This window comes from Corynebacterium drakensteinense, assembly GCF_041224285.1.
In the GTDB taxonomy this organism is placed as follows: Bacteria; Actinomycetota; Actinomycetes; order Mycobacteriales; family Mycobacteriaceae; genus Corynebacterium.
Genome location: NZ_JAXOFP010000003.1, coordinates 114,596 through 166,769, shown reverse-complemented (window position 1 = coordinate 166,769; position 52,174 = coordinate 114,596). Strand labels below are relative to the sequence as shown.

The window sequence follows — 52,174 nt, the reverse complement described above, 5'->3', positions numbered from 1 at the left end:
GGGCAAGCAAGGGGTGACAGGGGGCAGGTACGCAGAGACGAATAGAGATGCGTAGGGGAGAACGAAACCAACTTGGGCGCAAAGAAACAAAACGGAGCGTCGCCCGGGGGATTCCCGAGCCACGCTCCGGTAATTTACGCTTTGATATTTGCGACAGCGTCGAGGTGCGGCCTCGGGCTAGCGATCTAGCCTAGCTCTCATCCTCTAGGCGCTTCAGCAGGTCAGCCTGCACCTCGCGGCGGCGGATTTTGCCCAGTTGGTCTTTCGCCAGATCCTCGAAGTGATAGAAGGTGCGCGGTACCTTGTATGGAGTCAGCCGTTCCTTGGCAAAGGCGCGCAGCCCCTCTGGGTTCAGCTCAGCGCCGTCGCGAAGCACCACGCAGGCCACGACATCTTCGGCACCGTCGGAACGCGGACGGCCCACCACGGCACACTCGACGACGTCGGCATGACTCAACATGGTCTCTTCCACCTCGCCCGGATACACGTTGAATCCACCCGTGATGATGATTTCCTTGATGCGCGAAACCAGCCGGATAAAACCATCTTCTTCCATGATTCCGACATCGCCGGTGCGGAACCAGCCATCATGAAACGCTGCCTCGGTGGCTTCCGGGTTGTCATAATAACCGTGGAAAACCTGTGGGCCGCGGGCGAGTAACTCGCCTTCCTGCCCGTCGGGAAGCGTCTCATCCAGGTTGTCCGGGTTGGCGATGCGCACCTGCGTGTCCGGAAACGGCACGCCAATATAACCTGGGCGGCGGTCCTCGCTCATCGGGTTGCCCACCAGGATGGGGGAGCATTCTGTGAGGCCGTAGCCTTCCACCAGCAATCCGGAGGTGGCGCGCTCCCAGTTTTCCACGGTGTGCACCGGCAGGGTTGAGGCCCCGGAGAAAGCATTGCGGATCTTCGACAGGTCGATGCCTTTGTCCTCGGCTGCCTCGATGATTTTCTCGTACAGCGGTGGCACGCCCGGGATCCATGTCGGCGGGTGTTTTTTCATAATGTCCATCAGCAGCGGAATCTGCGGCGACGGCAGCAGCACCATCTCCGCACCCAAAAAAGGCCCCAACGTGCCGAAGAATGTCAGACCATACGCGTGGAACATGGGTAGCGCGCCCAACAGGCGTTCGTGCTGGTCGCCCAGGCCGGGCACCCAGTGCTTGCCCTGCAGGATATTGGCATACAGATTGCCGTGGGTCAGCTGCGCGCCTTTCGGGCTGCCAGTGGTACCGGACGTGTATAGAAGCAGCGCTGGGGTGTTCTTGTCGACGCCGTCGGCAGGGGTGAAATCGTGTGCGGAACCGCCCATGGAGCCGTCGGCAAGCACGGAAAACGGCACGGTATTCGGAGCTGGGGCGGTCAACTGCTTGCGGGTTTCGCGGATTTTCGGCAGCGGAATGCGCAGAGCCAGCTGTTTGAACTTCGGCATAGCTTCGATCATGTTCACCGAAATGATCGTTTCCAGCGCTAAGTTGCGATCCTGGCGTAGCTTCTCCACCGTTTCCGCGGCCTTATCCCAGACAATCGCCACACGGGCGCCATGGTTGACGAACGGATCGTGCAACTCGTGTGCCGTGTAGAGCGGGTTGTGCTCGACGACGATCGCGCCCAGCTTGAGCACAGCATAAAACGCGGCCACGTGCTGCGGGCAGTTCGGCAAAATGAGCGCGACACGATCGCCCGGACCGACGCCAAGGGAGCGTAGGCCAGCGGCAATGCCACGCACCTGCTCATCAAGCTCGCCGTAGGACATGCTGCGGCCGAAAAACCACGTCGCTGGCTTGCTCCGGTTGATTGCCAAGTTGTTGTCATAAACATCCAGCAAGGTCACGTTGCCGTAATCGAGCGTGTGTGGGGTAGATGGCGCGTAATGCTGCAGCCATGCCTGTGATTCAAAAGCCGACATAGAAACTACTGTGCTTCCTTATTGACGTGGTGGGTTTTCGGGTGGCCGTCTTCGGTGACCGAGGGCCCGCGGATGGGCGGGCATCCGAACTGGAATAAGACTGGGTCCAGTGTACTCGGCTCTGCGTGCGCTCTGTGTGTGCTCTGTGTGGAATCTTTGCCTTGCTTTCGTCTCATTATTTAAGATATATTCCCAATCCGTGGGAAAACTAGTGGTGCCACCGGGGCTTCAACTCGGGACCTAGCGCCCACATGACCGGGCACTCAGAAGACCGAACACTCAGAAGACTGAGCAGCCAGAAGACCGGGCACTCAGAAGAGATGGGCAAGACAGAAAGAAAGGTGCAGGGCAAACGATGACCTCACAGACGAACACCAGCGACAGGCCGACGAAGCGGCCGGTGGATAAGACCACCCGCCGGCGCATTATCGTTGCCTCGACGGTTGGCACAACCATCGAGTTCTATGATTTCTATGCTTATGCCACGGCCGCGGTCGCGGTGTTTCCCTACCTGTTTTTCCCGAAAAACGAAGATCCCACGGTCGGCCTGCTGGCGTCGTTCGCGACCTTCGGTTTGGCCTTCGTTGCTCGTCCGCTGGGATCGGTGGTCTTTGGCCACTTCGGTGACCGCGCCGGGCGAAAGGTCACGCTGGTCGCATCCTTGCTCACGATGGGCATTGCGACGTTCATCATCGGCTTATTGCCTACCTATGCCTCCATTGGCATCGCTGCGCCGGCGCTGCTGGCGTTGATGCGTTTTTGCCAGGGACTCGGCCTGGGAGGTGAGTGGTCCGGTGCTGCATTGCTCGCCACCGAGAACGCCGAGCCAGGCGCCCGGGCACGTGCAGCCATGTGGCCACAGTTGGGAGCGCCGTTCGGATTCATCCTGGCGAACGGGCTGTTTTTGGTTCTCGTGATGACCATGGGGCACGAAAACGGCCAGACCGACGGTGCGTTCATGGAATGGGGCTGGCGCATTCCATTTTTGCTTTCGGCGGTGATGGTGATCGTTGGCCTGTACGTGCGCTTCAAGCTGGAAGAAACCCCAGTGTTTAAGGCAGCGGTCGATAGCGGTAAGAAGGCGAATTCGCCGCTGCGCGAAGTATTTAAGACCGCCTGGCGCCCAATGGTTCTGGGCACCGCCGTGATGCTGTCGACTTACACGCTGTTCTACTTGGTGACCACCTGGATCCTTTCCTACGGCATCGCTGATCCCGCGAGATCCGCCGGGTTGGGCATTCCGTACGTGACCTTCTTGAAGATGCAGCTGTTTACCATCTTGTTCTTCGTCGTCGGCGTGCCATTAGCAGGGCGTTGGGCCGATCAGATTGGTCGTCGGCGCTTTTTGGGCATCGTCTCGGTGTGCATGTTGGTCTTTTCGGCAACCTTCGGGATCTTCCTTACTCAAGGCAGCGCGACGATCGCCAGCGTGACCGTGTGGTTGGCCATAGGCATGTTCCTGATGGGGCTGATCTTCGGGCCGATGTCGGCAGTGTTGCCGGAAATGTTCCCGACGAACGTGCGCTACACCGGCTCTGGAATTTCCTACAACGTCAGCTCTATTTTGGGTGCTGCGATCGCGCCGTTTATCGCTACGGCGCTGGTCAACTCGAATGGCGTGGGCAGCGTGGGGGTCTACCTCGCGGTGGTTACCGGGATTACCTTGGTTGCGGTCTTCCTGATGCGCGAAACCAGGGATATCGATATGCGCCAGGTTGGCTCCTAGCGTAGGTCGAGACTCAGCCCAGGGTGAGACTCAGCCCAGGTCGGGTCCCAGCCCAGATCCGGCCCTGCAGGAGGTTGTCACCTTCGCGAGGTCTGGCCTTAGGATGCATGTATGCGCATCGCCATGATTTCTATGCATACCTCGCCCATCGAGCAGCCGGGAATCGGCGATGCCGGGGGCATGAACGTCTACGTCTTAAATATTGCCCGCCAGCTCGCGAAGCAGGGCATTGGCGTCGATATCTTCACCCGCGCCACCCGCTCCTCGCAGCCGGAGGTCATGCAACTTGCCGAAAACCTTCGCGTTATCAACATCATCGCGGGCCCGTATGTCGGGTTAGAGAAAGAGTCGTTGCCAACGCAGCTAGTGGCCTTTACCGGCGGCATCGTGCAGTTCGTCAATAAAGAGGCCCGCCGGCCCGAAACCGCCCACCTCGGCCAATCCGGTAAAACTGGCCATACCGGTCAAACCGGCCAAGCCTCCCACCCCGGAACCGCCTGTCAATCACCCTACGACGTCATCCACTCGCACTATTGGCTTTCCGGCCAGGTCGGCTGGCTGCTGCGCGACCTGTGGGGCATCAGCCTCATCCACACCGCCCACACGCTTGCGGCGGTGAAAAACGCCTACCGTTCGGCGGACGACACCCCCGAATCCGAGGCGCGCCGCATCTGCGAACAACAGCTCGTCGACAACGCCGACACCCTCGTCGTCAACACCGACGAAGAAGCCCGCGACCTCATCGGTCACTATGATGCCGAACCATCCAAGATCGTGGTGGTCCCGCCAGGTGCCGACCTAGAACTGTTTACCCCGGGCACAGACCGCAACACCGAACGTTCCCGACGCGAATTGGGCATCCCATTACACACGAAGGTCGTGGCCTTCGTCGGCAGGCTGCAGAAATTCAAAGGCCCCGAGGTGCTCATCCGCGCCACCGCCGAGCTGTTTCGCCGCGAGCCTGATCGCTGCCTGCGCGTGGTTGTCTGCGGCGGCCCGTCGGGAAGCGCTGCCAGCCCCGATTACTACCACAACCTGGCGCGCGAACTCGGCGTCGCCAAGTGCATCCGCTTCATCGACACCCGCCCGCCGGAAGAGCTGGTCTCGGTCTACCAAGCCGCCGATATCGTGGCGGTGCCGAGTTATAACGAGTCGTTCGGGCTCGTTCCCATGGAGGCGCAGGCTTGTGGCACCCCCGTGGTCGCCGCGCGCGTGGGTGGGCTGCCGATTGCGGTGGCTGACGGCGAAACGGGCACGCTTGTCGACGGCCACGACCCCGCTGACTGGGCCGATGCGCTAGCGGATCTGCTGGACGACGATGACACCCGCATCGCCATGGGGCAAGCCGCGGTGGGTCACGCTGCGCAGTTTTCCTGGGCGGCGGCCGTCGACAAGCTCGTCGACGTATTCCAGCACGCCATCGCTCGCGCCGATAGCGAATCCGGTTTGCGTGACCGGCAAGCCAGCGGCAATTAAGGGCGATCTCGTGGCATGCTAGAAGGCATGACTGGATCTAATTCTGCTCCTAATACTGACCCGAATGTGGCCTCTTCATCTGCGGCCGCTGGCAGCGCCGATGCCAGCAACAACGGCAAGCTCATCTTGCTGCGCCACGGCCAATCCACCTGGAACGAATCCAACCAGTTCACCGGCTGGGTGGATGTGGATCTGACCGCCCGCGGCGAGAGCGAAGCGCGCCGGGCCGGCGAGTTGATTGCTGCTGCCGGGCTGAAACCCGAGGTGGTCTACACCTCGTTGCTGCGTCGTGCGATCCGTTCGGCGAACATCGCGCTGTCGGCGGCTGATCGCCACTGGATCCCCGTTGTCCGCAACTGGCGTATCAACGAGCGCCACTATGGTGCGCTGCAGGGATTGAACAAGGCGGAAACCCGCGACAAGTACGGTGAGGACCAATTCATGTCGTGGCGCCGTTCCTACGACACTCCACCGCCAGAGCTTGCCGACGACTCCCAGTACTCCCAGGCCGGCGATCCGCGCTATGCCGACGTGGAGAACCCGCCGCGCACCGAATGCCTGAAAGACGTCGTCGCCCGTGCGATCCCGTATTTCGAAGCCGAGATTTTGCCACGCCTGCGTGCGGGACAAACCGTCCTGCTGGCCGCACACGGCAACTCGCTGCGCGCGCTGGTCAAACACCTCGACCAGATCTCCGACGAGGACATCGCCGGCCTAAACATTCCGACCGGCATGCCATTGGTTTACGAGTTCGCCGCCGATGGCACCATCGCCAATCCGGGTGGGCGCTACCTTGACCCAGAGGCAGCCGAGGCCGGCGCTGCAGCCGTGGCTAACCAGGGCCAGGCTAGCGGCGAGGTCAAGTAGCACTCGTGACGACGACGCAGATCGTTGCGCTCACCGTCGTGGTGACGCTGCTGGTGGTAGCGGTGCTGCTGGCGGCAGGCGTTGCAGTGGTGCGCAAGCGGCGGCGTCGTTCGGGGCACGGGCCCGAGCGCCACGGTGGGGCACATAGCGGCGGCTACCCCGGAGCTCGTTCTGGTGGCCACGACGGTGGCCAAGGTGCAGCGCACTGTGGATCCCATAAGCGGCAGCAGGGCGCACAGGACCACCACGCCGAGGCGTCCGACGAGGCTGGAGTTGCCGCGCTGATGCAATCCAACCAAGTCGTGACCGTCGGGCAGATGCTGCACCTGGTGATTCAGAGTTCGCCTACGGGCATCGTGGTGCTCGACCGCAATGGTGATGTCATGCTGTCGAATAACCGGGCCCACGAGATGGCGCTGGTGCACGCGCGAACCGTTGACCAGCAGGTGTGGCGGGTGGCCGCGAGCGTGTTCGACGATGAGGAGAAAGAAAACCGCTTTCTGGATTTGGCGATGTCGAAGCGTCGCACCGGTAATCGGATTTCTCATGTGCGAGCACTGGTAAAACCGCTCACGCTTGTCGACGACAGGTTCGTGGTGGTGTACGGCACTGATGAGTCTGAAAACGTGCGCATGGAATCGGCGCGCCGGGACTTCGTCGCCAACGTATCCCACGAACTGAAAACCCCGGTTGGTGGGATGGCGCTGCTGGCCGAGGCATTGCTGGGTTCACCCGATGATCCCGAACACGTCGCGCATTTTGGCAAGCAACTGCAGCGTGAAGCCACGCGCATGGCCGATATGGTCAACGAACTGATTTCTTTGTCGAAGTTGCAGGGCGCTGAGGCTCTGCCAGAAATTGAGCCGGTCTCGGTGAATGACGTCATCCGGGCTGCCGTCGAGCGTAACCAGATGGCAGCGGAGAATCACGATATTGCTTTGCGCACTCCGGCAGCGTGTGGGGTTGGCGACGCTGAAGATAGCACTGGTGCCCGCGACGGCGGTGATGGTATTGGTGCTCGCGACGGTGATAGTGCTGTCGGTCGTGATGGTGGTAGTGCTGGTGGTAGTGATGGCCGGCGTGCTGGCGGGCGTGCTGGCAGTAGTGATGGTGATGCCGGACAGGCCGGCGATGGCACCGAACGCTTGGCGAATGCAGAGCTTGCGCCGTCGACAAGCGCAGACGAGCTTGATTCGGGCATATTCGTGGAAGGCAATAGAAACCTCCTGGTCACGGCTGTGTCGAACTTGATCTCCAACGCCATTAACTATTCGCCCGATGCCACGCCCGTGACGATCAGCTACGAGGCCGTATCCGCGGGGGAAGTTCGCATCCACGTGGCTGACCAGGGAATTGGCATTGCAGCTGACGATCAACAGCGGGTTTTTGAGCGTTTCTACCGGGTGGACAAGGCGCGTTCCCGCCAGACCGGCGGTACTGGCCTGGGCCTGGCTATTGTGAAACATGTCATCGCGAACCATGGCGGCAATATCAGCCTGAGCTCGGAACTGGGCGAGGGCACGACCTTCACCCTGGCTTTGCCGCGGTATCAGGGCGACGGCCGGGACGGCGACGGCGACCAGGAAGACGCGGGCAGCGCTTAATCCGGAGCTGGCGCGTTATTTCTCATTCGTCGGATACGGGGCGCGCCGGACGCCGTGTTATAGAATCACTCGTATGACCAATGAGAAGTGATTCGGAGCACTACGTCGTCAGTGGCCAGCCCGCCAGTCTGCTAGCCCGCTAGATAGCAATTCAGACACAATTAAGTCAGATACACATACTCACCGACACATGAAGGACAAAGCCCCATGGCTACTGTTTTGATCGTTGAAGATGAAGAGTCGTTAGCCGATCCACTGGCGTTTCTTCTTCGCAAAGAAGGATTCGAGACGGTGATTGCAGCCGATGGGCCGAGCGCGTTGTCCAAGTTTCAATCCGAGCGCGTCGACATCGTGTTATTGGATCTGATGCTGCCTGGCATGTCTGGCACCGAGGTATGCAAAAAGATCCGGGCTACCTCGCAGGTGCCGATCATTATGGTGACCGCGCGTGATTCGGAAATCGACAAGGTGCTCGGGCTGGAACTCGGCGCCGACGATTATGTGACCAAGCCATATTCCGCCCGCGAGCTGACCGCACGGATTCGCGCGGTGCTGCGGCGTGGTGCCGATCCGCAGGAGACCGATGCCGAAGGCCCGTCCGACAACGTACTCGAGGGCGGACGCGTGCGCATGGACGTCGATAGGCACATTGTCTACGTCGACGGTGAGGCTGTGCCGATGCCGCTGAAAGAATTCCACCTGCTGGAATACCTGCTAGAAAATGCCGGCCGTGTGCTGACTCGTGGCCAGCTGATCGACCGCATCTGGGGTTCGGATTATATCGGTGATACTAAAACCATCGACGTGCACGTCAAGCGCTTGCGATCCAAGATTGAGCCAGAACCTTCACGGCCGTCCCAACTGGTGACTGTGCGGGGGCTGGGCTACAAGTTCGACGCTTAGAAGTTCGACAAGTTCGCAGCCTATAAGAACGGCCACAGAGAAGTCCTGGCCCAGTTCGCCGCCTAATGGCTGTGTGTTGTTCCGCCTGCGGCCGCCGGGGCCGCCTGGGCTTCCCGCGTTGCCGGATGCAGTGGTAAGTCTACGCCGGCATCGCGGGCGTTTTGGCGTAACTGGCAATGCTCGACCAACACCTCGTAATTGCGCCTTCCCATGACCGCGGTGAGCTCTTCCCGGTGTGTCTTCCATACCGGTTCGCCGGTGGTGTGACACTGCGGCGCTGACGAACACCACCAATCGAAATCTTCGCCACCGTTGCCCCAGGCGCGCCGGTCGTATTCGCTAATCACGGTGCGCAAAATTTCCACCCCGTCGGTGCGTGTCTCGTAATCCTCATGTCGACGAATCGGCACCTGCCAGCACACCTCCGGCTTGACGACGGTTAATTCCTCACCTTCTGCCATCGCCCACTGGTGCAGGGCGCAACCTGCGCCAGTTTCCCACCCATGACGGTTCGCGAAGATACAGCCGCCGTCGACAGTTCGGGTTTTCAATGACGGCTCCATCTCGCCGTCGTCGTTTTCTTCCTCGTCCCAGACCAACCAGGGTTCCAACTCGCCAGCTGGCGCTACACCCGAGATGTGTTCATCGGTAGTGCTAGGGCGTAGTTGCCAATATTTCGCGGGCATTTCGGCGACGGCGTCGAAAAGCTGGTCCTGGTCGGTTTCGTCGGCAAGAAAAGCCCCGTGGGTACAACACGCCACGTCGGTGATGCCTTCCCGAATGCCAAAGCACTCCGGCGTGCCAAAACGGCAGCTGTAGTGGGATTCCACCCAGGTCAGATCGACGGAAAAAATATGCTCCGGATCGTCTGGGTTGGTGAATTCGAACCACTCCCGAGGGAAATCCGGGGCGGTTTCGCGGCCAGCACGAATAGACTTCCCAGCCGGCGACATTGCAGGAAAACCAAGGAAAACAGAAGAAGAGCGTGCGTGATTCACACCTAGACACCGTAGACCGTTTAGGCTAGGAGTGTGCGATTAGGTGTAATTGACGTGGGCAGCAACACTGTCCACCTAGTAGCAGTAGATGTCCGCGACGGTGGTCGACCAACCCCAATGAGCGATTGGAAGACCTCGCTGAAGCTGGTGGAGCAGCTCGATTCCGACGGCAATATCCACGACCGCGGCCTGAAAAAGCTGATTGCCGCGGTTAAGGAAGCCAAAGAGCTGGCGAATAAGCTCGGGTGTGACGAGTTCATGCCCTTTGCGACGTCTGCTATTCGGTCCGCGACCAACTCGGCTTATGTTTTGGACGAAGTAGAAAAGCACACCGGCGTGCGTCTGGAGATCCTGTCGGGTGAGGATGAAGGCCGGCTGACGTTTTTGGCCGTGCGCCGTTGGTATGGCTGGTCAGCGGGGCGGATTACCAATATTGATATCGGTGGTGGCTCGCTGGAGCTGTGTACCGGTACCGATGAGCACCCGGATGTGGCGAGTTCGCTGGATTTGGGCGCTGGACGCTTGACCTACAACTGGTTCGACACTGATCCGCCGGGCAAGAAAAAGATCAATACCCTGCGTGATTACATCGACGCCGAGTTGAAGGACGTTGCTAGCGAGATCCGCGCCTATGGCGACCCCGGAATTGCCGTGGGAACCTCCAAAACGATCCGCTCTCTGGCTCGACTGACCGGTGCGGCGCCGTCGTCGGCAGGCCCCTATGTTCGGCGCACACTGACGGCGCCGGGATTGCGGCAACTCATTGCCTTTATTTCGCGCATGACGGCTGCGGACCGAGCCGAGCTCGAAGGGGTTAGCAACGACCGTTCGCACCAAATTGTTGCCGGTGCTTTGGTTGCAGAGGCTAGTATGCGAGCATTAAGAATCGACGAACTCGAAATCTGCCCATGGGCACTGCGCGAAGGCGTGATTCTGCGTCGCATCGATAAAGGACTGGAGTAGGGAGAAACAGCATGTCTGACGACAAGCAATTAACAGTCGCGGAATTGTTGGCCCGCGCCGGGAAAGAGAAATCCGATGGCGACGGCGCGCCTGGCAGTCGAGGTGCTGGCAAAGATGGTTCTGATAAGCCGCGTCGGCGTCGTCGCCGCAGCATGGAAGACGGTGGCGTTTCTGTCGCGGAGCTGACTGGGTCGTTCCCAAAGGTCAAGGCCAAACCGAAGGAATCCAAGCACGGCTCGCCGATTGATGAAGCCTCTGGCGAGCAGGCTGGGAAAAAACCGGCTCCTGGGGCAGCAACTCCTGCGACTCCAAGCTCCAAGGAGAAAACCTCTCAAGGCACGGATGGCCGATCGCAGTCGAGCCGAACCGGTGCGGGCAGTGGTCGAGCTACGCAGGCAGGTAAGCAGGAGTCGGACAGCGCCGGTGCCCAACCTGCGGATAGTGGCAAGAACGCGGGTAAAAGCGATAGCGCCGGTAGCGGTAAGAATGCGGGCAAAGGCGCGAGCTCGGAAAAGACTAAGCCCGTCGACGGTGCCACTGGTGCTGACAAAACCGTCACCAAGCAGCAGGACTCGCGGACGAAGACCAAATCTTTCACCGTGAACCGGAAACCAGCTGAGCAGACCCCAACCAAGGGTTCAGCTGAGCAGACCCCAACCAAGGGTTCTGAAAAAGCTTCCAGCACCTCTAACAAGGCCACCGGTGCCTCTGGTGCGGCCGCGGGCTCCTCGGGCTCCACCCTGAAATCTGGTGCAGCCGCAAAGCCCGGTTCTGCGGATGCCGTACAGTCCGCCAAGAGTGGTCAGCAGGACAAACCTGGAAGCCAGGGGTTGGCTACGAAACCGGCAGATGCTGCTAAATCTGTCCCTGAAAAGCCGAGTCCTGCTTCCGATGAGACCGCAGAAATCTCGCGAGTTACCGATGCCCACGCAGAACAAGAGCACTCCAGCAAAGACCGCGGTGATACCGTCACCACAGGCGAGATCCCCAAGGTAGATTCTGCGGGACGGGCCACCTCTACGGCCAAACAGCAAGCCGGGCAGCGAGCTAGCGACGATACCTCCGAATTCCAGAGCGTGGACGATGCTGCCACGCAGAGCGCACCGGGTGCATCAAGCGCACAGAAGAGCAAGAACAAGCAGAAATCTGGCGGTTTCGGTAGCCCGATACCTTCTGCGGCGGAGCAGCGCGAACAAGAAGCCCCGGTTCACGCCGGTCCCGACGTCGATGCCGGTACTGATGCCGAAAACGACGAATCCATTGCCGAGGGCGAAGGCATGAACCCGTTGGCTGTCGTTTTGCTGGCCTTGACCGGAATCATTCTTGGCGTGGTCGTTTTCAAGGGCTTCGAAATGCTCTGGGGCTCGCTGAATAATTTCTTGGTTGCAGCACTCGCGGTCGGTGTAACTGGAGTTATGGCGGGAATTGTTCACGCTTTGCGTACGGAACGCGATGGCTTGTCGATGACCCTGGCTGTGATCGTCGGGCTGTTGCTGACCTTTGGCCCAGCCGTCCTCGTGGTTCTATAGCTCCTATATCCGGAGCCGCGGTCAACGATCCCGTGCTCTCTTGCCCACGAGCAAAATTCTTGACGACGATCCCAACGACTCAATGCACGTGGCCCAGGCGGTGCGCCACCAGTGAGAAGTGATGCACTGCTTTAGTGACGTGCCGGCCGGCGGCCGTCGCAGGGAGATGTCATGAAACCCCTAGTCCAACCCAACGCGGTGGCTAGGGGTTTTGCTTTCTGGCATCGTAGAACCTATGACTAACATTGCTGTTTTAGGTGGAGGACAGATCGGCGAAGCACTCGTTTCCGGTCTTGTAGCCTCCGATTACGATCCCAAGTCCATCACGGTTACGAACCGTAGCGCCGATAAGTCCAAATACTTCGAGGACAACTACGGCGTGAATACCACTTCGGATAACGCGGCTGCGATCGAAGATGCAGATTACGCGTTCCTTTGTGTGAAGCCCTACCACATCATCGACCTTTTGGAAGATGTGTCCGGTACGCTGCAGTCCCGTTCAGGTAAGACCGTGGCCGTGTCGATGGCGGCGGGCCTGACTATCGACGCCATGGAAAAGGCAGCGGGCGATGGCGTCCCCGTGGTTCGTGTGATGCCGAATACCCCAATGCTGGTTGGCAAAGGTGTCAACGCTGTAGCACCGGGAACGAACGTGTCGGATGAGCAAATGACGAGCGTTTCTGAGCTCCTCGAAGCAGTTGGCGAAGTGGTCATCGTCGAAGAAGACAACATGGATGCCGTTACTGCGATGTCGGGGTCGTCGCCAGCGTATTACTTCCTGGTCACAGAAGCGCTTATCGACGCCGGTGTGCAGCTCGGTCTCAAGCGCGATGTGGCTGAAAAACTCGCGACCAACGCTGCTCATGGTGCAGGCAAAATGCTGACGGATTCGGGTCGTGACCCAGCAACCCTGCGTCAGAACGTCTCTTCGCCGGGCGGCACGACGGTCCACGCCCTGCGTGAATTGGAAGAGTCCGGGATTCGCGGAATGTTCTTCCGTGCCGCTGAAGCGTGTGCCAACCGTTCGAAAGAACTGGGTTAACGTTCGAAGTAGACGTTTTTAGTGAGAGTCCACTAGAGCGGAGAATTCTGTCCCCCTGCGCTGGGTGATTGTCATTGTGACACGAATGGCAACACCATGCACAGGGGGCTTTTTATACCGGTTGACAGATTCGGTGGAAAATCGGGTGAAAACCTGTCCCAGACGCAATAACAAGAGTTTTGTGCTGTTCCGGACCTATGCTTGTTTGGCTGCGCGTTCTTTTCCGGGGGTTGGTCTCAACGTTGGTGTCGGCGTCGGTGGGGGTATCGGTTTCGGCGGCGGTGTGTGTGTGGAGCCGCCAGGTTTCAAAATGGATCCAGCCGAAATTACGTGCAGCTACCTGCAATCGTCCTTGAGTAGTGGGGCTACGGGAATCGTCCTTGAACACGTGCAGCGACAGGAATCCGATTAAACACGTGGAGAGCAAGAAATCGTCGTCAAGCAACGACTGGGCGATCGTGGCGCAGATTACTTACAATGCTGTGATCTTTGGCCAATTTTGTGCCCCCGGAAATGCGGAAAATCCGTTAAAAAGTCAACGTCTGAACAGTTGCGTTTCAGGTGGTATTGCGGATGTTTGCAGCGAAATTTGGGATTAATGTGCAGGGGTGGGTCGCAATAGCCACAAGTGACACGCTAGACTAGTTTGAGCACGTGCGTGTGAAGTCCTGCGGGAGGGGAAGCCTGCAGCGCACTACGAGCTGAAGGGTGAGATATATATGGCACATGAAGACAAAGGAACGTTTCTGACCATCGCCGAGGTTGCTGAAATGATGCGGGTCTCGAAGATGACGGTCTACCGCCTCGTGCATGCTGGTGATCTGCCAGCTGTGCGCGTAGGGCGTTCCTTCCGCGTTCACGAAGAAGCCGTGAGTGAATACCTGAACTCGTCGATCTACGAAGTCGGGTAGCCCACGGACTCACTATGTTGGCGAACACGCTGGGGTCGGTGTTTGTAGGCTTGTCAGCCTTCAGGGAACCGACTTGCCGGTAGACTTGTCTCCCGACGGCGGCCCTAATTTGGGTAAGCTCTTTGGGAATCGCTAAGGTATTGAGCATTAGTGTCGGTAGTTTTGTACAGATATCAACAAAGAATTGAGGGTACTGACCATGGGTTCAGTGATTAAGAAGCGCCGTAAGCGCATGTCCAAGAAGAAGCACCGCAAGATGCTGCGTCGCACCCGCGTCCAGCGTCGTAAATTGGGTAAGTAAACGGCCTGATTTTATTCAGCGGCTGCCATTTCGGTAAAGAATTGGCTGCCAGCACGCACCCTGTGGAACCAGTCATGCTGCCATGAACTGCCGCTCGGCAGTTTACGGCTAAAAATGATTGGGGAGCACAGGGTTTTGGTGTATCTGGATGAGTGGGTACATGAGTGGGCACGAAAATTGGTGGTCGTGCAAACACCTAGACTCTTGAATTAATTAGACGAGCTCGCGCCACCACAATTGCGTGGACACGATCCCGGGCTGAGTTTAGCGAACCTGAATGCATCAAATATTCCTGAGCAACCCTCTGTGTGAAACCTAGTAATATATTGGGCTCAGCAGGCTTGAGAAGGCTTAAAAGCCCCAGAAAGCTTCGATGATCCGCATGTGGTTATGCGGTTGGTTCGCTCTGCCCCATCGAGAGGGAACCTTTTTCAGTTTTCTGCTTAGGCCGCTTGTGCCGAACCCCGATGAGATGCCGGCTTCGCAGTCGCTGTCTGTGCCGTTGCCGGTTTCGCTGCTTGCGAATGTTGCATGAGAAGACGTCGTCCTGGAGCCTTGCGCGCTGTTACTGATTCGTTGATCTCCGTGCGGCCAGTCTCGGGGTCATACCGGCCAACCAAATAGGTCTTGGAATCTCGGGTCATGTGTCCCTTATTGTTTTTGCCGTCCTGCTGGTCATTGTTTGCACGGTGATGATAAGGACACAGCAGCGTGAGATTGTCCAGGTCAGTCTTGCCGCCGTGCGAATAGGCAGCGATATGATGCCCTTCGCAGTTCGCCGCCGGCTCACTACAACCCGGGTGGCTACATACCAACTCCAAGGCGGTAAGGAAGGCGCGTTGGACCTGCGACATATTTCGCACCCTTCCGGCATCGAGAAGCTCAGCGCGGCTATTGTCCGTGATCCCCAGATGACATTCTGAGATCCCGATTTGCATAATTTCTGCTGGGGTCAGTGCGTCGCCGGTATCTGTTTGGAAGCGAGTGGATGGCCCCATATTCAGGTAATCATCAATCGTGCCGACAATGACCAGTTGCGCTGCGACTCGGCCTGCGTGATCTCGTCTAGGTGGGGTCGGCGAGTTGTCGAGTGTGAGAGCGGATGGTGCCGATGCCACCGTTTCCTTCGCCATCGGCTTTCTGGTCGCCGGCACCGAACTCTCCACGGAGGACGGGACAGGCCCCAGGATCGTATCCATGAAATAGTCGTGCACGAACTGGGGCAGTGTACGAGATTCAGTGATCGTGGCGTCGGCTTGGCGAGCTTTCCAAACCCGCATTGCCTTGGCCCGAATAGCTTCGACGCGAGAGGCAAACGCGGAATCCGTCGTGATCCCGAAATTCATCATCCCATTGGGAAGCTCACGCGGCTGCGTAACTGTACGCTTCGCACGTGCTGATTGCTGTGATGCTCGGGATTTTTCCGGCGTGGAATGCGCATCAGGGTGGGTATTGGCCTCGCGGATCCGCTCCCGACACCAGTGAGACAGATCCGCGCAGTCCCGACCCTGCGCAGCCTGCTGCAGGGATTCCATACGAACCCGATGCTTTCCCGGCACAGAGGTATCGTTGAGATGCCGAAGTTGGTGGTCAATCGCGGCGAGCTGGTCCGGAGAGATGCTGCGCGCTAGGCGACGGTTTTTCGTCTGTGCATATTTTTCTTGGTTGAGCTTGTTTTTCGCTGACCGGAGGCGTCGGGATCGTTGGTTGCTGGATTCGTCGGCAAGCTCGTCATCATCCGGATGGTATTCGGGGATGTAGATCGAGCCATAGGTAGTTTTCGCGAGCGCACGAACAGAATTGGCATGGGACGTGGAATAGCCCAAGCGCTTGGTATAAAAACCCCGGGCTGTAGTGGTTCCAACCAGGCGGCCGATTTTACTGCGGTCAGCGCACCATGCAAGTGCGATTTCACTGGAACGGCGGCATGACGACGCTTTTGCGAGATGTTCCAAGGCTCGTGCAATCGTGGCGTAATGGTCGAGATGTCGACTTTTGGATTCTGCCAGATCGTCGGCTAGGTCCGCTAGCTCGGCTTCTAATTTTGCCAGTATTGAGGTGATGTCGGCGATGCGGTTCCAGGCATCGGCACGCTTTTGATTATGCAGGTGAGGCGGGCGGTCGGCTGGAGGATTCGATGTTGGTCCGCTCGTGGACTGCTGTTCGTGAGCAGTTTTCGCTGCGGCATGATCTGCAATCTGCCTGGCAATTGATGTTGTAGCGGATTCTTGCGAGGTGTTGGTGTGAGTCATGATCATCACGCTAAAACCAACTGTGTGGGTGTGCACTGGCGGAGGGAGCGTGGGCAGGCAAATCTGTGGATAACTCAAGTTATCCACAGCCTGACGACGGGTGGGTTGCGGCTTGGCGACGAGCGCGCCTCACTGGCCTGTCTTATAGGTACGAGCTGGGGCGTGCGCTGACGACGGGCGTCGTCAATCGCGTCGTTAGTCACATCGTCAATCACGTCGTGAATTGCGTCGTCAAGAAAGTTCTGGAGAATATCCAGACTTGGGCCGGCAGGCTAGTTTTTTGTGGAACCCCAAATCTTCCAGCCACCGTAGGCGCCGTAAGAGAATAGTGCTGTGACCAGAGCAGGAATACCGAACGAATGAACTGCCTTGCGCAGAGAGCGGTAGTCGTTTACCTTCCAACCCCGTGCCTCGGCTTCTTTGCGCAGCGGGCGATCTGGGTTGATGGCAACCGCGTTGCCGACCATGGTGAGCATGGGGATGTCGTTGATGGAATCCGAGTAGGCTGTGCAACGCTCTAAATCGAGCTTTTCCATCGCCGCTAGGGCAGCAACTGCATGCTTTTTACCTGGCCCATGCAAAATATCGCCGACCAAACGCCCGGTGAATTTGCCATCTTTAACTTCCGGAACTGTGCCCAGTGCACCTGTAAAACCGAATCGTTGAGCCAAAATCTGCGCCAACTGCACCGGTGTGGCCGTCACCAACCACACCTGTTGACCAGCAGCCAGATGCTTGTTGGCTAGCTCGCGAGTAGCCGGGTATGCCTTATCCGCGACACGGGAATCCACAATTTCTTGGCAAATATCGTTGAGCTCTTGGACCGTGCGGCCCTTAATGAATTCCAGGGCCAGCTCGCGGCCTTCGGCTACGTCGGAAATGTTTTCTGAACCGGTCACTCGGTATTTAATTTGTTTCCATGCGATCGGCAGGATATCGCGGACGCGGAAAAACCGTTTACGCGCGAGGCCCATGGCCAAAACCACTAACGATGAGCCCTGGATGAGCGTGTTATCGACGTCGAAGAATGCAGCTGCGCCGTAATCTTGGGGAATTTCCGGGTCCGGTTGGGTGAGTTTGAAACTGCCTGCGGCTTCCACAGACCCCGACACCGATGCCACACCGGAATCGAATGAGGGAAGATCTATGCCAAAGTTTTCGCTAATTGCGGTGGCTGCGGCAGCCTCACCGGCTTCTTGTTGGTGTGCGTCATCTAAAGGTGGCATCACCTTGTTTTCGAGGAAACGTCGTAAATTACCGCGACTCGCGGACCATTCAGCCAAAAAATCTTCGGCCGAATTTAGCCCGCCACCATCAGAATCAGACAAGAAACTCACGCACTAAACTCTACCTGCTTATAGCAAACGTGCCGTTTACCGAGGTTCGGCATAATGGTGAAATGCTGAGCGAAACTGCATGCGTGGGCATAGTGGAGTTTGCGCGTGTTTGAATCGGCGTCCTAGCGCAATTGCGGTCTTGTGTCAGGTCGCAACCTGGCAGCGCGTGACGATGGCATGAGGCAACTGCTGGGGCGTGGTGAGCTAAAAGCTGGCCGCAATGAGGCAGAAGCTGGCCGCAATGAGGCAACAGCTGCATTGCGATGGGGCAGATGCTGGGCCAAGATAAGGCAAACGCTGCGTCGAGACGGGAACAGGCCGCGTCGAGATGGGAAAAGCCAGGTCGAGAATGGTACGAGAAAGGGAATTGCAAAATATGGATGATGCCTCACGACGGATTCGCCCGAATGGACTTGGTGACGGGGCCGATCTAGCTTCTGGAAAATCCCGCGTCGATGCGATGGGGGCTGAGAGCGCGACGAGAACACCCAGCCACATCGTTGAACTCATGGTGCGCACTGACTGTGGTTCCTGCGTACGGGTGCGCGAACAGATCACGCCGATAATCGAGAGATCCAACGCGCAGCTGCTCGTGCGCAATGTTGATGAAGATCCAGAGTTAGCGATGGAATTTGGTGATCGAGTGCCCGTCGTTGTCCTTGATGACGAGGAATTTGCGTGCTGGGAAGTCGACAACGATGAGTTGGAAAAGGCTTTGACTCAATAAGCGGTCAATATTCGGCAGGATTCTGTTAACGAGCCCCGTTGGGGCTATCCTTTTGGTTGATACCGTTACTGGATCAGAAGGCTTGGGACACCAAGACCGGCGGGATATGCTCGCGGCCATGGCGTCGCAAGGCCAGAGTTGCAACGTCGGGGCTGGTGTAACGTCGGAGCTGGCGCAATGCCCGGCTTGTGCCTGGGCCCGCCTGGGTGGCCAGCCGGAAGATTCAGCCGGAGCTAGATCGAAGCGAATCGTTATATCTGAGATAGCGGAGGAAAATGTGAGCGTGCTCGTCGTGGGAATGTCCCATCGTTCGGCTCCAGTCGCCTTGTTAGAGCGGCTGAGCGTGGATGGCATGCAACGCGAGGAGACTGCTGCCGCGCTTGTCGCGACCTCGTCGTTGTCCGAAGCCATGATCATTTCGACGTGCAACCGCCTCGAAGTGTACTGTGTGACCAATTCTTTCCACTCGGGTGTGCAGGACGTGGTGAACGTGCTACACGAGGTTTCGGAAATCGATATCGACGAACTTCGTAGCTACCTTTATGTTCGCTATGCCGATGCAGCTGCCGAGCACATGATGGTTGTCGCCTCAGGCCTGGATTCGATGGTGGTAGGCGAGCAACAGATCATCGGCCAGGTCCGGCAGGGTTACCAACGGGCAGTCGCTGCGAATACGGCGGGCAAAACTTTACATGCCTTGGCGCAGTCAGCGTTGCGTGCGGGCAAACGTGTTCACACCGAGACCGATATTGACGAAGCCGGCGCTTCGATGGTGACCGTTGCGCTCAATGAGGCGCTGCAGTACATGGATTTGTCGATGTCCGAGAGCCTGCGCGGTGCCCAGAGTGGGCAGACCGAACGGGCACAGCTTGACGACGAACCCCTACTGATCGGCCGTACCGCGCTCGTCTTGGGAGCAGGTGCGATGGCGTCGCTGGCTGCTACTCACCTGGGGCGGCTCGGCGTCGACAAGCTCATCGTCGCCAACCGCACCCGCGAACGTGCGGATAACCTCGTCGATCATGCCCACCAGGCTGGGGTGCAGGCAGAAGCGGTAAATTTCGAAGACCGTTTCCAGGCATTTGGTGAGGTAGACATCGTTGTTTCTGCCACCGGTGCGGATAATTACACCGTGGACCGCGCCTCGATACCTGGGCAACGTCGTGAACACGTGGTGCTGATCGACCTGTCATTGCCGAGGGATATTGCTGACGATACCGCTGAACTGTCCGGCGTTGATCTGGTGAATATTGAGCGCCTGCACCAGTCGTTGTCGGCGCAAAGCGAAGACGAAGACACCACCATTGGCTACCAAGACGCCAAGCGTATTGTGCGGGAAGAACTACAGGCTTTCGCCTCTGAACAACGTGTGCGAGAAGTGGTTCCGGCGGTATCGGCGCTGCGCAAACATGCCTCTGGGGTTATCGAGTGCGAGATGGCTCGCCTGCGGCAACGCAGGCCGCACATGCCGGAAGATGATTTCGCCCAAGTGCAGGTTGCGATCCGGCGTGCCGTCGACAAGCTCCTGCACGAACCTACGGTGCGGGCGAAAAAGCTCGCGGCGGAATCGGGGGCAGTGAGTCACGAAACGGCGTTGCAGGAATTATTCGGACTGGAAATCGACGGCAGTTCGGTGGCTGTGGATGCCAAGGAGCTTCCGCTGCCGCAGGAGGTCATCGCGTTAGGAAATAATCGGCCCGGTGCCGATGAGCACGCCGGTATCGGTGACCGCGCCGAGGGCCATGCTGGGGCAAGCGGTGCCGACGGGGCTACCGGGAAGACCGTGGAAGAGACCTTGGGAGAGATCTTGGGGTCGAATTCATCGCCGAAGCAGAACTAAGGAGTAAAAACATGTTGCAAATTGGTACCCGAGGTTCAAAGCTTGCCACCACCCAAGCCGGCCACGTGCGGGACTGGATCATCGCAGAAGGCACTGCGGCCGAGCTGAAGATCGTCAAGACTGAAGGCGACGTCAATATGGCACCCGTTGAGCGCATCGGAGTGGGAGTTTTTACCCAGAAGTTGCGCGAGGCCCTGCACGCCGGCCAGTGCGATGTAGCAGTGCACTCGTTTAAAGACTTGCCGACGGCTGCCGATGAGCGCTTCCACTTGGTGATACCCAAGCGCGCCGACAACCGTGAGGCACTGATCGCTCGTGACGGACTGACCCTGGAGCAGCTGCCCGAAGGTGCACGCGTGGGCACGTCAGCGCCGCGTCGGATTTCGCAATTACTTTCCTTGCGTCCAGATCTGGATATACGGCCACTGCGCGGCAACATCGAAACCCGCATGGGCAAAATTGATGACGGTGAGTTAGATGCCGTTGTCCTGGCCTACGCCGGCCTGGTGCGTAATGGCTACGTAGATAAAGCCACTCAGGTGTTTGACGCGGATGTGGTGATGCCCGCACCCGCGCAGGGAGCCTTAGCCGTCGAAGTCCGGGTGGATGATGCCGAGGTGGTCGAAGTCGTCGACAAGCTAACCAGCGCGGTAGATCGTGATTGTGCCTTTGCAGAGCGCGTGATCTTGAATCGCCTGGAAGCTGGATGCACCGCGCCGGTTGCTGCATATTCGACTTACGATAAGGATGCCGGAATCATCACCGCACACGGTGGGGTATTCGCGTTGGACGGGAAAAAGCGGTTGGTCGCTACAGCCAGCGGCACCGACCCGATTGCGGTGGGCGAAGAGATTTCACAGACACTGCTTGCCGACGGTGCAGCTGAGCTGTTGGGCGAGGCGTAGGCAATACTCGCTCGGCGGTAGCTGGTAGGCCAACTCTGAGTTAGCTACACAGCCCAGCCGACTAGGGCTGTCGATGGCTAGGGCCGTCGACAAGCCTAGCCAGTGAATTCTGATTAATTCGTTTGTTTTTTAGTTTCACACCGTCTACTTTAAGCTGGTACTAGCACACGAGATTGTGCCGTTGTCGTTTTGGGTCGGCTTAAGAGCAAAACCACAGGTGACGGCGCTTCGTCGTGATTTATTTTTGTTTCCTGTCCGTGACCGCGCGTAGAAAAGGTCTTTATGAGTAACGCCCCCTCCGTCGCACACCAAGGCAAAGTGGTGTTCGTCGGCGCCGGACCCGGCAACCCGGACCTTCTGACAGTTCGCGCTAGGGAAGTGCTCGCGTACAACACCATTGCGGTCGCAGACTCGCAGGTGCATGAAGGGGTACGCGAAGTCGTGGGCTCGGCGCTGCCAGTACCGCAAGAAAAACTGGATGCTGCAGAGCAAGAATACGCCCGCATGTGCGCTGAGGCGAAAGCCCAAGGGGCACGGCGGAAACCTCCGCGTCCAGCCGCCCCAACGGCCGCGGATGTGCGGGAATTTGCTGGTGGTGACCAGGTCGTTTCCCAATTGCGTACGGCGTTAGACGAAGCCGAAGGTGCCGACGTCATCCGATTGGTGGCCGGTAATCCGCTGAACCGCGAGGCGATTTTGGCGGAAATTTCTGCGGTTGGTGCTGCCGGTATGGAGTTTCAGGTCGTGCCCGGCATGTCGTTGCCGTCGACGGTTCCGTCATTTGCAGGTATTGCATTGGGTTCGACCTACACGGAAGCGGACATGACCGATGGTGAGGTCGACTGGGATCAGTTGTCCGTCGCCACGCAACCCATTGTGCTGCAGGCGCTGGCCGCCGACCTGCCGACGATCGCAGAGGAACTCACCGCCCGCGGTATGAGCGTCGAAACCCCGGCGTTTGTCACGGTCAACGGCACTACGCGGCTGCAACGCACCTACGAGGCCACCCTGGAAACACTGGGCAAGCTGAATGCTGAACTCGACGGCACGTTGGTTGTCACCTTGGGCCGTAGCTTCGATGACCGCTCAAAGTATTCCTGGTGGGAAAATCGCCCCTTGTATGGTTGGCGTGTCCTGGTGCCGCGTACCAAAGAACAAGCTGGGCCGATGTCAGCGCAACTGGCATCCTACGGCGCGATCCCGCAGTTGGTGCCGACGATTTCCGTCGAACCGCCGCGCAACCCTGCGCAGATGGACCGCGCGATCAAGGGCATCGTCGAAGGCCGTTATAAGTGGGTCGTGTTCACCAGCGTGAATGCGGTGAAAGTGGTCTGGGACAAGATTGCTGAGCTGGGAATGGATGCGCGTGATTTTGCTGGCGTGCACCTGGCTGCCGTGGGCGGTAAGACCGCTGCCGCGATTCGGGAAAAAGGCATGGTCCCTGAGGCCCTGCCGAAAGCGGATGCCCAAAATGCACTGGGCTTGGTTGAGTCCTTCCCGCCGTATGTGGAAGACATCGATGCTGTGGGCCGGGTTTTGTTGCCACGGGCGGACATCGCCGGCGACGCACTGGTGGAAGGTCTGCAGGGCCTCGGTTGGGAAGTTGACGACGTGGTCGCCTACCGTACGGTACGCGCGGCCCCGCCATCAGCGGAAACTCGGGACATGATTAAGACCGGAGCCTTCGACGCGGTTGCGTTTACCTCTGGATCAACGGTGCGCAATCTTGTCGGTATTGCGGGTAAACCACACCAACGCACGATCATCGCCTGCATCGGGCCGATGGCGAAGGCTGCAGCCGAAGAAATGGGGCTGCGTGTCGACGTCGTCCCCGAGGTGGCAGACGTGCCCCACCTGATCGATGCTTTGGCCAGCCACGTCGCACACCTACGCGCTACTGGCAACCTGCCTGCACCGCGGAAGAAACGCAGGACGCGTCGAAAAGCAAGCACGGCCGGTTCTGGTGCTAGCTCGGCTAGCCAGTCGCAGCAAACTGGTGCCAGGACAGGGGAAACGGAAGCCTCGGTGGCCACGACCCGCGCCTAAGCTTTTCGCGAGCTTCATCGGGCCACTGCAGTCGCCCACCACAACACAATTTCGAAGTTTAGGAAGGTCCCCACGTGGATTACCCTTTGTCTCGGCGACCTCGTCGCCTTCGCACCACCCCAGCATTGCGTGAATTGACGGCAGAAACGCAACTGCGACCTGCCGATTTCATTTTGCCAATGTTCATCGCGGATGGCCTGGATCAGCCGAACCCTATCTCGTCGATGCCGGGGGTCTACCAGCACACTTTTGACTCATTGATTCGAACCGCCGAGCAGGCTCTAGAACAGGGGGTGCGCTGCGTCGACCTATTCGGTGTGCCACTTCCTGCGGACAAGGACGAAACCGGCTCCCAAGCATGGGCGGAAAACGGCATACTTAACCGGGGAATTTCGCACCTGCGCAAAGAATTCGGTGACGAGTTGTTGATCATGGCCGATACGTGTCTCGATGAGTTCACAAGCCATGGCCACTGCGGGCTTCTCGACGGCGACGGCGGGGTGCTTAACGACGTCACCGTTGATCGCTACGTTGAGATGGCCGTGAGCCAGGCCGCTGCAGGCGCTCATTTGGTGTCACCGTCGGGAATGATGGACGGCCAGGTCGCGGCGATCCGCGAGGGCTTGGACTCTGCTGGGTTCCATGATGTCGCGATCATGGCGTATTCGGCGAAGTATGCTTCTGCGTTTTTCGGTCCATTCCGGGAAGCCGTGGGGTCCTCGTTGCAGGGCGACCGTCGTACTTACCAGCAGGATCCGGCGAATCGCCGCGAATCGCTGTTGGAAGTGCAATTGGACATTGATGAAGGCGCGGATTTTGTCATGGTCAAACCCGCTTTGTCGTACCTGGATATCATCAGCGAGGTTGCAGAATTTTCGCCGGTTCCCGTGGCGGCTTATCAGGTCTCGGGCGAGTACGCGATGATTCAGGCAGCTGGAAGCAACGGCTGGGTGGATCGTGATGCCGTCATGATGGAGGCGTTGCTCAGCATCAAGCGTGCCGGCGCAAATCAGATTCTCACTTATTTTGCGACTGATGCCGCGCGCTTGTTGAACCAGGGCTAGATCCAGAGTCAGAACTAAAGCTAGGCCCCGCCGACGGGCTTGTCGGCGGATCCTGTGTGTGCGTTGTACGGCTGCGTGGTTGGGAACACAGACTGTGCACAAAAATGACATCATGTATAAGGTGCACTCTATGGTGAATACGCAACCTCCAGCTAATTCCGTAGGACAACCTTCTCGCACCACCAGGCCGGTCAATTCTGCACAGACCGGGAAGTCCGACGATTCGCCCAACAAGAATCCAGGCAAAGGAAGCGGCCCAGCACATGCCGATCGCCCGGAATCGGTGCGTCTTTATGTCTGGTTGTGGATGTTCGCCCTGGTTGTTGAACTCATTCACCAAATTCTCAATATTTCCATGGCCCTGTGGGATCCTTCCGAGCTGCAGGCTCTGGCCGCTCGCAGTATCGAAGAAAGCGGCCAAGCAATGAGTGATGGTCTGCTTAATATCGGTGTTTACGGCTCCATCGTTGTGATGGGCCTTATTTCGCTGTTGTTACTGGGGCTTTTGGCGACGATGCTCTACCTTGTGAATAGGCAGCACAAGCGAGCTGGTTTGGCGCGGCGGATGCTGTTTTTCTTCGGGTTGTATTTTGCTTTCCGCCTGGTCCTGATTTTCGGCACCTCGGGAAATCCGCTGTCCGAGGTTCCAGAAGCCTTCTACATTATTGATGGCAACCTGCAGGTACTCGTTGGCGTAGCTGCGGTGTTGACGCTGATCTTTGGTGGCCGCAATGACACGCTTGATTACACCGGGGAATTAGAGAAAATGCGGCAGCTCGAGCAAGAATTGCGTGCTGAACAAGAACGACGCGTGCAGCAGAAAAAAGAAAAACAAGCGAAAAAGCAGGCTGAGCGCCGCACAAAAGACCAAAAGCGCGAAGCCAAGGCTGATCCAAAGCCTGGCTCCTAAGTCTCGCTCCTAAACGTTCTGGCTCCTAAGCGCTATTTATAGCTCAGTTAGTTACTCGTTCTGGCATCTCGACAGCCGGAACCACCCGGGGCATGTGCTGCCCGCCCCACGGCTCTAGGTCCAAGTATTCCCAGCACTGACCCCTGATCTGCGCCGTAAACTCCTTTTCGCTCCACCAGGCTAGGCCCCCGAGCTGGCTAGATTCGTTCTAGGTCGCGACCTAGTGGATAATAGAGCCTATGACGCGTCGGAGCTTGAACAATGCCCCTTTCCTTGATGCCGCCTATGGTCGTACGCCGAACCGGACGCCGGTGTGGTTTATGCGCCAGGCTGGCCGTAGCCTGCCGGAATATCGCAAACTGCGCGAAGGCACCAGCATGCTGGATGCGTGTTTTAAGCCAGATATGTTGGCAGAAATCACGATGCAGCCGGTTCGTCGCCATGATGTAGATGCGGCGATTTTGTTTTCTGACATCGTGATCCCCCTCAAAGCCGCTGGCGTTGATGTGGAGATCGTCCCTGGCCGTGGCCCGGTTATGGGCAAGGCCGTACGTAGCCCACAAGATGTGCGTGACTTGCCGGTGCTTGACGACGAAATCACTGAAGTCAGTGAAGGCATCGGTCTGATTTTGGAGGAGCTCACGGATTCGCAAGCGCTGATCGGTTTCGTCGGCGCCCCATTTACCTTGGCCAGCTACCTTGTCGAGGGTGGTCCGTCGAAAAACCATGAGCGCACGAAGTCGTTGATGCACTCAGATCCAGAAACCTGGCACCTTTTGATGGAGAAGATAACCCCGACGGTGATTGGATTTTTGCGTACCCAGATCAATGCCGGTATCGATGCGATGCAGTTGTTCGATTCTTGGGCTGGTTATCTCACGGAGCGCGACTACCGCGAGTTCGTCCTTCCGTATTCCCAGCGCATCTTGGATTCTGTGGGCGGCGAGATTCCGCGGATCCACTTTGGAGTTGACACAGGAGAGTTGCTCGGTGCGATGAGTGAGGCCGGCTCGGAAGTGATGGGCGTCGACTGGCGCGTGCCGATGGATGTTGCCGCTGGGCGCGTTAGCCGTGCCGTGGGCCCGCGCGTACTGCAGGGTAACTTGGATCCGGCGATTTTGTTTAGTGGTGAGCAGGCGATGTCGCGGGAGATTGCGCGTATTAAACATGAAGCCGCGAGCGCCATCAAAGCGGGCGAGGCCACGGGGCACATTTTCAATCTGGGCCATGGCGTTTTGCCGAATACCGCCCCAGAAGACATCACCCGTGCAGTGGAATTGATCCACGATACGGCAACCGGTGACGTTTCCGCGCCAAATTAGTCCCAAAAATCACCCCAACACCCATGCCCAACACCTAAAACCGAACGCCCAACTCGGTAGTGATTGCCCATATCTGATCCATCCGGAGGGATTTTCATGACTCGTTGCGCCATCATTGGAGCTGGTCTTGCCGGCTTGACTGCTGCTTATCAGTTGCGTCAGGAATTGCCGGAGGCCGAAATTGATGTCTGGGAAGGCTCTGAGCGTATAGGTGGCAAGTTGCACACGGTGCCTTTCGACGGCGGCCCGGTGGACATGGGGGCGGAGGCGTTTTTGGCGCGTCGCCAGGATGCCCACGAGTTTTTTGCCGAATTGGGGCTTGCCGATGAGATCGTGTACCCGTCTGGCTTGCGCCCATTGTTGTATTCGGAGGGCCAGACCCATGCTCTTCCCACTGGTGGCGTGATGGGCATTCCGGCATCGGGCGCGGCGGTCGCGGGTTTGGTGAGCCCAGAAACTGTTGCGGCTATTGACGCGGAAGCCGACCGTGAGCCCATTGCCTGGGAGGTCGGTGGCGACCAGAGTCTGGGGGCTTTAGTGCGCGACCGCTATGGCGACGAGGTCGTCGATCGGTGTGTGTCAGCCCTTTTGGGTGGGGTGTATTCGTGTGGCGCTGACGATCTCGGGGTCCGGGCGACGGTTCCAGCGCTTGCAGAAGCCCTGGATCAGTTGGCTCGCGACGGACAACCGGTGACGTTGAGTGCGGCCGTCGGCAAGGTCGCTAGTAGCAGCTCCTCGAAGCCTACAGGTACTGCTGCGAAGCCAAGCCCCGTGTTTGGTACGTTCCGCAAGGGCTATGCCACCTTGTACGAACGCTTGGCAGAAGCCACTCGTGCCGAGATTTACTTGGAGACTTTCGTCACCGGTATCCAAGCGGTCACGGGGCAAGGTGGGGCAGCACTCTACCGGTTGACGGGCATGGGGGTCGATGACACGCTTTACGACGCTGTCCTCGTCGCTACCCCGGCACCCATGGCCTCGCGGATTCTTAAGTCACTACCTGGTGCTACTGCGCAGGCAGCCGAACATTTGAGTTCTATCAAATTGGCCAGCTCAGCGGTAGTGGGACTGCGGTTTGCCTCCGACGTGGACCCGGAAGGCGGTGCACTGCCCGAAAACTCCGGAATCCTCGTGGCCGCCGATCAGCCAGGTGTCACTGCGAAGGCCTTCACATTGTCTTCCCGGAAGTGGCCGCATGTGGCTAAGCAGGGCACGATTCTCCGGGCCAGTTTTGGGCGTTTCGGTGACGATGCCATTGCTCGAGCTCCAGAGGATGAACTCGTCGACCATGCTTTGGACGATCTGAAGACGTTGACTGGTTTCGACGGCAGGGCTGCTGGGGTTGAAGAAATCTATACCCAGCGGTGGTTTGGCGGGTTGCCGCGCTATGACCACACCCATATAGAAACCGTGCGTCGTGCTGAACAAGCGCTTGCCGATGCTGATCGCGTAGCAGCGACCGGCGCATGGGCCGGCGGGGTGGGCGTACCAGCGGTTATTGCGCATGCTCGCCGCACGGCCCAGAATTTGGCACAGCAGTTAAACAGCTAAGTTAAACAGCTAAACAGTTACTTGGTTAAGCAGTTAAGCAGTTACCTGGTTAAGCCGTTAGGCGGTTAAGCAGCTCGCCAGCTGGGGTTCCCACTGGTAGCGGGCTCGGTATGCTGCAACGACTATTCGCCAGTTTTAAGAGCTTCGCGTATTCGGCAAGCCCGTAGAATAGAAGCCATGACTGATGACAACACCTCCAAAAATCACCCCGCCAAAAACAACCCCACCGAGAACGATCCTGTCGAGGACAACGCCTCAGAGAACAACACCGCTGCGAATAGCACTGGCCTAAGCGGCGCTGCCCTTAGCGTCGACAAGGGCCAAGCTCAATCCGAAGAATGGTTCCGCCGCGCCGTGGATATCACTCCGGGCGGAGTGAATTCCCCGGCCCGCACGTTTGACGCGGTCGGCGGCACCGCGCGATTTATCGACCACGGCAGAGGCTCGCGGCTTTTCGACGTCGATGGCAATGAATACGTCGACTTGCTGTGTTCCTATGGTCCGGGAATTCACGGAAATGCGCACCCGGAGATCGTCGAGGCCGTCACTCGGGCAGCCGAGAAGGGCCTGGGATTTGGCACCCCCACCACCGGCGAGGTGGAATTAGCTGAATTGATTGCCCAGCGTACGGCCGTCGACAAGGTCCGCCTGGTCAACTCCGGCACCGAAGCCACCATGACCGCGGTGCGATTGGCGCGTGGATTTACGGGCAAGAGCAAGATCATCAAGTTCCAGGGCTGTTACCACGGCCACGTGGATGCCTTGCTGGCTTCTGCGGGTTCGGGCGTGTTGACGTCGTCAAGCCCGGACTCCCCAGGAGTAACCAAGGCGCAGGCATCGGAAACCATCGTCGTGCCGTACAACGACCTGGCAGCTGTGCGGCAGGCTTTCGCGGAAAACGACGGCGAGATTGCGGCCGTGATCGCAGAGGCAGCCGCCGGAAACATGGGCACCGTAGCCCCGGACGACGGGTTTAACCAGGCATTGAAGGATTTGGCGCACGAACATGGCGCGCTGCTGATCCTCGACGAAGTCATGACCGGCTTTCGCACCTCGTATAAGGGCTGGTATGGCATCGACGGGGTAGCTGGCGATTTGGTGACTTTCGGCAAGGTCATTTCTGGCGGTCTGCCCGCTGCGGCCTTCGGCGGACGGCGGGAAATCATGGCGCATTTGGCTCCGGAAGGGCCGGTCTACCAGGCAGGTACGTTGTCCGGAAATCCGGTTGCGGTTGCGGCGGGCACAAAGTCGCTGCAGCTTGCCGACGAATCCCTGTACGAGCGCATTGGCGGGCACGCAGACAAACTCAGCGATATGATTTCCCGGGCGCTGGCGGCCGAAGGCGTCGCGCACAATATTCAGCGGGCGGGCACCATGCTGTCGGTGCGTTTCGCCGAAGGTCAGGGGCGCAACTTCGCTGACATGCAAGCTGCAGATACATTCCGCTTTGGCCCGTTCTTCCACGCGCTTCTGGACAACGGTGTGGTGGTTCCGCCATCAGCTTTTGAGACGTGGTTTGTGAACGATGCCCTGTGCGATGATGACTTTGAGATTCTGGAAAAGGCGCTGGTTCCGGCAGCGAAGGCTGCAGCCCAGGCACAAGCCTAGGTGCGGGGAACAGGGCGTGGGCATTAGCGCTTGACTGCGTATTTGCCTGACTGCGCTGCGCTGGGCTGCAATGCTGTACCAGCCCGCGTGGCCGTGCCAGCCCGCGTTGCTGTGCTAATCCGTGCTGCTACGCTACGCTGCAGTGGTTGTAGAGAAATGACCCTAAAGCCAAAGTTAACCCTCGACAAGCCAACCCCCGACAGGCCAACCCTTGAAAGATGAGGAGAGCTGCTATGCCCACGACCCCGACGAGCCAGCACAACCGAGCGGGCGCAACGAATTCAGAGATTCCGGTGACGATCGTCCATTTGGTGCGCCACGGCGAGGTCTTTAACCCGGGCAAGATTCTTTATGGCCGCATCCCTGGCTACCATTTGTCCTCGCGGGGGCATTCGATGGCAGCCCGAACCGCACAGTCTTTTGCAGACCATGATGTGGCCGTTTTGGCAGCTTCTCCACTGTTGCGTGCACAGCAAACCGCGCAACCAATCGCAAAAGTTACTGGCCTCGATATTGTCGAGTGTCCAGAGGTTATTGAATCGGGTAACGACTTCGAGGGCTTGCGCACCAAAGGCTGGCGCTCGCAATTGTGGAACCCGATTCGTTGGCCGAAGATGTATAACCCGCTTGAGCCGTCCTGGGGTGAGCCGTTCGTTGATATCGCTGACCGGATGATGGGGGCGGTGCATGATCTTCGTCGCAAAGCGGAGGGGCACGAGGCAATTGTGGTCTCGCACCAGCTGCCGATCGTGATGGTGCAGCGCACGGTCCGTGGCCAGGCGTTGGCGCACGCCCCGTGGAACCGGCAGTGCGATTTGGCGTCGGTCACCAGCCTGATCTTCAGCGGCGAGGACATCATCGACATCAGATACTCGACCCCGGCACACGCGATTTAGCCCAATTCCCGACTTGGCTCAGTTGCCATGTTGGGCGATACTAGGGACACTATGAATACGACTTTTGGACCATTCCGACGTGCCCAGGCAGTCTCGCGCACCGCTTCCCGTAGTGTCCCAGCTCGGGCCCCAAAAATTGCCCGGATCGCTACTGCCGTATTGTTGGCAAGCGCATTGCCGTTGACACTTGCGGCGTGCGCGTCGGAAGAGGCCAATAAGAATGCCGTCTCGGATGTAGGCGGAACCTTCGAATTCCACACCCCGGGTGGCCAGACCGAGATTTTCTACGAGGAATCCGAACGCCAACCGATCGCGAACCTGCGCGGCCCGTCGTTAATGGATGAAGGCGAGACGCTCTCGCTGGAGGATTTCGCAGGCGAAGTCGTCGTTTTGAATTCCTGGGGCCAATGGTGTGCCCCGTGCCGCGCGGAGGTCGATGACTTGCAACGTGCGCACGAAAAACTCACCGAATCTGGCGGGACGGTTTTGGGCATCAACGTCCGCGATTATAACCAGACCATTTCCCAGGATTTCGTCAAAGATAACGGCGTGACCTACCCGTCGATTTATGATCCGCCGTTCCGTTCTGCGGCAGCGATGGGTGGTATCCCGACCTCGGTGGTGCCGACGACCATCATCCTGGACAAGCAGCACCGCCCGGCAGCCGTTTTCCTGCGCGAGGTCACTGACCAGGACATTTTGGATGCAGCTTTGCCGCTTCTCGACGAAAGCTAGCCGGCGTTCTTCCCTATGGAGCTTATGAACATTTTCACCACCGCAGCCGACGCTACTGCCGTAGTTAACGTGACTGCCGCAGCTACCACCGGCGCAGCCTCGTCTGCCTCCACTTTCGCCGACGCCGCCGCCAGCGGTCCGCTGATCCTTGGAGTGCTCGCCGCGGCCCTGGCTGGACTGGTGTCTTTCGCCTCCCCGTGCGTCGTCCCGCTGGTGCCGGGCTATATCTCGTACCTTGCGGGCGTGGCCGGGGGATCGGTGGAAGCAGATGAGAAGTTCGGCGTCCGCGTCGCCAAGCGTCGCCAATGGGCCGTGGTTGGAGCCTCTCTGCTGTTTATCGCCGGTTTCACGGTGGTTTTTCTGCTGGCCACCGTATCTGTTTTTGGTGCTTTGAGTGCCATCAACGCCAACGCGGAAACCCTGCAGCGGGTGGGTGGCATCATCACGATCCTGATGGGCGTGGTGTTTTTGGGCGGCGTGAAATTCCTGCAGCGGGATACTCGTGCGCAGCCGAAGAAATGGAGCACCTGGGCGGGGGCACCGCTGCTGGGCGGCGTGTTCGCGCTGGGATGGACCCCGTGCCTGGGCCCGACGCTGGCGGCGATCATTTCAATTTCGGCAGGCACAGAAGGCAGTACCGCCGCCCGCGGTGCCATCATGATCATTGGTTATTGTTTGGGGCTGGGCTTGCCGTTTGTGTTGTTTGCACTCGGTTCAGCGAAGGCGATGCGCTCGATCGACTGGCTGCGCAAGAATTCGCGCACCATCCAGATCACCGGTGGTGTGCTCATGATCCTCGTCGGCCTCGCTCTGGCTACTGGCTTGTGGGCGGAGTTCATCAACTACATCCGGCAGTGGACCGTGGATTATGGGACGACGTTGATTTAGCCGAACTCCGGACCCACTACTCGCACCCCAGCACCTCGACCCCGTAAGGAGCACCACCGTGCACCAAACCGCGCAACCAGAGCAACCAGCGCAGACGACCCAGGCAGCGCAGCAAGCGCGCAAAACCTGGCTGCCCTGGCTCTGGCTGAAAAAAGCCTGGCACTGGCTGACGAGTATGCGCACGGCTTTGGTGCTGCTGTTTCTGCTGGCCATCGCGGCGGTGCCCGGAGCGTTGTTGCCGCAGCGCTCGCTCAACGAGGAAAACGTCAACGAGTACATCGAGAATAACGGCAAACTGGCCGAAGTCTACGATACGCTGCAGCTTTTCGACGTCTTCCAGTCTTCGTGGTTCATCGCAATTTTCACGTTGCTGGCGGCGTCGTTGGTCGGCTGTATTATTCCCCGCAGCATTGACCACTACAAGGCGTGGAAGGCGCGCCCGACTCGCGCCCCGCGCTACCTGCATCGGATGCCGCACCACCACACCGGGCAACTGGATAAACCGCTTGCCGACGCCCGCGCCGAAACCTTAGGGCTGCTGCGCCGGTGGCGGATCGCGGAATTCAGCGCCGAGGACGACCGCGCGGGCAAGGCCTCGATCTCTGCGGAGCGCGGCTATGGTCGCGAGCTGGCGAACCTTCTGTTCCATATTTCGCTGGTCGCCATTTTGATCACAGTGGCTGCTGGCCGCATGGTCTACTACGAAGGCCAGGTCATTATCGTGACCGAGTCGGGCAGCTATGACGATGCGGTCCAGGTCGACCAATCGACGGAGTTCTGCAATGCTTCGGTTTCTAGTTACGATTCCTTCCGCGCTGGACCGCTTTTCGACGGCACCGGGCTGAACCCTTTCTGCTTTATTGCTCACAATTTCCAGGCTGATTATTTGCCGAGCGGCCAGGCTGAAATGTTTAGTTCGGATGTTTCCTATGCCAGCGGTGATGATATTTTCTCGGATCCGGAAACCTGGCAGGATTACCAGCTGCGCGTGAACGAACCGCTGCGGCTGAACAATGATCGCGTGTATCTGCAGGGCCACGGTTTTGCCCCGACGTTCACGGTGAAGTGGCCGAACGGCGAATCCCGTACCCAGACTTTGCAGTTCCGTCCGGACGATTTGGTGAATTTCTTGTCTTCGGGTGCGATGCGTTTTGACCCGCCGGCTGGGATGTATCCGGATCTGTATGAGCGCCGCCAGAACCAGATTGCGCTGCAGGGCCTGTTCGCGCCCACGGCTGACTGGCAAGGTGAAACTGGCGAGCTGTTGACGTCGTCGTTCCCGGAGATGCGGGACCCGGCAGTGGCCATCGATGTGTACCGCGGCGATGCGGGCTTGGACACGGGTATCGCGCAGTCGATTTTTGATCTGGACCAGACCTTGATCCACAGTGGCCAGTTGCAGAAACTGGAACGGGTGAACTTGGAAGTTGGCGAGTCGATCACGCTTGACGACGGCACCGAGCTCACCTTCGATGGGGCCTCGGAGTTTGCGAACTATCAGATTTCGCACGATCCGTTCCAGCGCTGGGTTTTGCTCGCGACGATCGTGATGTTGGCCTCGCTGGTCGGTTCGCTGGTGATCAAGCGTCGCCGGATCTGGGTGCGGTTTACCGATAACGGCGACGGCACCACCGGTATCGAGATGGCTGGTTTGGCCCGCACCGACCGCGCGGGCTGGGGAGAAGAGCTGGATAAGATCTACCGCACGCTGTTTGGTTTGCCCGATCCAGAAGATGTAGAAGAAGACGAGTTGTATTCCCGGGATTAGCTCCAACGAACCGCAGTAATTAACCTCAGTAATCAACCGAAAGTATTATGTCGGCCCTATCATTAGTTGAGGCATGGGGCTGGTCTGCGGTAACTTGAAACGGAAATGTTTCCTGAGTTTTTGTGCTGGTCAACCCACGCAGCCAGCACTACCAAGACTGCCCGCGAGCCTGCGGGCACAATGCTGGAAACGTCGACATCACGATAGGAAATTGTGAATTAATGCTTGCTGATAACACGTTGTCCAACTTCTCGGACCTGATGTTTCGGACGTCATTTGTCATTTATGCGATCGCGCTGATCGTCGGTCTCGTTTTTTATGTGAAGGTGCAAGGCGTTATCGATGCGCGTCGTCAGCGCGAGAATGCCGAGTCGCAGGCGGACGAACAAGCTGGCATCGAATCTGACAAAGCCCATTCCGAGCTGCAAATGGCGACTGCCGCAAGCTCCCAAGCACGAGCAGGGCAAGAGCTAGAACAACCTGCGAGTTCGGGGCCTGCCGCACGCGATTCGCTTGTCGACGGTGGCAGCGAAGCCGCCGGGGTCAAGAACGTCGACAAGCCAAGTAAGTCGCTTGCAGAACTCGAAGCCGGCGCCCGCAAGTGGTCGGGAATGGCGCAGACGCTGATCTGGCTGGGCATTATCATCCACGCCGGTACCGTGCTCACACGCGGTATGGCTACTAGTCGTTTTCCGTTCGGCAATATGTATGAGTACTCGCTCATGCTGACACTGCTCACCATGGTCGTCGCCGCGATCGTGATCAGCCAACGCCAGGAATGGCGAGTGTTGTGGCCGTGGTTGATGATCCCGGTGGTCATTTTGATGTTCGTCGGCGGTTCGCAGCTGTATGCGGAGTCTGCACCTTTGGTGCCGGCGCTGCGGTCGTTCTGGTTGCCGATCCACGTCGGCATCGTTGTGTTGGGCGGTTCCATCGGCATGGTTTCGGGCATGGCGTCGCTGTTGTATTTATTGCGACGTTGGCAGCCCAAGGGTCAGGAACGCGGTGGCATCCTCGGGGCAATAGTGAAGCCATTGCCGAGCGCGAAGAAGCTCGATGGCCTGGCATATAAATCGGCCATCGTGACGTTGCCCGTGCTTGGTTTAGGAATCGTGCTGGGCGCGATTTGGGCCGAAGCCGCGTGGGGACGGCCCTGGAACTGGGACCCGAAAGAAACCGTGTCACTGATCTCCTGGATCCTCTATGCCGCCTACCTGCACGCTCGTGCAACCGCCGGGTGGCGTGCGATGCGTGCGGCATGGATCAACATCGTGGCCTTGGCGACAATGATCTTCAACTTCTTCTTCATCAATATGGTGGTCTCGGGGCTGCACTCTTACGCTGGGTTGACGTAGCCTTCAACGCTTCAACGTCTTTAAAGTTCTTTGACGTCTTTAAAGTCTTTCGGCGTTTTAAGGTCCTTCAGCGTCTTTAAGGGTTAAGTAGCAGGAAATGTGTCCGTTTTTCGGGCTGGGGAGTGGGCATTTAGCTGGGTGGCCCAACGACCAAGTGCCAGGTGGCAGGCCGCCGGTGGCAGGCCGCTAGTTGGCCCGGCTGCGGCGGTTTTATTGGCCGTTGGTTTTCTTATCGTCTGGATTGCCAGGATCTTTCGGGTTATCTGAACCCTTTGTTTGACCTGACCCCTTTGTTTGACCCGATTCCTTCGCGTCGCCCTGTTCACGGCCACGTTCACGAGATTGGCGCTGTTGCTCTTGTTCTTGCCGACGACGTTCCTTGAACCGGTTTTTCTCGATGTTCCATAGGAACTCTTCATCATCATCTGGACCTTTGATGGCAGGTCGTTGAGCCGAAGAGGTCGCCTGGCGGTTCTGGTTCCATGAAGCTGGGCCAAAGGCCTTCCATACCAAGACAGCGGCCAAGACAACTAGAGCTAATAAGATCAGCTTTCCCATACGCACTATTTTACGGCACGATTGGGGCGATTTAGGATGAACCTTGTGACTAATCAACCAGACAACAATGGCGCACGAACCGGCAGCCAGGCCGACAGGCAGCTCGGCACTCCGGATGGTACCGATCCAAATGGTGCCGGTGCAGCCAGCAGCAGCTCGAACGCCGGCGATCACGCAAATATGACTTCCCGCGATGAATCTTTGCGCGACTCAGCACCGAGCGAAGAGCCCCAGCTTGACCCGCAAACTCGCAAACAAGCGAGCCGCGCGATGCTGAAATACGGGGGCGCGCGTTTGGGGCTTTTCCTGGGGCTTACCATCGTGATTCAGGCGTTGGCAGTCCTCATCGGAGCACAAGTGCCGTTGGTGGTGTCTGCGCTTCTGGCTCTGTTGGTGGCGCTGCCGCTGTCGATGTTGATCTTCAAAAAACTCCGGATTGAAACCACACAGGCCGTCGCCAAGCTGGCGCAGCAGCGCAAGGCACGCAAGGAGTGGGTCAACCGAGAACTGGCCGGACGGTAGCCAGACGTCCCGGCTGGTCATTAGCAGACGCGCACCGGCCGCTAGATTGACCTAGCCAGCCGCCAACAAGCGCGCTAACCGCCGAAAATCCCCGCTACGACGGCCATGACGGGCAGAGAAGCGAACGTCGTCAAGAATACGGTGTCGCGGGTAACGGCCAGGCCTTTTTGGTAGGTTGCGGCGTAGTTGTAGACGTTTTGCGCCGTCGGCAAGCATGCGAGGATGACGGCGACGTAGAGGTGGTCGTCGGAAAGCCCCAAGGCCATGCCAGCTAACCAGGCAAATAACGGCATGAGCACGAGCTTCATGGCGGTGGCGGTGATGACGGCTGGGCGATCGGCTGGGTCGTCCAGGATGTGAATTGATGTCAGCGAAGCACCGAAGCTGATCAAGATCATCGGGATGGATGCGCCACCGATAATCGAGATGGGTTCGAGCACAACCTCGGGGATTTCCAGGCCGGTGAGAGCGACGACCATGCCGCCGATTCCCGCGAGTACCAGGGGAGAGCTAAAGCCAGACCGGATACCGTCGAAGATTTTGGCGCTGCGGGTGCGCCCATGGCCGTCGCTGAGTGCGGCCAAGATGAAGGGCGTGAAAAACACCATCTGCAGCATCAGAATGGAAATCACCCAGCTCGCTTCACCCACGACGTAGATGCTGACGGGCAGCCCAATGTTGACTGAGTTGAAATAGAAAGATGACGCCGCGCCCATGGTGGTCGTCGGCACATCGTTGGGGAAAAACAGCCGGGAGGCGATGATGTAGCTGGCGCCGGTGAGCAAGCTGGAGGCGACGACGGCAGCCAGCACCGGAGAAAATAGCGTTTGCGGGTCGGAGGTTGCGAGCGAGGAAAACAGCAGGCAGGGGGTGGCCGCATAAAAGGCAGTTTTGTTGAGCACCAGCCGTTGGGAGTCGTTGCCGATGACGCCGAACTTGGAAAGGCCGTAGCCGACCGCGATGATCGACAAAATGATTGTGAATGCGGTGATCACACCCGCCATATGTGCCCTCCCTGTGGGCTTGCTTCCGCCGTCAATTCCGTTATAGCTCGCAGGCTAGGCCAATGCCAGTGCCGCAAACATCAGCACCGACCACAAGGCCATTGTGCGGCCAGTCAGCGCCAGCACGGCGATGAGCTCCACCCCGCGCGCCCCGGAATGGACGCGGTGCAGCGCCTTGAGAGCCCAGTAACCGGAAATAAACGCGATCCAGGTGGCAGGGAAAGCGAAAACGCCGACCAAAAAGGTCACGATATAGGGCACAATCAGCAACACGGTGTAGAGCTTGCGTGAAAGCGAATCTCCGAGGATCACCGCTAGGGTGCGTTTGCCCGCTGGCTTGTCGGTGGCGATGTCGCGAATGTTGTTGGTCAGATTCACCGCCGAGGACATCGCTCCCACGGAGATGGCCAACACAATGCCGAGTTCGGATACAGCACCGGCTTGGGTATATTCCGTTCCCAGCACGGCGATCAGCCCGAAGAAGATGAAGATTGCGACCTCACCGAGCCCCCGGTAACCGTAAGGGCGCTTGCCGCCGGTATAAAACCACGCCCCGGCCAGACAGAACGCGCCGACCAGGAGCAGCCACCAGGCTGAGAGCAGCGCCAGGATGAGACCTGCAACGCCGGCGACGCCAAAGGAGATGAACGCGGCTTTTTTCACAGCCGCTGGGCGCGCCAACTTGCTGGCGGTCAACCGGGTGGGGCCGGTGCGTTCGTCGTCAGTGCCGCGAATCCCGTCCGAATAATCGTTCGCGTAATTGACCCCGATCACCAAGGCCCAAGCTACGATCAGCGCCAACAAGAACGCGAAAAATCCGCCCGAATTCTGATACATCGCAGCGCCGGTTCCGGCCAAAACCGGTGCGAACGCATTCGGCCACGTATGCGGGCGTGCCGCCTGGATCCAATCGCGGGGAGTGGCCGAATATGTTGTAGCGCTCATGTATTCATTGTGCGCTATGGAGATTGGCATTCACAATTGTCAATGGGGTGGGTGTGCAGCAGGGCCCTGGCGTGCTGTTTTGGTTGTAACTCGCGACCTCGCGGGACTGCGGGCTAAGCGACGACAGCCCTAGACTGGCAAGTATGAGCGAAAAACATTCGGATCCAGCACAGCCACAGCAACCCCATCTGGTGACCCTCGGCAACTCGCGACCTAGCGCAACCGAGCCCCTACGCGTGTTCCCGATTGGGCTGGGCTGTACCGGCATGACCCCGCACTCTTACCCGGATTCGCCCCGCCGCGCGGAAATGATCGAGGTGCTGCGCACCGCCGCCGAGTGGGGCGTGGATTTCTTCGACACCTCCGAGATCCAGGGCCCGTACACCGGTGAAAAGTTGCTTGGCGACGCGTTTGCCGAGACCATTGCCCAGACCACTGCCGAGACCATTGCCCAGACCACTGCCGAGACTACTGCCCAGCCCAGTGCCCGGGCCGCCGGCCCCACGATCGCCACCAAATTCGGCTGGAATATCGAGAACGGCCAACCCACCGGCGAGGTGAATTCTCGCCCGGAGACCATCCGTCGCGTCGCTAAGGAATCGGCTCACCGCCTGGGCGTCGAGCGCCTCGATTTGTTCATGCAGCACCGCGTTGACCCGCAGGTGCCCATCGAAGAGGTCGCCGGAACCGTTGGCGAGCTTGTCGACGAAGGCCTGGTTGCCCATTTCGGTTTGTGTGAGGCCTCCGCCGCTACCATCGCCCGGGCCCACCGCGAGTTCCCGGTCACGGCCGTCGAGAGCGAATATTCGCTGTGGTCGCGAGGCGTGGAAGAATCCGTGCTGCCAACCTGTGCCGAGCTAGGCATCGGTTTTATCGCCTACAGTCCACTGGCCAAAGGGATGCTCTCGGGTCAGGTGAGCGAACCAAATGCGGAGTCCAACAGCCCACGGTTGCACCCGCAGAATTTCGCGCAAAACCAGCGCAACGCTGAGCGGATTGCAGAAATCGCCCGCCGCTACGATGCCACCGCCGCCCAGCTCGCTTTGGCCTGGTTGCTGGATCGCGGCGCGCAGCACCCAGCCGGCATGCTGGTATTACCAGGCAGTATTAACCCGGCGCGCATACGCGAGAACCTGGCCGCCGCCAATCTGCAGCTTGCCGACGACGATCGCCAGTTGCTGGATAATCTCTTGGAGACCCATCCGGTGGCTGGGCAGCGTTACGTCGACAAGCATTTGCGGTTTATCGACAAAGACTAGCCGCGCCGCCGGAACAACTCCGCGACACCATCCCGGTGCAGTTTGCCCAGGGAGGTGCGGGGCAGTTCCTCGACGCGCAGCAGCTCCTTCGGCAGTTGCCAGCGGGGCAGCTCATAGAGCGCATCGAAAATGTCGCCCACCTCGGCGGTTCCCTCATAAGCGGCCATGATGGCTTGGCCGAAGCGGCGATCTTCGACCCCGACGACGCAAGCTCCAGTGACCCCAGGAACGGCCAGGAGCTCATTTTCGATGACTTCTGGGTGCACCTTCAGGCCCCCGGTGGTGATGACGGCATCCAAGCGGCCGGTGACTTCCAGGCGCCCGTCGGTGATGCGCCCGCCATCGGAGGTGGCGAACCAGCCGGGCCAGTCGGGGTGGGCGAAAGCTTCGTGGCCCGGCATGTTGCGGTAGCCCGCGGCGATGGTCGCCCCGCCGAGCATGATGCGCCCAGATTCCACTGCGACGGAGCTGCATGCCAGGGGGCGCCCGTCGTAGATGCAGCCGCCTGCGGTTTCGGCGCTGCCGTAGGTGGTGACGAGGTTGATGCCCAGCTTGCGCGCAGATTCCGCCAGTTGTGGGTTGAGTGCGGCCCCGCCGATGAGGATCGCGTCGAAGCGGCGCAGCGCGGTGATACCTTCGAGCGTGTCGACGGCTTTATCGAGCTGCATGGGGGTCAGCGCCGTGTACATGGGTTCGCGACTACCTGGGCGTTTCCCGTCCCGGGCGTGATCTAAGTATTCGGCGGCGGCAGCAAATTCGGGGATGCGGAAGCCATGGGAAAGATCCAGACACACGGGATCGACCCCGGCGACTAGGCTGCGCACCAGCACTTGGATTCCCGCGATGTGATAGGCAGGCAAGGCCAGCAGCCAGTGCCCGGGTCCGCCGAGTGCCTGGTGGGTCGCATCGGCCGAAGCCACCAGATTCGCGGCCGTCAGCTGCGCGCCTTTCGGGGTGCCCGTCGAACCCGAGGTGGGTACGACCAGGGCGATGTCGGGATCGATGGGCTGGCCGACGCGCTGCGAGGAATACAGCAGCTGCGCCCGCGCGCGGTCGTCAGCGGGGACTGGTAGGTAGTGCGCTTGGCCAGCGATGGCGGCTTCGAGGTCGTCGAGAATCGCGCCGGGATCGTCGAGCCGGACCGGAAGTGCGGTGAGGACAGGGTGTGGGCGAGAATGTGGGTTAATGCCAGGGCTAGATCCGGCAGCAGAGCCAGCACCGACGCCGGAGCCAGGGCCAGTTACCGGGCCCCTCCCACCCCCCGGAGACCTAGTAGTAATAAGGAAACTCCTCCCAATTCGGGTCGCGTTTTTCCAAGAACGCTTCTTTACCTTCCACAGCCTCATCGGTCATATACGCCAGCCGGGTGGCTTCCCCGGCAAAGACCTGCTGGCCGGCCAAGCCGTCGTCGGCAAGATTGAAAGCGAATTTGAGCATGCGCTGCGCCGTCGGCGATTTGGAGTTGATCTCGCGCGCCGCCTGGATGGCCTCGGCTTCCAACTCAGCGTGGTCGGCGACGATATTGACCGCCCCCATCTTCATCATGTGCGTGGCATCGTAAGCCCGGCCCAAGAAGAAGATCTCGCGGGCGTTTTTCTGCCCCACCATCTGCGCCAGGTACGCAGAACCATAACCGGCATCGAAGCTGCCCACGTCGGCGTCGGTCTGTTTGAACCGCGCATGCTGGCGGGAGGCGATCGTCAAATCGCAGACCACGTGCAACGAGTGCCCGCCACCGGCAGCCCAACCGTTGACCACCGCGATGACTACCTTCGGCATCGTGCGAATCAGCCGCTGGACTTCCAGGATGTGCAGCCGCCCGCCTTCGACCTTCTCCCGTGCGGCATCGACGCCGGATTCATCGGCACCGGTGACGTCCGAATCATGGCTAGTGGCATAACGGTAGCCGGAGCGCCCCCGAATCCGCTGGTCACCACCGGAGCAGAAGGCCCAACCGCCATCTTTCGGCGACGGCCCGTTGCCCGTCAGCAACACCGTGCCCACGTCGGGGCTGCGCCGGGCGTGGTCGAGTGCCCGGTAGAGCTCGTCGACGGTGTGCGGGCGGAACGCGTTGCGCACTTCGGGGCGGTCGAAGGCGATGCGCACGATTCCGTCGCGGCGGGTGTTGCCTACGTGGCGGTGGTAGGTGATGTCGGTCAAGTCGGCGAATCCGTCGACGGTGTGCCATTGGCTGGGGTCGAACGGGTTGGCCTCGCTGTTTGGGTTGGCGGAGTGCGCCGCGCCACTTGAGCTGACCGCGCCGTCGCTGTTGTCTGGATGGTGAGGGGTGGTATTCATGCCCTTCAGTCTAGCTAGGCTTAGGTGCATGATTTTTTCCGAACACGATGATCTGCCTACCCCAAGCGGGCTTCCTACCCCAGGCGGGCTGCCGCCCCTCGACGATATTCTCGAGCGCGCCCACGTCGTTTCCTTGCCCATGGCGGTGAAGTTCCGCGGCCTGCACCAGCGCGAGGTGGTGCTTGTCGACGGTCCAGCTGGTTGGGGAGAATTCGCCCCGTTTGCCGATTACTCCGTCCGTGAGACCGCGCCGTGGCTGCGCTCTGGTCTCGAGGCCGCCTACCAGGGATTTCCTACCCCACAGCGGGACTATATCGAGGTCAATGCCACGGTTCCCGCCGTCGATCCCGCCCGTGTGCCCGAGGTGCTTTCCCGCATGCCGGGTGCGCGCTGCGTCAAGGTGAAAGTAGCCGAGCCGGGTAAGGATTTCCGGGCAGCGCTTGCCGACGACATCGCCCGGGTGTCCGCGGTTCGCGATGAGCTCGCGGGCGTGCCGGGCGCGCGCATCCGCGTGGATGCCAACGGCGCGTGGACGGTGGAACAGGCAATCGAGGCGGTCTCGGCTTTGGCGCCATTGGATTATGTTGAGCAGCCGTGCGCCACTCCGGAGGAGCTGGCGGAGGTGCGCAGCCAGCTGATGCGCCGCGGGATCTTCGTCCGGGTCGCGGCTGACGAGAGTATCCGGCGGGTGGAAGATCCGTACCGGGTAGCGGATTTGCAGGCGGCGGATGTGGCCGTCGTCAAGGTTGCCCCGCTGGGTGGGGTGCGCCGGGTGTTGCAGCTGAGTGCGGATCTGCGCGCGCGCCACATGGATGTCACGATCGCTTCGGCTTTGGATAGCGCGGTCGGGATTAATGCTGGGTTGGCGGCGGTGGCGAGTTTGCCGAAGCTCAATGACGACGAGGAGATTGACGTTGCCCCGGCCCCGGCTGGCTTGGCGACGGGATCGTTGTTTCTTGAGGATGTCGCAGCTCCGCGCACGCTTGTCGACGGCATGCTTCCGACCGCGCCGGTGACGCCGGATGCTGATCGCTTGGCTGCGTTGGCCGCGGATGGCGCTACCCGTGATTGGTGGTTGGACCGGTTGCGTGCGGCCTATCGCGAACTGCAGCAGGCCGGGCGCTAACCGTCGGAAGGTTACTGTCCGGCAGGTTACTGCCACTGACCTGTGTACGAACCGTCGATGGGCCACGGCCCGGAAGTCTTCGTCGACAAGCAAGCGGGTAGCGTGTTGGGCGTTGTTATTTGCTCACTTCTGGCCACGTTATTTGCACGCCTCTGGCCTGCGCATATCTATCTAGGTCGCGACCTAGAGCAGCCTGCGTGCAATCTGCGTGATGATGCTGCAGCCCTTAGACTGGAGGGTATGCCTTCTTCCCGTGAACCAGCCCCTGCACCCGGCCCCACCGCTACCCAGGTCCCGACCGCCGTACATATTCACGACGCCCACCTGCACAACCTGCGCCACATTGATGTGACCATCCCGCATGGCAAGCTGGTGGCGTTTACGGGAATCAGTGGTTCGGGTAAGTCCTCGTTGGCTTTCGGCACGATTCACGGCGAAGGCCAACGTAGTTATCTGGAGTCGGTGGCCCCGTTCGCGCGTAGGCTGATCAGCCAGGCCACGGATCCGCAGGTGGGTTCCGTAGAAGGCCTCTCGCCAACCGTGGCGCTGCAACAGCAGACCACCGCACCGGGGGCGCGTTCAACGGTCGGCACTATTAGCTCCACGTCGAACATCGTTCGGCTGCTGTATTCCCGGTGTGGCGACTACAGCAGGCTTGCCGACGGGGTCGCTCCTACCGACGGTGCCTCTGGTGCGCACACCCCGGACGGGGAGACAACCGAGCCCATTACCCGGCTGAATTCTGATTCTTTCAGCCCGAATACCGCCGAGGGCATGTGCCCGGAATGCCGCGGTACGGGCACGAAATTCGTCGCCACGGAAGCTTCGATGGTGCATGAACCGGAGATGTCCATCCGCGACGGTGCGATCACGGCCTGGCCTGGGGCGTGGGCTGGGAAGAACTTCCGCGATATTCTCGAAGCCTTAGGCTATGACATCGACCGGCCGTGGCGCGAGCTTGCCGACGCCGACCGCGAATGGATCCTGTTTACCCGTGAGCGCCCCGTCGTCGAGATCGTGCCGCACCGTGGTGCTGACCAGATCCAGCGGACCTATCAGGGCACCTGGCGCAGCGTCGCGGAATATCTGTATAAGACCCTGCGTGAGACGGAGTCGGATTCGCTGCGTCGTCGTACTGAGTCGTTCCTGGAGTCTCATACCTGCAGTAATTGTGACGGCGCGGGGCTGCAGCCGGTTGCTTTGCAGGTGCGCTACCTAGGGGTGGCGATTAATGAGTTGAACTCGTGGTCGTTGGAATCGCTGCATGCGGCCTTGTGCCGGCGGCAAGAAGAACTAGGCGCTGGCGAGGCCGGGCCCAGCCGCACTGCCCAAGATGACGCCGAAGCCCTGTTGCTCACCCAGATCATCCCGCCGCTAGCTGCAGCCCTGGAACTCGGGCTCGGCCACCTGAGTTTGGATCGTGCCGCACCGACTCTTTCGGCGGGTGAGCTGCAGCGCCTACGCCTGGCATCCCAGCTGCATAGCTCGCTGTTCGGCGTGACCTATATTCTCGACGAACCCACCGCTGGCCTGCATCCGCAAGAACGCGCTGCCGTGCTTACCGTCATCCGTCGGCTGTTGGCGGCCGGAAATAATGTGTTCGTCGTCGAGCACGACATGGATTTTGTGGCTGCTGCCGATTACCTCATTGATATTGGCCCATATGCCGGCGATGGGGGAGGCATGGTGGTTTATGCTGGCCCGCCCCAAGAGCTTGTCGACGCCACTAGGGCTGGCGCGTCAACAGCAGAACCGGATGCAGAGTCGGCTGCAGAGTCTGATTCTGGGCCAACTGCCGCTCCCACGGCCCGTGCCCTGGCACACCGCGAACTTACCCTCGCCGATGCTCCGCGAACGGCCACTGGCCACCTCGAACTGCGTGGGATCAACCACCGCAACCTGCGCCAGCTGGATCTTGAAGTCGGGCTGGGCCAGTTCACGGCGGTTGCTGGAGTCTCCGGTTCGGGCAAGTCAACGCTGGTGACGGACGTCGTCGCCAAGCGAGCAACGGAGCACCCAGATCTCAGCCGCGTCGTGATGATCACTCAGAAACCGATTGGTCGTACCCCGCGCTCGACGCTGGCAACCTACACCGGCATATTCGATCGCATCAGGAGTATCTTTGCCGCGCAGGCGCGCCGGGATGGTCGCGATGCCAAGAAATGGAATGCTTCGCGGTTTTCCTACAACACGAAAAAGGGGCAGTGCCCGGAATGCTCCGGGGCGGGCCACATCGAGGTTGAGTTGGTGTTTTTGCCGGGCACGTACACGGTGTGTCCGCGGTGTCAGGGCGGGCGCTTCAATGACGAGGCGTTGTCGGTGCGCTGGCACGATCGCACAGTCGCCGATATCTTACGGTTGCGGGTTGCCGAGGCCATGGAGTTCTTCCGTGGGCTGATTTCGCCTGACACCAATGCCTCGGCCCCGAACACCAACCATCCAGATGAAAGCCAGATCAAGCAGGTGATCCGCGCCCTCGAGGTGTTGGACGAGCTGGGGTTGGGTTATCTCCGGTTGGGTCAGGGTGCGCCGGAATTGTCGGGTGGTGAGGCCCAGCGCATCAAGTTGGCGACCGAGTTGCAGCGGGTGCATAAAAAGTCGAGCCTCTATGTTCTCGATGAGCCAACCATGGGGCTGCATCCGCACGATAGCGCCAAGTTGTTGGATAAATTGGAAGCGCTTGTCGACGATGGCGCCACCGTCGTCATTGTTGAGCACAATCTGGAGGCCTTGGCGCGAGTGGATCGCGTCGTCGAGCTGGGCCCTGGTGCGGGAGCTGCTGGAGGTCGCATCCTAGCGGAGGTTTCACCTGCTCAACTGGCAGAAAAAGATACGGCTACCGGGCGGGCCTTGGCGAAGCGTCTGCGCTAAACGGTCACTGGCTGGGTGAGATGTCTACACTAGGCCTAAGCCCTGAGGAGGATTGATGACACCGAATTCTGGCAAATACGGCAATTCTGGCCATCGCGGTAATAGCAATAGCGCCAACAGTGCCAACAGTGCCAACAATGCCAACAGCGCCAACAACGATCGCACGGAGTACTTCGGCTCCAATGACCGCACGGAGTACTTCGGTTCGAGCGAAAGCACCCAATACATCGATCGGCCGCAGTACAACCGGACCCAGCAGGGCCATTCACAGAGCGATCGTTCGCAGCACGACTACTCGCAACAGCAGCGCCCGCAGCAGCATTTCCCGGACCAGAATCAGCAGGCCTATCCGCAGACCCAGCAGTATCAGGGGCAGCAATACGGCGAGCAGTATCAGGGGCAGCAATACGGCGAGCAGTATCAAGGCCAATATGCCGACCAATACGGTCAGCAATATGGTCAGCAACAATACGGTCAACAGCAGTACGGCCAGCAACAATACAGCCAGGCCTATAACCCTGCTTATGCCCCGCAACCGGCGCAGGCCCAACAGGGTCAGCAAGCGCAGCAAGCCCAGGCAAGCTCTGGTGGTTCAAGCTCGTGGCAAATGCTGCTCGGTATCGTCTCTGGTTTGGCATTGCTACTGGCCATCGTGTTTTTCTTCTTGTGGCGCTCGGCAGATGACCGACCTGCTACGCCTCCAAATCCTGCGACGGTGACATCCACCCAGACCGAAGAGGTCAACGTGACCGTGACGGAACCAACCACGATCGTCGAAGAGCCCGCAGCACCCGAGGGTGGCGGCAGCTGGCGTGATCAGATCCCAACTGAGGTTCCAGAAGAGCTATTGCCACCGGAAGGCGAGGAATTCGACCTGCGCACGTGGTTGAGTAATATTTTCGGCTAGCCACTCGCCCGTGCATTGCAGATGCCTGAGATGCCCATGCACTGCAGATGCCTGTTAACTTCACATGCCCATGCAGTTCGTATGCCCGGCACCCCGCATCCCGCCCTTGAGCAACCCCCCAACCCGAGTAGGAGACCATGGCCGCAGCCCCGCAAGACCCGCAATCCCCGCAAACCCAATCCAGCCTCGATTCGCAGCCGGAGTCCGTCCAGCTTGCACACCACGTTGCTGCCCGCCTTGCGGAGTTTGCCACCGATGTCGTGCTCTGCCCGGGCTCACGCAACGCCCCGTTGTCGCTGGCTGTGATCGCCCACCCGGGCCTGCGCGTGCACGTGCGTGTCGACGAACGCAGCGCGTCCTTCCTCGCGTTGGGCCTGGCGCGGGTGCAGCAACGACCGGTCGCGGTGGTGATGACCTCAGGTTCCGCGGTTGCCAACTGCCTGCCCGCCGTCGTCGAGGCCGCCCATTCGCACACCCCGCTCGTGGTGTTGAGTGCGGATCGCCCGCAGCGTCTCGTCGGCACGGGCGCGTCCCAGACGATCCAGCAGCAGGGGCTTTTCGCGACGGTCACCGAGACCACCCAGATCACCACTGTCGACGATCTGCCGGCCATGACCGAGCGCCTGTCCAGCCAGCGCGTTGCCCACATCAATGTCGCCTTTGATACGCCGCTGGTGGGAACAGAGCTTGCCGACGAGCTGGCGAACCCAGAGCCTGCCGACGATCCCACTGCCACCGAATCGACCCCAGAACCGGCCCCCGAACCGGCCACTGAGCCGCCACAGACCGCCCCAATTCCACCGTCCGATCCCGCGCACCCGGCCCGCCGTCGACAAGCATCCTGGAAAGACCACGGTGAGCTCACCGTCGACCTGTCGAAACCGACACTCGTGATCGCCGGTGATGAGGCCTGGCGTGTTGACGGTCTCGAGGATGTCCCCACGATTGCCGAGCCCAGCGCCCCGGCTCCGTATGTGCCGGTCCACCCAGCCGCAGCCGCGATTTTTGCGAAGGCGGATGCCGAGGTCGGCGATTATTATGTGCGCACCAAACCCGCCCAGGTCATCGTCGTGGGGCATCCGACGTTGCACCGCCGCGTGATGGGGCTGATCACCGATCCGGACATCGAGGTCATGGTGTTATCGCGCACCGAGGATTTCCTCAGCCTGCGTGATGGCAACGAGGCCCGCGGTACCCGCGTGAAGACCACCGGAGAGCCCACCCGTGAGTGGCTCAAGGTCTGCGAAGCGGCCTCGTCGTTGGCGGTGCAAGCTGTGCGCGATGTGCTTGACGACGACGCCCACGGCTTCACGGGCCTGCACGTCGCAGCCGCGGTTACCGATACTTTGGCCGTCGGCGACACGGTGTTCGTCGGCCCGTCGAACCCGATCCGGGATGTCGCTTTGACCGGGTTGCCCTTCGACGGCGTCGATACGTATTCGCCGCGCGGGGCCGCTGGCATCGACGGCAATATTTCCCAGGCGATCGGTGTTGCGGTGGCTGCGCAGTCCTTGCGTGCCGACGAAATCCGCGCTCCGCGCACCGTCGCCCTGCTGGGGGATATCACCTTCCTGCACGATGTCGGCGGACTGCTGCGTGGGGTCGACCAACCGGAACCGGAAAACCTCACGATCGTGGTTTCTAACGACGACGGCGGCGGCATTTTCGAATCGCTCGAGGTGGGCCAACCGGGGTTGCGGCGTGATTTCGAGCAGGCTTTTGGTACCCCGCACAGGGTGGATATTGCGGCGATTTGTGCTGGTTATGGCATCGCCCACCAGCGTGTCGAGTCGCCGCAAGAGCTTCTCGAGGCTTTGACGAGCCAGGCGGAGTCGCCAGAGCCGGTCGTGGTCATTGAAGCAGCCACGACGCGCGCGACGCGCCGGGCATTGCACGAGGCTATCGCTTCCGTCGTTGGGGGATAGGGACGAGTTTCTCATGGCAGATTCCACCCCGGACCCGGCTAACGCTAACCCGGCCAGCTCGGCCTCAGACAATCCGGCGCCAGACAATCCGGCCTCGGTCGATCCGCAGCGCTACCGTCGGCAATGGCGCCGCCGCTTGCACCAACTGGTCGCGGCGTCGTGCACGGCCGGCTTGTTGGGCTCGTTTGCCATGATCGGTGGTACGGCAGCGAATGATCGTCGTATTGAATCGGATCCAGGTCGCGCCCTGGCGACGGTGACTGGCACGTCTTTGCTGCGCACCACCGTGGAATTTCGTGACGACGCCGGCCTCTACCAAGCGCCCTCAACTGGGGTGTTGTATCCGACGGGCTTGGCCGAAGGCCAGCAGGTCTGGGTGCAGTATTCGCGTGAGAACCCGGACCTGGTGAAAGTCGTAGGGCGCGGTTGGACGTTGTCTATCATCCCGGCGCTGAGCATCGCGGTGCTCGTCGTGGTGGTCACCTTGGTGCTGTGGCGGCTGATTTCTTTTGCCACCCGCCCGAAAAAACCCGAGCAGAACCCGAAAGAAACCAAGCAGCGGTGAGCGCACCGGCCCACCTTCGCGTCGCCATCGTTGCCGAGTCATTCCTGCCATACGTCAACGGGGTCAGCAATTCGGTGCTGCGAATCCTCGAGCACCTGCGCGCATCCGGACACGAGGCCATCGTCATAGCCCCCGGTGCGCACGGTCGCGGCCCCAATCACCCCGAAATTTCTCACTACGCTGGCTTTCGCATCGTGCGCGTGCCGACGATCCGCCTGCCGTTCGTCGATTCCTTACCCATCGGCGTGCCGACGCCCACTGTTTTCCGCACGCTGAAAGAATTCGCCCCGGATATCGTCCATCTAGCCAGTCCGTTTGCGTTGGGGCGCGGTGGTGGTTGGGCGGCGCGGCGCTTAAAGATTCCCCGGGTGGCGGTTTTTCAAACTGATATTGCGGGTTTTGCGGGGCGCTACCGGCTGGGGGTTTTGCAGCGTGCGACCTGGCGCTGGATCCGCCGGATGCACAATCATTGCCAGCTGACCCTGGCGCCGTCGACAGAAACTATCCGGCAGCTGGAAGCTCACGGGGTGGAAAATCTTGCTCGCTGGGGGCGTGGGGTGGACACGGAATTGTTTCACCCGGACAAACGCTCGGAGTGCCTACGCCGCGAATGGATTGGCCAGCGACCACGGTCGACGACCGTGGTGGGCTATGTGGGCCGACTTGCCGCCGAAAAGGGCGTGCACCGGCTCGCAGCCCTTGCCGGTCGCGACGACATTCAGCTGGTCATCGTCGGCGACGGACCCTGTCGTGGTGAACTGGAGGCGCTATTGCCACAGGCAGTATTTTGCGGGGCGCTAACCGGTGCCGATTTAGCGACGGCCTACGCCAGCTTTGATGTTTTCGTCCACCCCGGTGAGCTGGAGACTTTTTGCCAGACCCTCCAAGAAGCCCAGGCCAGTGGCGTGCCGACGATTGCTCCGCGGGCGGGAGGCCCGGTAGATCTCATCGACGACCCCGTCAACGGGCGGTTGCTGGCCCCGGAAACTTTCGCTGACGAGCTTGTCGACGCCGTCGCCTGGGTGGTTGCGCAATCGTCTGGCACAGAGGGTGAGGCGGTTGACAGTCTGCGTGGTGCCGCCCGCGCCGGGGTAGAGGAGCGGACTTGGGAAGCGGTGTGCTCGCAGCTGGTGGATTATTACCGGGCGGTGCTGGATTCGTCGTCAAGCACGGCAAGTGGTACGGCTTAAGCCATTGCCTGCGGCATGCCCTTCGCACGGCCAGCGCAGTGGCCTAACCCATGGCGCATCTACGGTGCGGACTGCTGCATTCCTTTCGGCACGAACCGCAGAATTATTTTCGGCGCGGACTGCCGAATTCCTACCGCGTGGGATTCCGACGGCGGCACCGATTAAGCTGGTGGCGTGGATTCTTCAAATAAGCCAGAGCAGGGCAACAACTCCCAGCAATCGCCAAAGCCTACCCGCGCGACACTGGAGAAGACGCCGGTGGACGTGGCGTCGATGTTCGATACGGTCAGCAAAAACTACGATCTGACCAATACCGTGCTCTCGCTCGGTATCGATAATTATTGGCGCAAGCGCACCCGTGAGCGTTTGGATCTGCAGCCCGGCGATAAGGTACTGGACTTAGCAGCCGGAACCGCGGTATCTACCGTACAGTTGGCTCGCTCCGGAGCTTGGTGTGTGGCCTGCGATTTCTCTACCGGAATGCTGGCAGCCGGCGCCCACCGTGATGTGCCTAAGGTGGCCGGTGACGGCATGCACTTGCCGTTTGCCGACGACAGCTTCGATGCCGTCACGATCTCGTATGGCCTGCGTAATATCCACGATTTCCGCGCCGGGCTGCGGGAAATGGCGCGGGTGACCAAACCAGGTGGCAAACTCACCGTCGCCGAGTTTTCCACGCCGGTGATTCCGGTATTTAGCACCGTCTACAAGGAATATTTGATGCGCGCGCTGCCGGCGATTGCTCGGGTGATTTCGTCGAACGCGGAGGCCTATGAGTACCTGGCGGAATCGATCCGCATGTGGCCGGATCAGGAGACTTTGGCTGCTGAGATCAACGCTAATGGGTGGACTGAGTGCGGTTGGCAGAACCTGACGGGTGGGATTGTGGCGCTACATTCGGCTGTGAAGGGTTAATTGGTCTGGGTTGGGTCTGATTGGGCGTACCGTAAAGCGTCAAGAAAAAAATATACGATGCCATTGTGAGATTTTGCCGTTGTGAGATTTTACTGGAACCATATTCGCCGTCCCTAAGCTTAGTTGGTGGCCTATAATGATAATATTGACTATTTTGATAATTGCGATAGGCGTAGCGGGCTTATCTGCTATCTATGAAGTTAAACATGGGAATCGGCCACGAGCCAGGATAGTGGGCTGGGCTGGAGTTCTCTTAGCATTACCCGCTGCATGGATGCTTTATCGCGCTACTGCCGGAGGGCTCCAGGAAATGCCTCTACTTGAAGTCATTGCGATTGCTGTTTATATTTTCGTGCTTCTGGTGTTTGTAGAAACAAAGCTCGTGCTGTCGGAGCGTAAGAACACAGTAGCCACGAGTGACGAAAATACTAAAAAGCCCAGATAACCAGATAAGCTGGACAGATTCCTCAAAATCGTCGGTGGCTTTGTTTGGCCTTGTTTAGTTATGTCTCGCCATTGGCTTTGGCATCGCAGGTTCCCCATGTTTCCTAAACCCCGTATTCCCTAAACCGTTGCATCCCACAGCGGCGTGTCGGCTCGCGCCGTCGCCGCATATTTTCCTGCCTTCTTCCATAACCGGGAAATCAGATCCCGGT

The 52,174-nt window shown here is 59.6% G+C and carries 45 protein-coding genes (1 of these 45 only partly in view); 35 read left to right on the top strand and 10 right to left on the bottom strand.

What is annotated here, in order from left to right; translation table 11 throughout:
- Nucleotides 1-190: 190 nt before the first annotated feature.
- A complete protein-coding gene (locus U1140_RS03340; RefSeq protein ID WP_369846049.1) occupies nucleotides 191-1,909 on the bottom strand; it encodes a long-chain-fatty-acid--CoA ligase in 1,719 nt (572 codons plus the stop codon).
- A 355-nt stretch (nucleotides 1,910-2,264) separates the two neighbouring features.
- Between U1140_RS03340 and U1140_RS03335 the strand changes: the two genes are divergently transcribed.
- The 5 genes from U1140_RS03335 to U1140_RS03315 all read left to right on the top strand — a co-directional run bounded on the left by U1140_RS03335 (nucleotide 2,265) and on the right by U1140_RS03315 (nucleotide 8,485).
- The gene (locus tag U1140_RS03335) at nucleotides 2,265-3,635 is read left to right on the top strand and encodes an MFS transporter (RefSeq protein ID WP_369846048.1); all 1,371 of its coding nucleotides are present in this window, start codon (nucleotides 2,265-2,267) and stop codon (nucleotides 3,633-3,635) included.
- A gap of 111 nt (nucleotides 3,636-3,746) precedes the next feature.
- The gene (mshA, locus tag U1140_RS03330; RefSeq protein ID WP_369846047.1) at nucleotides 3,747-5,111 is read left to right on the top strand and encodes a D-inositol-3-phosphate glycosyltransferase; all 1,365 of its coding nucleotides are present in this window, start codon (nucleotides 3,747-3,749) and stop codon (nucleotides 5,109-5,111) included.
- A gap of 27 nt (nucleotides 5,112-5,138) precedes the next feature.
- Nucleotides 5,139-5,978 (top strand): phosphoglyceromutase, encoded by an 840-nt coding sequence (locus U1140_RS03325; RefSeq protein WP_369846045.1) that lies wholly within the window; start codon nucleotides 5,139-5,141, stop codon nucleotides 5,976-5,978.
- Nucleotides 5,979-5,983: 5 nt separating this feature from the next.
- A complete protein-coding gene (locus tag U1140_RS03320) occupies nucleotides 5,984-7,582 on the top strand; it encodes an ATP-binding protein (protein ID WP_369846043.1) in 1,599 nt (532 codons plus the stop codon).
- A 207-nt stretch (nucleotides 7,583-7,789) separates the two neighbouring features.
- Nucleotides 7,790-8,485 (top strand): response regulator, encoded by a 696-nt coding sequence (locus U1140_RS03315; protein ID WP_369846041.1) that lies wholly within the window; start codon nucleotides 7,790-7,792, stop codon nucleotides 8,483-8,485.
- Nucleotides 8,486-8,547: 62 nt separating this feature from the next.
- On the opposite strand, the gene U1140_RS03310 is transcribed toward U1140_RS03315, so the two are convergent.
- A complete protein-coding gene (locus tag U1140_RS03310) occupies nucleotides 8,548-9,483 on the bottom strand; it encodes a DUF3109 family protein (protein WP_369846040.1) in 936 nt (311 codons plus the stop codon).
- 33 nt (nucleotides 9,484-9,516) lie between these two features.
- On the opposite strand from U1140_RS03310, the gene U1140_RS03305 reads away from it, so the two are divergent.
- From U1140_RS03305 to U1140_RS03280, 6 genes are all read left to right on the top strand, one after another.
- Nucleotides 9,517-10,446 carry a Ppx/GppA family phosphatase gene (locus U1140_RS03305; protein WP_369846038.1) on the top strand — a complete coding sequence of 310 codons (930 nt, stop codon included), beginning with the start codon at nucleotides 9,517-9,519 and terminating at the stop codon, nucleotides 10,444-10,446.
- Between the two features lie 11 nt (nucleotides 10,447-10,457).
- Nucleotides 10,458-11,975 (top strand): hypothetical protein, encoded by a 1,518-nt coding sequence (locus tag U1140_RS03300; RefSeq protein ID WP_369846036.1) that lies wholly within the window; start codon nucleotides 10,458-10,460, stop codon nucleotides 11,973-11,975.
- A 235-nt stretch (nucleotides 11,976-12,210) separates the two neighbouring features.
- Nucleotides 12,211-13,017 carry a pyrroline-5-carboxylate reductase gene (gene proC, locus U1140_RS03295; protein WP_369846034.1) on the top strand — a complete coding sequence of 269 codons (807 nt, stop codon included), beginning with the start codon at nucleotides 12,211-12,213 and terminating at the stop codon, nucleotides 13,015-13,017.
- Between the two features lie 416 nt (nucleotides 13,018-13,433).
- Nucleotides 13,434-13,616 (top strand): hypothetical protein, encoded by a 183-nt coding sequence (locus U1140_RS03290; protein WP_369846033.1) that lies wholly within the window; start codon nucleotides 13,434-13,436, stop codon nucleotides 13,614-13,616.
- Between the two features lie 120 nt (nucleotides 13,617-13,736).
- On the top strand, nucleotides 13,737-13,928 hold the full coding sequence (locus U1140_RS03285; RefSeq protein ID WP_306516142.1) for a helix-turn-helix domain-containing protein: 192 nt from the start codon (nucleotides 13,737-13,739) through the stop codon (nucleotides 13,926-13,928).
- A gap of 199 nt (nucleotides 13,929-14,127) precedes the next feature.
- Nucleotides 14,128-14,229 (top strand): 30S ribosomal protein bS22, encoded by a 102-nt coding sequence (locus tag U1140_RS03280; protein ID WP_003855542.1) that lies wholly within the window; start codon nucleotides 14,128-14,130, stop codon nucleotides 14,227-14,229.
- A gap of 443 nt (nucleotides 14,230-14,672) precedes the next feature.
- On the opposite strand, the gene U1140_RS03275 is transcribed toward U1140_RS03280, so the two are convergent.
- Nucleotides 14,673-16,481 (bottom strand): HNH endonuclease signature motif containing protein, encoded by a 1,809-nt coding sequence (locus U1140_RS03275; RefSeq protein ID WP_369846032.1) that lies wholly within the window; start codon nucleotides 16,479-16,481, stop codon nucleotides 14,673-14,675.
- Between the two features lie 272 nt (nucleotides 16,482-16,753).
- Nucleotides 16,754-17,809 carry an HAD-IB family hydrolase gene (locus U1140_RS03270; RefSeq protein WP_369846057.1) on the bottom strand — a complete coding sequence of 352 codons (1,056 nt, stop codon included), beginning with the start codon at nucleotides 17,807-17,809 and terminating at the stop codon, nucleotides 16,754-16,756.
- 469 nt (nucleotides 17,810-18,278) lie between these two features.
- On the opposite strand from U1140_RS03270, the gene U1140_RS03265 reads away from it, so the two are divergent.
- From U1140_RS03265 to ccsB, 14 genes are all read left to right on the top strand, one after another.
- On the top strand, nucleotides 18,279-18,545 hold the full coding sequence (locus U1140_RS03265; protein ID WP_369846055.1) for a glutaredoxin family protein: 267 nt from the start codon (nucleotides 18,279-18,281) through the stop codon (nucleotides 18,543-18,545).
- 277 nt (nucleotides 18,546-18,822) lie between these two features.
- The gene (locus tag U1140_RS03260) at nucleotides 18,823-20,385 is read left to right on the top strand and encodes a glutamyl-tRNA reductase (RefSeq protein ID WP_369846030.1); all 1,563 of its coding nucleotides are present in this window, start codon (nucleotides 18,823-18,825) and stop codon (nucleotides 20,383-20,385) included.
- A gap of 11 nt (nucleotides 20,386-20,396) precedes the next feature.
- A complete protein-coding gene (gene hemC / locus U1140_RS03255) occupies nucleotides 20,397-21,290 on the top strand; it encodes a hydroxymethylbilane synthase (protein WP_369846029.1) in 894 nt (297 codons plus the stop codon).
- Nucleotides 21,291-21,572: 282 nt separating this feature from the next.
- Complete coding sequence (locus U1140_RS03250; RefSeq protein WP_369846028.1) at nucleotides 21,573-23,336, top strand: uroporphyrinogen-III synthase; 1,764 nt, start codon at nucleotides 21,573-21,575, stop codon at nucleotides 23,334-23,336.
- 74 nt (nucleotides 23,337-23,410) lie between these two features.
- Nucleotides 23,411-24,400: a porphobilinogen synthase gene (hemB, locus tag U1140_RS03245; protein WP_369846027.1), complete on the top strand. Its 990-nt coding sequence runs from the start codon at nucleotides 23,411-23,413 to the stop codon at nucleotides 24,398-24,400.
- 130 nt (nucleotides 24,401-24,530) lie between these two features.
- Nucleotides 24,531-25,310, top strand: a complete 780-nt coding sequence (locus U1140_RS03240; protein ID WP_369846026.1) for a hypothetical protein — start codon at nucleotides 24,531-24,533, stop codon at nucleotides 25,308-25,310.
- Between the two features lie 239 nt (nucleotides 25,311-25,549).
- Nucleotides 25,550-26,632, top strand: a complete 1,083-nt coding sequence (hemE, locus tag U1140_RS03235) for a uroporphyrinogen decarboxylase (protein ID WP_369846024.1) — start codon at nucleotides 25,550-25,552, stop codon at nucleotides 26,630-26,632.
- A 96-nt stretch (nucleotides 26,633-26,728) separates the two neighbouring features.
- Nucleotides 26,729-28,183 carry a protoporphyrinogen oxidase gene (locus tag U1140_RS03230; protein WP_369846022.1) on the top strand — a complete coding sequence of 485 codons (1,455 nt, stop codon included), beginning with the start codon at nucleotides 26,729-26,731 and terminating at the stop codon, nucleotides 28,181-28,183.
- Between the two features lie 177 nt (nucleotides 28,184-28,360).
- Entirely contained in the window at nucleotides 28,361-29,791 is a 1,431-nt protein-coding gene (gene hemL / locus U1140_RS03225) for a glutamate-1-semialdehyde 2,1-aminomutase (RefSeq protein ID WP_369846021.1), read from the top strand.
- Nucleotides 29,792-30,078: 287 nt separating this feature from the next.
- Nucleotides 30,079-30,687, top strand: a complete 609-nt coding sequence (locus U1140_RS03220) for a histidine phosphatase family protein (RefSeq protein ID WP_369846053.1) — start codon at nucleotides 30,079-30,081, stop codon at nucleotides 30,685-30,687.
- Between the two features lie 51 nt (nucleotides 30,688-30,738).
- Nucleotides 30,739-31,422 (top strand): TlpA family protein disulfide reductase, encoded by a 684-nt coding sequence (locus tag U1140_RS03215; RefSeq protein ID WP_369846019.1) that lies wholly within the window; start codon nucleotides 30,739-30,741, stop codon nucleotides 31,420-31,422.
- 24 nt (nucleotides 31,423-31,446) lie between these two features.
- Nucleotides 31,447-32,310 carry a cytochrome c biogenesis CcdA family protein gene (locus U1140_RS03210; protein ID WP_369846017.1) on the top strand — a complete coding sequence of 288 codons (864 nt, stop codon included), beginning with the start codon at nucleotides 31,447-31,449 and terminating at the stop codon, nucleotides 32,308-32,310.
- A 175-nt stretch (nucleotides 32,311-32,485) separates the two neighbouring features.
- Nucleotides 32,486-34,078: a cytochrome c biogenesis protein ResB gene (locus U1140_RS03205; RefSeq protein WP_369846051.1), complete on the top strand. Its 1,593-nt coding sequence runs from the start codon at nucleotides 32,486-32,488 to the stop codon at nucleotides 34,076-34,078.
- A gap of 221 nt (nucleotides 34,079-34,299) precedes the next feature.
- Entirely contained in the window at nucleotides 34,300-35,433 is a 1,134-nt protein-coding gene (ccsB, locus tag U1140_RS03200) for a c-type cytochrome biogenesis protein CcsB (protein ID WP_369846016.1), read from the top strand.
- Nucleotides 35,434-35,643: 210 nt separating this feature from the next.
- Here the strand turns inward: ccsB and U1140_RS03195 are convergent, their stop codons facing one another.
- Nucleotides 35,644-35,991: a hypothetical protein gene (locus U1140_RS03195; protein ID WP_369846015.1), complete on the bottom strand. Its 348-nt coding sequence runs from the start codon at nucleotides 35,989-35,991 to the stop codon at nucleotides 35,644-35,646.
- Nucleotides 35,992-36,036: 45 nt separating this feature from the next.
- Between U1140_RS03195 and U1140_RS03190 the strand changes: the two genes are divergently transcribed.
- A complete protein-coding gene (locus tag U1140_RS03190) occupies nucleotides 36,037-36,513 on the top strand; it encodes a DUF4229 domain-containing protein (protein WP_369846014.1) in 477 nt (158 codons plus the stop codon).
- Nucleotides 36,514-36,587: 74 nt separating this feature from the next.
- Here U1140_RS03190 and U1140_RS03185 read toward each other — a convergent pair whose 3' ends face one another.
- Both U1140_RS03185 and U1140_RS03180 read right to left on the bottom strand, forming a co-directional pair.
- Nucleotides 36,588-37,517: an AEC family transporter gene (locus tag U1140_RS03185; RefSeq protein ID WP_369846013.1), complete on the bottom strand. Its 930-nt coding sequence runs from the start codon at nucleotides 37,515-37,517 to the stop codon at nucleotides 36,588-36,590.
- 54 nt (nucleotides 37,518-37,571) lie between these two features.
- The gene (locus U1140_RS03180) at nucleotides 37,572-38,462 is read right to left on the bottom strand and encodes a 1,4-dihydroxy-2-naphthoate polyprenyltransferase (RefSeq protein WP_369846012.1); all 891 of its coding nucleotides are present in this window, start codon (nucleotides 38,460-38,462) and stop codon (nucleotides 37,572-37,574) included.
- 143 nt (nucleotides 38,463-38,605) lie between these two features.
- On the opposite strand from U1140_RS03180, the gene U1140_RS03175 reads away from it, so the two are divergent.
- The gene (locus U1140_RS03175; RefSeq protein WP_369846011.1) at nucleotides 38,606-39,721 is read left to right on the top strand and encodes an aldo/keto reductase; all 1,116 of its coding nucleotides are present in this window, start codon (nucleotides 38,606-38,608) and stop codon (nucleotides 39,719-39,721) included.
- On the opposite strand, the gene menE is transcribed toward U1140_RS03175, so the two are convergent.
- Nucleotides 39,718-41,067: an o-succinylbenzoate--CoA ligase gene (menE, locus tag U1140_RS03170; RefSeq protein ID WP_369846010.1), complete on the bottom strand. Its 1,350-nt coding sequence runs from the start codon at nucleotides 41,065-41,067 to the stop codon at nucleotides 39,718-39,720. The genes U1140_RS03175 and menE overlap by 4 nt on opposite strands.
- Nucleotides 40,991-42,019 (bottom strand): 1,4-dihydroxy-2-naphthoyl-CoA synthase, encoded by a 1,029-nt coding sequence (locus tag U1140_RS03165; protein WP_369846009.1) that lies wholly within the window; start codon nucleotides 42,017-42,019, stop codon nucleotides 40,991-40,993. Before U1140_RS03165 ends, menE begins: the two co-directional genes overlap by 77 nt.
- Nucleotides 42,020-42,047: 28 nt before the next feature.
- On the opposite strand from U1140_RS03165, the gene U1140_RS03160 reads away from it, so the two are divergent.
- The 8 genes from U1140_RS03160 to U1140_RS03125 all read left to right on the top strand — a co-directional run bounded on the left by U1140_RS03160 (nucleotide 42,048) and on the right by U1140_RS03125 (nucleotide 51,963).
- Nucleotides 42,048-43,145, top strand: coding sequence for an o-succinylbenzoate synthase (locus tag U1140_RS03160; RefSeq protein WP_369846008.1), 1,098 nt, complete (start codon nucleotides 42,048-42,050; stop codon nucleotides 43,143-43,145).
- A gap of 240 nt (nucleotides 43,146-43,385) precedes the next feature.
- Nucleotides 43,386-46,016, top strand: a complete 2,631-nt coding sequence (locus tag U1140_RS03155; RefSeq protein ID WP_369846007.1) for an excinuclease ABC subunit UvrA — start codon at nucleotides 43,386-43,388, stop codon at nucleotides 46,014-46,016.
- Between the two features lie 55 nt (nucleotides 46,017-46,071).
- On the top strand, nucleotides 46,072-46,923 hold the full coding sequence (locus tag U1140_RS03150) for a hypothetical protein (protein WP_369846006.1): 852 nt from the start codon (nucleotides 46,072-46,074) through the stop codon (nucleotides 46,921-46,923).
- 137 nt (nucleotides 46,924-47,060) lie between these two features.
- On the top strand, nucleotides 47,061-48,848 hold the full coding sequence (menD, locus tag U1140_RS03145; RefSeq protein ID WP_369846005.1) for a 2-succinyl-5-enolpyruvyl-6-hydroxy-3-cyclohexene-1-carboxylic-acid synthase: 1,788 nt from the start codon (nucleotides 47,061-47,063) through the stop codon (nucleotides 48,846-48,848).
- 13 nt (nucleotides 48,849-48,861) lie between these two features.
- Entirely contained in the window at nucleotides 48,862-49,413 is a 552-nt protein-coding gene (locus U1140_RS03140) for a DUF3592 domain-containing protein (RefSeq protein ID WP_369846004.1), read from the top strand.
- Nucleotides 49,410-50,603 carry a glycosyltransferase family 4 protein gene (locus tag U1140_RS03135; RefSeq protein ID WP_369846003.1) on the top strand — a complete coding sequence of 398 codons (1,194 nt, stop codon included), beginning with the start codon at nucleotides 49,410-49,412 and terminating at the stop codon, nucleotides 50,601-50,603. Before U1140_RS03140 ends, U1140_RS03135 begins: the two co-directional genes overlap by 4 nt.
- Before the next feature lie 174 nt (nucleotides 50,604-50,777).
- Nucleotides 50,778-51,518, top strand: a complete 741-nt coding sequence (locus U1140_RS03130) for a demethylmenaquinone methyltransferase (RefSeq protein WP_369846002.1) — start codon at nucleotides 50,778-50,780, stop codon at nucleotides 51,516-51,518.
- A 145-nt stretch (nucleotides 51,519-51,663) separates the two neighbouring features.
- Nucleotides 51,664-51,963, top strand: a complete 300-nt coding sequence (locus tag U1140_RS03125; RefSeq protein WP_369846001.1) for a hypothetical protein — start codon at nucleotides 51,664-51,666, stop codon at nucleotides 51,961-51,963.
- Nucleotides 51,964-52,082: 119 nt separating this feature from the next.
- Here the strand turns inward: U1140_RS03125 and U1140_RS03120 are convergent, their stop codons facing one another.
- Nucleotides 52,083-52,174, bottom strand: partial view of a geranylgeranyl reductase family protein gene (locus U1140_RS03120; RefSeq protein WP_369846000.1) — the final stretch only. Its footprint extends 1,315 nt past the window's final position; 92 of the gene's 1,407 nt are visible here — the last part of the coding sequence; its start codon lies off the right edge, out of view — the gene reads right to left on this strand; it ends in the stop codon at nucleotides 52,083-52,085.

Bases quoted from the DNA above. Each gene is read 5' to 3' on its own strand.
- U1140_RS03340 (WP_369846049.1), bottom strand. From the start codon at position 1,909: ATGTCGGCTTTTGAATCACAGGCATGGCTGCAGCATTACGCGCCATCT.
- U1140_RS03335 (WP_369846048.1), top strand. From the start codon at position 2,265: ATGACCTCACAGACGAACACCAGCGACAGGCCGACGAAGCGGCCGGTG.
- mshA (WP_369846047.1), top strand. From the start codon at position 3,747: ATGCGCATCGCCATGATTTCTATGCATACCTCGCCCATCGAGCAGCCG.
- U1140_RS03325 (WP_369846045.1), top strand. From the start codon at position 5,139: ATGACTGGATCTAATTCTGCTCCTAATACTGACCCGAATGTGGCCTCT.
- U1140_RS03315 (WP_369846041.1), top strand. From the start codon at position 7,790: ATGGCTACTGTTTTGATCGTTGAAGATGAAGAGTCGTTAGCCGATCCA.
- U1140_RS03300 (WP_369846036.1), top strand. From the start codon at position 10,458: ATGTCTGACGACAAGCAATTAACAGTCGCGGAATTGTTGGCCCGCGCC.
- proC (WP_369846034.1), top strand. From the start codon at position 12,211: ATGACTAACATTGCTGTTTTAGGTGGAGGACAGATCGGCGAAGCACTC.
- U1140_RS03285 (WP_306516142.1), top strand. From the start codon at position 13,737: ATGGCACATGAAGACAAAGGAACGTTTCTGACCATCGCCGAGGTTGCT.
- U1140_RS03280 (WP_003855542.1), top strand. From the start codon at position 14,128: ATGGGTTCAGTGATTAAGAAGCGCCGTAAGCGCATGTCCAAGAAGAAG.
- U1140_RS03275 (WP_369846032.1), bottom strand. From the start codon at position 16,481: ATGACTCACACCAACACCTCGCAAGAATCCGCTACAACATCAATTGCC.
- U1140_RS03265 (WP_369846055.1), top strand. From the start codon at position 18,279: ATGGGGGCTGAGAGCGCGACGAGAACACCCAGCCACATCGTTGAACTC.
- hemC (WP_369846029.1), top strand. From the start codon at position 20,397: ATGTTGCAAATTGGTACCCGAGGTTCAAAGCTTGCCACCACCCAAGCC.
- U1140_RS03250 (WP_369846028.1), top strand. From the start codon at position 21,573: ATGAGTAACGCCCCCTCCGTCGCACACCAAGGCAAAGTGGTGTTCGTC.
- U1140_RS03240 (WP_369846026.1), top strand. From the start codon at position 24,531: ATGGTGAATACGCAACCTCCAGCTAATTCCGTAGGACAACCTTCTCGC.
- hemE (WP_369846024.1), top strand. From the start codon at position 25,550: ATGACGCGTCGGAGCTTGAACAATGCCCCTTTCCTTGATGCCGCCTAT.
- U1140_RS03230 (WP_369846022.1), top strand. From the start codon at position 26,729: ATGACTCGTTGCGCCATCATTGGAGCTGGTCTTGCCGGCTTGACTGCT.
- hemL (WP_369846021.1), top strand. From the start codon at position 28,361: ATGACTGATGACAACACCTCCAAAAATCACCCCGCCAAAAACAACCCC.
- U1140_RS03215 (WP_369846019.1), top strand. From the start codon at position 30,739: ATGAATACGACTTTTGGACCATTCCGACGTGCCCAGGCAGTCTCGCGC.
- U1140_RS03210 (WP_369846017.1), top strand. From the start codon at position 31,447: ATGAACATTTTCACCACCGCAGCCGACGCTACTGCCGTAGTTAACGTG.
- U1140_RS03205 (WP_369846051.1), top strand. From the start codon at position 32,486: ATGCGCACGGCTTTGGTGCTGCTGTTTCTGCTGGCCATCGCGGCGGTG.
- ccsB (WP_369846016.1), top strand. From the start codon at position 34,300: ATGCTTGCTGATAACACGTTGTCCAACTTCTCGGACCTGATGTTTCGG.
- U1140_RS03195 (WP_369846015.1), bottom strand. From the start codon at position 35,991: ATGGGAAAGCTGATCTTATTAGCTCTAGTTGTCTTGGCCGCTGTCTTG.
- U1140_RS03185 (WP_369846013.1), bottom strand. From the start codon at position 37,517: ATGGCGGGTGTGATCACCGCATTCACAATCATTTTGTCGATCATCGCG.
- U1140_RS03180 (WP_369846012.1), bottom strand. From the start codon at position 38,462: ATGAGCGCTACAACATATTCGGCCACTCCCCGCGATTGGATCCAGGCG.
- U1140_RS03175 (WP_369846011.1), top strand. From the start codon at position 38,606: ATGAGCGAAAAACATTCGGATCCAGCACAGCCACAGCAACCCCATCTG.
- menE (WP_369846010.1), bottom strand. From the start codon at position 41,067: ATGAGGCTGTGGAAGGTAAAGAAGCGTTCTTGGAAAAACGCGACCCGA.
- U1140_RS03165 (WP_369846009.1), bottom strand. From the start codon at position 42,019: ATGAATACCACCCCTCACCATCCAGACAACAGCGACGGCGCGGTCAGC.
- U1140_RS03160 (WP_369846008.1), top strand. From the start codon at position 42,048: ATGATTTTTTCCGAACACGATGATCTGCCTACCCCAAGCGGGCTTCCT.
- U1140_RS03155 (WP_369846007.1), top strand. From the start codon at position 43,386: ATGCCTTCTTCCCGTGAACCAGCCCCTGCACCCGGCCCCACCGCTACC.
- U1140_RS03150 (WP_369846006.1), top strand. From the start codon at position 46,072: ATGACACCGAATTCTGGCAAATACGGCAATTCTGGCCATCGCGGTAAT.
- menD (WP_369846005.1), top strand. From the start codon at position 47,061: ATGGCCGCAGCCCCGCAAGACCCGCAATCCCCGCAAACCCAATCCAGC.
- U1140_RS03140 (WP_369846004.1), top strand. From the start codon at position 48,862: ATGGCAGATTCCACCCCGGACCCGGCTAACGCTAACCCGGCCAGCTCG.